This window comes from Serratia sp. NPDC078593 (assembly GCF_050268245.1).
Classification (GTDB): domain Bacteria; phylum Pseudomonadota; class Gammaproteobacteria; order Enterobacterales; family Enterobacteriaceae; genus JBNNGK01.
Genome location: NZ_JBNNGK010000003.1, coordinates 1 through 57,671, shown reverse-complemented (window position 1 = coordinate 57,671; position 57,671 = coordinate 1). Strand labels below are relative to the sequence as shown.

46 protein-coding genes, 2 tRNA genes and 2 pseudogenes (1 of these 50 running past the window's edge) are annotated in these 57,671 nt (G+C 52.2%); 26 read left to right on the top strand and 24 right to left on the bottom strand.

The features are described from left to right. Positions 1-877 carry the 3' portion of a YeiH family protein gene (locus ACQKDS_RS04370; protein ID WP_399666917.1) on the top strand. It extends 200 nt beyond the left edge of the window, so the window shows 877 of its 1,077 coding nt (coding positions 201-1,077); its start codon lies beyond the left edge, outside the window; it ends in the stop codon at positions 875-877. A 99-nt stretch (positions 878-976) separates the two neighbouring features. Continuing rightward, entirely contained in the window at positions 977-1,816 is an 840-nt protein-coding gene (gene nfo / locus ACQKDS_RS04365; RefSeq protein WP_399666919.1) for a deoxyribonuclease IV, read from the top strand. Between the two features lie 344 nt (positions 1,817-2,160). On the opposite strand, the gene fruA is transcribed toward nfo, so the two are convergent. The 3 genes from fruA to fruB are packed head-to-tail and all read right to left on the bottom strand — an operon-like array spanning position 2,161 to position 5,932. Then, positions 2,161-3,849 (bottom strand): PTS fructose transporter subunit IIBC, encoded by a 1,689-nt coding sequence (gene fruA / locus ACQKDS_RS04360; protein WP_399666923.1) that lies wholly within the window; start codon positions 3,847-3,849, stop codon positions 2,161-2,163. A gap of 11 nt (positions 3,850-3,860) precedes the next feature. Then, positions 3,861-4,802: a 1-phosphofructokinase gene (gene fruK / locus ACQKDS_RS04355; RefSeq protein WP_399666926.1), complete on the bottom strand. Its 942-nt coding sequence runs from the start codon at positions 4,800-4,802 to the stop codon at positions 3,861-3,863. Beyond that, the gene (gene fruB, locus ACQKDS_RS04350) at positions 4,799-5,932 is read right to left on the bottom strand and encodes a fused PTS fructose transporter subunit IIA/HPr protein (RefSeq protein WP_399666929.1); all 1,134 of its coding nucleotides are present in this window, start codon (positions 5,930-5,932) and stop codon (positions 4,799-4,801) included. Before fruB ends, fruK begins: the two co-directional genes overlap by 4 nt. Positions 5,933-6,179: 247 nt before the next feature. On the opposite strand from fruB, the gene ACQKDS_RS04345 reads away from it, so the two are divergent. The 3 genes from ACQKDS_RS04345 to torA all read left to right on the top strand — a co-directional run bounded on the left by ACQKDS_RS04345 (position 6,180) and on the right by torA (position 10,513). Continuing rightward, complete coding sequence (locus tag ACQKDS_RS04345) at positions 6,180-6,602, top strand: NUDIX hydrolase (protein WP_399666931.1); 423 nt, start codon at positions 6,180-6,182, stop codon at positions 6,600-6,602. A gap of 256 nt (positions 6,603-6,858) precedes the next feature. Then, positions 6,859-8,019 carry a NapC/NirT family cytochrome c gene (locus ACQKDS_RS04340; RefSeq protein ID WP_399666934.1) on the top strand — a complete coding sequence of 387 codons (1,161 nt, stop codon included), beginning with the start codon at positions 6,859-6,861 and terminating at the stop codon, positions 8,017-8,019. Positions 8,020-8,032: 13 nt separating this feature from the next. Continuing rightward, on the top strand, positions 8,033-10,513 hold the full coding sequence (torA, locus tag ACQKDS_RS04335; RefSeq protein WP_399666937.1) for a trimethylamine-N-oxide reductase TorA: 2,481 nt from the start codon (positions 8,033-8,035) through the stop codon (positions 10,511-10,513). Between the two features lie 273 nt (positions 10,514-10,786). Here torA and ACQKDS_RS04330 read toward each other — a convergent pair whose 3' ends face one another. Both ACQKDS_RS04330 and ACQKDS_RS04325 read right to left on the bottom strand, forming a co-directional pair. After that, on the bottom strand, positions 10,787-11,041 hold the full coding sequence (locus ACQKDS_RS04330; protein ID WP_399666940.1) for a YkgJ family cysteine cluster protein: 255 nt from the start codon (positions 11,039-11,041) through the stop codon (positions 10,787-10,789). 158 nt (positions 11,042-11,199) lie between these two features. After that, positions 11,200-11,361 (bottom strand): annotated as a pseudogene (locus ACQKDS_RS04325) (integrase core domain-containing protein); the annotation flags it as partial. A gap of 474 nt (positions 11,362-11,835) precedes the next feature. Between ACQKDS_RS04325 and ACQKDS_RS04320 the strand changes: the two are divergent. The 3 genes from ACQKDS_RS04320 (at position 11,836) to yeiP (ending at position 15,525) form a co-directional block, all read left to right on the top strand. Further along, positions 11,836-13,194 carry a T6SS phospholipase effector Tle1-like catalytic domain-containing protein gene (locus ACQKDS_RS04320; protein WP_399666944.1) on the top strand — a complete coding sequence of 453 codons (1,359 nt, stop codon included), beginning with the start codon at positions 11,836-11,838 and terminating at the stop codon, positions 13,192-13,194. Between the two features lie 370 nt (positions 13,195-13,564). Further along, on the top strand, positions 13,565-14,809 hold the full coding sequence (mtr, locus tag ACQKDS_RS04315) for a tryptophan permease (RefSeq protein ID WP_399666947.1): 1,245 nt from the start codon (positions 13,565-13,567) through the stop codon (positions 14,807-14,809). A 143-nt stretch (positions 14,810-14,952) separates the two neighbouring features. Next, positions 14,953-15,525 carry an elongation factor P-like protein YeiP gene (yeiP, locus tag ACQKDS_RS04310; RefSeq protein WP_399666949.1) on the top strand — a complete coding sequence of 191 codons (573 nt, stop codon included), beginning with the start codon at positions 14,953-14,955 and terminating at the stop codon, positions 15,523-15,525. Between the two features lie 112 nt (positions 15,526-15,637). Here the strand turns inward: yeiP and uxuA are convergent, their stop codons facing one another. Then, complete coding sequence (gene uxuA, locus ACQKDS_RS04305; protein ID WP_399666952.1) at positions 15,638-16,828, bottom strand: mannonate dehydratase; 1,191 nt, start codon at positions 16,826-16,828, stop codon at positions 15,638-15,640. A gap of 312 nt (positions 16,829-17,140) precedes the next feature. Here uxuA and ACQKDS_RS04300 point away from each other — a divergent pair, with 312 nt between their 5' ends. Then, positions 17,141-18,616, top strand: a complete 1,476-nt coding sequence (locus tag ACQKDS_RS04300; RefSeq protein ID WP_399666955.1) for a mannitol dehydrogenase family protein — start codon at positions 17,141-17,143, stop codon at positions 18,614-18,616. A gap of 49 nt (positions 18,617-18,665) precedes the next feature. Here ACQKDS_RS04300 and ACQKDS_RS04295 read toward each other — a convergent pair whose 3' ends face one another. Further along, the gene (locus ACQKDS_RS04295) at positions 18,666-18,977 is read right to left on the bottom strand and encodes a type 1 fimbrial protein (protein WP_399666958.1); all 312 of its coding nucleotides are present in this window, start codon (positions 18,975-18,977) and stop codon (positions 18,666-18,668) included. A 319-nt stretch (positions 18,978-19,296) separates the two neighbouring features. Between ACQKDS_RS04295 and ACQKDS_RS04290 the strand changes: the two genes are divergently transcribed. From ACQKDS_RS04290 to yejF, 8 genes are all read left to right on the top strand, one after another. Continuing rightward, positions 19,297-20,271, top strand: coding sequence for a CobW family GTP-binding protein (locus ACQKDS_RS04290; RefSeq protein WP_399666961.1), 975 nt, complete (start codon positions 19,297-19,299; stop codon positions 20,269-20,271). Positions 20,272-20,320: 49 nt separating this feature from the next. Then, complete coding sequence (locus ACQKDS_RS04285) at positions 20,321-21,031, top strand: phosphatase PAP2 family protein (protein WP_399666964.1); 711 nt, start codon at positions 20,321-20,323, stop codon at positions 21,029-21,031. Positions 21,032-21,425: 394 nt separating this feature from the next. Next, entirely contained in the window at positions 21,426-22,001 is a 576-nt protein-coding gene (gene mepS / locus ACQKDS_RS04280; RefSeq protein ID WP_399666967.1) for a bifunctional murein DD-endopeptidase/murein LD-carboxypeptidase, read from the top strand. A 401-nt stretch (positions 22,002-22,402) separates the two neighbouring features. Beyond that, positions 22,403-23,992: a cyclic di-GMP phosphodiesterase gene (locus tag ACQKDS_RS04275; RefSeq protein WP_399666970.1), complete on the top strand. Its 1,590-nt coding sequence runs from the start codon at positions 22,403-22,405 to the stop codon at positions 23,990-23,992. Positions 23,993-24,078: 86 nt separating this feature from the next. Next, positions 24,079-25,887 carry an extracellular solute-binding protein gene (locus ACQKDS_RS04270; protein ID WP_399666973.1) on the top strand — a complete coding sequence of 603 codons (1,809 nt, stop codon included), beginning with the start codon at positions 24,079-24,081 and terminating at the stop codon, positions 25,885-25,887. 10 nt (positions 25,888-25,897) lie between these two features. Continuing rightward, complete coding sequence (locus ACQKDS_RS04265; RefSeq protein ID WP_399666976.1) at positions 25,898-26,992, top strand: microcin C ABC transporter permease YejB; 1,095 nt, start codon at positions 25,898-25,900, stop codon at positions 26,990-26,992. Then, positions 26,989-28,014 carry an ABC transporter permease gene (locus ACQKDS_RS04260; RefSeq protein WP_399666979.1) on the top strand — a complete coding sequence of 342 codons (1,026 nt, stop codon included), beginning with the start codon at positions 26,989-26,991 and terminating at the stop codon, positions 28,012-28,014. Before ACQKDS_RS04265 ends, ACQKDS_RS04260 begins: the two co-directional genes overlap by 4 nt. A gap of 1 nt (position 28,015) precedes the next feature. Continuing rightward, positions 28,016-29,608 (top strand): microcin C ABC transporter ATP-binding protein YejF, encoded by a 1,593-nt coding sequence (yejF, locus tag ACQKDS_RS04255; RefSeq protein WP_399666982.1) that lies wholly within the window; start codon positions 28,016-28,018, stop codon positions 29,606-29,608. 4 nt (positions 29,609-29,612) lie between these two features. On the opposite strand, the gene ACQKDS_RS04250 is transcribed toward yejF, so the two are convergent. The 3 genes from ACQKDS_RS04250 to rsuA form a co-directional block, all read right to left on the bottom strand. Further along, a complete protein-coding gene (locus tag ACQKDS_RS04250) occupies positions 29,613-29,957 on the bottom strand; it encodes a YejG family protein (RefSeq protein ID WP_399666985.1) in 345 nt (114 codons plus the stop codon). A 636-nt stretch (positions 29,958-30,593) separates the two neighbouring features. Continuing rightward, positions 30,594-31,805, bottom strand: a complete 1,212-nt coding sequence (locus tag ACQKDS_RS04245; RefSeq protein ID WP_399666988.1) for a Bcr/CflA family multidrug efflux MFS transporter — start codon at positions 31,803-31,805, stop codon at positions 30,594-30,596. Between the two features lie 34 nt (positions 31,806-31,839). Further along, positions 31,840-32,553, bottom strand: coding sequence for a 16S rRNA pseudouridine(516) synthase RsuA (gene rsuA / locus ACQKDS_RS04240; protein ID WP_399666991.1), 714 nt, complete (start codon positions 32,551-32,553; stop codon positions 31,840-31,842). A 335-nt stretch (positions 32,554-32,888) separates the two neighbouring features. Here rsuA and ACQKDS_RS04235 point away from each other — a divergent pair, with 335 nt between their 5' ends. Next, entirely contained in the window at positions 32,889-34,646 is a 1,758-nt protein-coding gene (locus ACQKDS_RS04235; RefSeq protein ID WP_399666994.1) for a DEAD/DEAH box helicase, read from the top strand. A gap of 173 nt (positions 34,647-34,819) precedes the next feature. After that, entirely contained in the window at positions 34,820-35,104 is a 285-nt protein-coding gene (gene rplY / locus ACQKDS_RS04230; protein ID WP_399666997.1) for a 50S ribosomal protein L25, read from the top strand. A gap of 91 nt (positions 35,105-35,195) precedes the next feature. Here the strand turns inward: rplY and yejK are convergent, their stop codons facing one another. Further along, positions 35,196-36,203 carry a nucleoid-associated protein YejK gene (yejK, locus tag ACQKDS_RS04225; protein ID WP_399667000.1) on the bottom strand — a complete coding sequence of 336 codons (1,008 nt, stop codon included), beginning with the start codon at positions 36,201-36,203 and terminating at the stop codon, positions 35,196-35,198. Positions 36,204-36,362: 159 nt separating this feature from the next. Between yejK and ACQKDS_RS04220 the strand changes: the two genes are divergently transcribed. The 6 genes and pseudogenes from ACQKDS_RS04220 to ACQKDS_RS04195 all read left to right on the top strand — a co-directional run bounded on the left by ACQKDS_RS04220 (position 36,363) and on the right by ACQKDS_RS04195 (position 41,337). Further along, positions 36,363-36,590, top strand: a complete 228-nt coding sequence (locus ACQKDS_RS04220) for a YejL family protein (protein WP_399667003.1) — start codon at positions 36,363-36,365, stop codon at positions 36,588-36,590. Between the two features lie 9 nt (positions 36,591-36,599). Then, entirely contained in the window at positions 36,600-38,387 is a 1,788-nt protein-coding gene (yejM, locus tag ACQKDS_RS04215; RefSeq protein ID WP_399667006.1) for an LPS biosynthesis-modulating metalloenzyme YejM, read from the top strand. Between the two features lie 74 nt (positions 38,388-38,461). Continuing rightward, positions 38,462-38,538, top strand: a tRNA-Pro gene (locus ACQKDS_RS04210). 217 nt (positions 38,539-38,755) lie between these two features. After that, positions 38,756-38,923: pseudogene (locus tag ACQKDS_RS04205) on the top strand (IS3 family transposase); the annotation flags it as partial. Between the two features lie 296 nt (positions 38,924-39,219). Then, entirely contained in the window at positions 39,220-40,515 is a 1,296-nt protein-coding gene (locus ACQKDS_RS04200) for an MFS transporter (protein WP_399667009.1), read from the top strand. Between the two features lie 15 nt (positions 40,516-40,530). After that, the gene (locus ACQKDS_RS04195) at positions 40,531-41,337 is read left to right on the top strand and encodes a substrate-binding domain-containing protein (RefSeq protein WP_399667012.1); all 807 of its coding nucleotides are present in this window, start codon (positions 40,531-40,533) and stop codon (positions 41,335-41,337) included. Here ACQKDS_RS04195 and ACQKDS_RS04190 read toward each other — a convergent pair. Together ACQKDS_RS04190 and ACQKDS_RS04185 are read right to left on the bottom strand one after the other, a co-directional pair. Continuing rightward, positions 41,312-42,211, bottom strand: a complete 900-nt coding sequence (locus ACQKDS_RS04190) for a LysR family transcriptional regulator (RefSeq protein ID WP_399667015.1) — start codon at positions 42,209-42,211, stop codon at positions 41,312-41,314. The genes ACQKDS_RS04195 and ACQKDS_RS04190 overlap by 26 nt on opposite strands. Before the next feature lie 227 nt (positions 42,212-42,438). Beyond that, positions 42,439-42,514: transfer RNA gene (locus ACQKDS_RS04185), tRNA-Thr, on the bottom strand. A gap of 464 nt (positions 42,515-42,978) precedes the next feature. On the opposite strand from ACQKDS_RS04185, the gene ACQKDS_RS04180 reads away from it, so the two are divergent. Next, a complete protein-coding gene (locus ACQKDS_RS04180; protein ID WP_399667018.1) occupies positions 42,979-43,890 on the top strand; it encodes an endonuclease/exonuclease/phosphatase family protein in 912 nt (303 codons plus the stop codon). Positions 43,891-44,059: 169 nt separating this feature from the next. Here the strand turns inward: ACQKDS_RS04180 and ACQKDS_RS04175 are convergent, their stop codons facing one another. From ACQKDS_RS04175 to ACQKDS_RS04125, 11 genes are all read right to left on the bottom strand, one after another. Continuing rightward, a complete protein-coding gene (locus ACQKDS_RS04175; RefSeq protein ID WP_399667021.1) occupies positions 44,060-45,532 on the bottom strand; it encodes a VasL domain-containing protein in 1,473 nt (490 codons plus the stop codon). Positions 45,533-45,570: 38 nt separating this feature from the next. After that, complete coding sequence (gene tssE, locus ACQKDS_RS04170) at positions 45,571-46,014, bottom strand: type VI secretion system baseplate subunit TssE (RefSeq protein ID WP_399667024.1); 444 nt, start codon at positions 46,012-46,014, stop codon at positions 45,571-45,573. 1 nt (position 46,015) lies between these two features. Continuing rightward, positions 46,016-46,552: a type VI secretion system lipoprotein TssJ gene (gene tssJ / locus ACQKDS_RS04165; RefSeq protein ID WP_399667027.1), complete on the bottom strand. Its 537-nt coding sequence runs from the start codon at positions 46,550-46,552 to the stop codon at positions 46,016-46,018. Beyond that, positions 46,533-47,633: a type VI secretion system baseplate subunit TssG gene (gene tssG / locus ACQKDS_RS04160; RefSeq protein ID WP_399667030.1), complete on the bottom strand. Its 1,101-nt coding sequence runs from the start codon at positions 47,631-47,633 to the stop codon at positions 46,533-46,535. The genes tssJ and tssG overlap by 20 nt, the downstream gene beginning before the upstream one ends. Continuing rightward, a complete protein-coding gene (gene tssF, locus ACQKDS_RS04155; protein ID WP_399667033.1) occupies positions 47,588-49,351 on the bottom strand; it encodes a type VI secretion system baseplate subunit TssF in 1,764 nt (587 codons plus the stop codon). Before tssF ends, tssG begins: the two co-directional genes overlap by 46 nt. A 24-nt stretch (positions 49,352-49,375) precedes the next feature. Further along, entirely contained in the window at positions 49,376-50,968 is a 1,593-nt protein-coding gene (gene tssA, locus ACQKDS_RS04150) for a type VI secretion system protein TssA (RefSeq protein WP_399667036.1), read from the bottom strand. Between the two features lie 201 nt (positions 50,969-51,169). Beyond that, complete coding sequence (locus ACQKDS_RS04145) at positions 51,170-51,859, bottom strand: DUF3592 domain-containing protein (RefSeq protein ID WP_399667039.1); 690 nt, start codon at positions 51,857-51,859, stop codon at positions 51,170-51,172. 186 nt (positions 51,860-52,045) lie between these two features. After that, positions 52,046-55,405, bottom strand: a complete 3,360-nt coding sequence (locus tag ACQKDS_RS04140; RefSeq protein WP_399667110.1) for an ImcF-related family protein — start codon at positions 55,403-55,405, stop codon at positions 52,046-52,048. Positions 55,406-55,471: 66 nt separating this feature from the next. Beyond that, complete coding sequence (locus ACQKDS_RS04135) at positions 55,472-56,656, bottom strand: hypothetical protein (RefSeq protein WP_399667042.1); 1,185 nt, start codon at positions 56,654-56,656, stop codon at positions 55,472-55,474. Positions 56,657-56,662: 6 nt separating this feature from the next. After that, positions 56,663-56,917: a PAAR domain-containing protein gene (locus ACQKDS_RS04130; protein ID WP_399667045.1), complete on the bottom strand. Its 255-nt coding sequence runs from the start codon at positions 56,915-56,917 to the stop codon at positions 56,663-56,665. Positions 56,918-57,134: 217 nt separating this feature from the next. Beyond that, the coding region (locus tag ACQKDS_RS04125) for a formylglycine-generating enzyme family protein (RefSeq protein ID WP_427673872.1) at positions 57,135-57,671 on the bottom strand (537 nt) is incomplete at its 5' end.

The following is a 57,671-nucleotide window of genomic DNA, read 5'->3' as shown; positions in this document are numbered from 1 at the left end:
TTATCCGTGGCTGCAACCGAGTTGCCACAGCGGCGTGCAACTTGCCAAACAGCGATTACTCCGGCTTGGCATCATTCTGTACGGCTTCCGTCTGACCTTTCAACAAATCGCAGACGTGGGCGCGACCGGCATTATTATTGATGCCTTAACCTTAACCAGCACCTTCTTGCTCGCCTGCTGGCTGGGGAAAAAAGTCTTCGGCATCGATAATCAAACGGCAATGTTGATCGGCGCCGGTAGCAGTATCTGCGGCGCGGCGGCGGTCATGGCGACCGAGCCGGTATTAAAAGCCGACTCCAGTAAAGTGGCAGTGGCCGTCTCGACCGTGGTGGTATTTGGTACGCTGGCGATCTTTGCTTACCCGTGGCTTTATCATCTGAATCAGCAATTCGCTTGGCTACCGTTCACCCAGGAAACCTTTGGCATCTATACCGGTTCAACCATTCACGAAGTCGCGCAAGTCGTCGCAGCCGGGCATGCCATCGGCCCAGAGGCGGAAAACGCCGCGGTGATCGCCAAAATGATCCGTGTCATGATGCTGGCACCGTTTCTCTTGCTGCTGTCTGGCTATATTGGCCGTGGTAGCAGCGCAGGCAAAGGTGAAAAGTCTGCCATTACTATTCCGTGGTTCGCGGTGCTGTTTATTGCCGTCGCTGGGCTGAACTCGTTTAATCTGATCCCCGTCACGCTGGTGCATCATCTGATCACCGCCGACACCTGGATGTTAGCCATGGCAATGGCGGCGCTGGGTCTCACCACCCACATTAGTGCGGTGCGTCAGGCCGGTATGAAACCCATTTTGCTGGCAACGCTGCTGTTCATTTGGTTGATCGTCGGCGGCGGTGCCATCAATCAGCTGGTGCAACATTTGTTCTAATCGATCCCTGCGGGCCTGAAGCTCAGGCCCATGCGTGCCCTACCTTTCACACTTGTCGCTATCAATGCATAATGTCGCCGATACTACAGGAGAATGAAAATGAAGTTTGTCGGTGCACATGTCAGCGCGTCAGGCGGCGTGGATCAGGCGGTCATCCGCGCACACGAACTGGAGGCGACCGCATTCGCCCTGTTCACTAAAAATCAGCGTCAATGGAAGGCAGCAGCCCTGACCACGGATGTGATTGATAAATTCAAACGCGCGTGCGAGCAATATGGCTACGGGTCAGGGCAAATTCTGCCGCATGATAGCTACCTGATTAACCTGGGCCATCCGGTGGCCGATGCATTGGAAAAATCACGCGATGCTTTTCTCGACGAAATGCAGCGCTGCGAACAGTTAGGGCTAACGTTGCTGAATTTCCATCCCGGCAGTCATTTAAAGCAGATTGATGAAGATAGCTGTCTGGCGCGCATCGCCGAATCCATCAATATCGTGCTGGATAAAACCCAAGGTGTGACGGCGGTGATTGAAAACACCGCCGGTCAAGGCAGCAACCTGGGCTTTAAATTTGAACATTTGGCGGCAATTATTGACGGTGTCGAAGACAAAAGCCGCGTCGGCGTGTGTATCGATACCTGCCACGCCTTTGCTGCCGGTTACGATTTGCGTACCGAAGAAGATTGTCAGCATACTTTTAAAGCATTAGATGACATCGTGGGTATGCACTATCTACGCGGCATGCACCTGAATGACGCGAAAAGCGAATTCAACAGTCGTGTCGATCGCCATCACAGCCTGGGAGAAGGCAACATCGGTAAAACGGTGTTTAGCTATATTATGCGTGACGCACGTTTTGACAATATCCCGTTGATTCTCGAAACCGTGAATCCAGATATTTGGGCGGAAGAGATCGCTTGGTTGAAAGCACAGCAATAGCGCCTGCGCCAATAATAGGCATAAAAAACCGGAGCTAATACTGGCTCCGGTGAGGTAGGTTGATAACAAAATTACCTTTGAACCCGAGATACTCGGGCCTAGCGCACCGAGGGGCGCTCCGGCGGCAGGCCGCTACGATCCCTTCGGCACGCTTTCCCTAATAACACGCTTTGTCAGCAGTCTGACCGGAGCACATATTGGCTCCGGTTTTTTATCCGCCCGTCCTACCTCAGCGGTATTGTTGTTGACTCGGCTCAACTATCCAACTCAGTTCCCATGTAGGCTCATCAAGATGTATCCGTTTGCCGCCGGGATACCCCTCGAGGTATCCCGGAGTTAACACCTCAGGCTGTGGGTGTCACCGCTGCGTCTGGGCGTTTCAGTAGCGCATAAGCCACCCCGGCCAACAGCGTCCCAGCGACAATCGCTAACAGGTACAGTAGCACCGGCGAGATAGCCCCCGGGATCAGCAGCACAAACAGGCCGCCGTGCGGTGCCATCAGTTTCGCGCCAACCGCCATCGACAGCGCACCAGTCAGCGCACCACCGGCGATACAGCACGGCAACACCCGCATCGGATCGCGCGCGGCAAAGGGAATCGCCCCTTCGGAGATAAAGCACAGCCCCAGAACCAACGCAGCTTTGCCCCCTTCCTGATCAGACTTCTCAAACTTACGACGCGCCAGCAACGTCGCCACCCCCATCGCCAGCGGTGGCACCATCCCGGCAGCCATGATCGCCGCCATCGGCGCGTACACCGAAGAACTCAGCAACGCGACACCAAAGGCATAGGCCGCTTTGTTCACCGGGCCGCCCATATCGGTACACATCATTGCACCCAAAATAGCGCCCAGCAGCACCGCATTGGCGGTACCCAGTGATTGCAACCAGTTGGTCAAACCTTCCATGATTCTGGCAACCGGCGTACCGACCACGTAAATCATGATCAAACCGGTAATCAAACTCGCCACCAGCGGAATAATCAGGATCGGTTTCAGCGCCTCCATGCTTTGCGGTAAACGCAGTTTGCCGCTGATCGCCTTGGCAACGTACCCTGCCAGGAAACCGGCGATAATACCGCCCAGGAAGCCGGCTCCGGTACTGACTGCCAACATACCGCCAATCAATCCCGGCGTCAGACCGGGACGGTCGGCGATAGAGAAGGCGATATACCCCGCCAAAACCGGCACCATCAAGGCAAAGGCTGAACCGCCGCCAATCTGCATCAATGCCGCAGCCAGCGTACCTTTCTCTTCAAATGCCTTGATACCAAAGACAAACGACAGCGCAATACACAGCCCACCCGCAACCACCATGGGCAGCATGTAAGACACGCCGGTTAACAGGTGACGATAGGGGCCGGCGCTCTCTTTTTTCTTACCGCCGGTAGTGCCGGTGCTAGCACGTGTTTGCGGCTGATAAACTTCCGCTTCCACCTGCGCCTTATCCAACTCCTGCACGGTTTTCTTCAGCGCCAAGCCTGTCGAGGTACGATACATGGGTTTGCCGGCAAACTTATCCAGATCGACTTCGATATCAGCGGCAACGATCACTAAATCTGCCGCCGCCACTTCTTCAGGCGTGATGGCATTGCCCGCACCAACAGAACCGCGTGTTTCAACTTTTACCCACCAACCACGTTTTTTCGCTTCGCTTTCAATCGCTTCGGCGGCCATAAAGGTATGTGCCACACCCGTCGGACAGGCCGTTACCGCCACAATACGCTTCTGGCGGGTGACGTTTGTCGCCATGGCCAACGCAGCCGGTGCCTGATACGGTTTAGCTTCGGCTTTGGCCTGCGCCAAAAAGGCTTCCGGCTCGCGCACCGCCTGTTCAACATCGCCAACGTAAACCGCTTTGCCGTTTAATGCAGGATCGGCAGCCAGCGGCCCGGCAATCACCACCAATTCAGCTTCGGTCAAAGACTCAACCTGTTGCAAACCTTGTTTGGCCGCAGCGGCACCCAACATGCGTTTCGCCAGGTGGCTACGCGCCTGCCCAAGCGAAGTGTCTATCATCAGCAGCGTTTTCATTCTGCCTCCTGCTATTGGTTAAAGGGTTTCAGATCGACCCGCGCCATCATCGCGGCCAACTGCGGACGGTCGGTCACGCCAACGTTGCTCTGGCTTACCGCCAGCGCGGCGACGGCCGTTGCCAAACGTAACGTATGCTCACTGGACTCACGCATCATCAGGCCGTAAATCAGGCCACCGACCATCGAGTCACCGGCTCCCACCGTGCTGACAACCTCACAGGCTGGCGGTTTGGCGATCCATGCGCCCGACGCGTTCACCCACAACGCACCTTCGGCACCGAGTGAAATCACCACGTGCGCAATCCCCTGTTCGCGCAGCGCATGTGCGGTTTCCACCACGTCAGCCAGCGTCGGCAATGGCCGGCCAGCCCAGATTTCCAACTCTCGACGGTTGGGTTTGACCAACCACGGCGCGGCTTTTAGACCCGCCACCAAGGCTTCACGGCTGCTGTCGAAAATGATGCACGGGCACTGAGCACGTAAACGAACCATCCAATCCGTGAAGGCTTCCGGCGCTACGCCTGCCGGCAAACTGCCGCTGACCGCCACCATATCGAACTGGCCGAGCCAGCTCAGAGAATCCGTAACAAAACGCTCCCAATCCTGAGGCGTTACCTCAAAACCGGAGAAGTTCAGATCGGTCACTTCGCCGTCTTTTTCCGTCAATTTGACGTTGATACGGGTACGGCCTGACACCACCTGAAAACGGTTAGCAATACCCAGATCGCTGAATAACAGTTGAAAGCCGTCTTGGTTATCTTTACCCAAAAAGCCGCCAACGGTGACGTCAATCCCTAAATCTTTCAGTACTTTGGCAACATTAATGCCTTTCCCGGCGGCATGTAGGCCGGCGGTTTTAACCCGGTTGACTTCCCCCCGCTCAATCTCTGGGCAAAAACCCACCAGATCATAAGCCGGGTTTAATGTGATGGTTGCGACTCTTCTGCTCATGCTGCACCCTCGCCCAATCCTTCGTTAATGGCATCCCCGATAGCATTCAGTGCGGTTTGTGCATCTTCGCCGCTGGCGCTAAAGCGCAGGCGATGACCTTTCTTCACCCCCAGCGCCACCACCTTCATCAAACTTCGCCCGTTGGCGGGTTTACCGCTGCCGTCCAGATTAGTCACCGTAATGTCACAGTTGAACCGCTTGATAACGTTGACCAACGCGGTGCCCGGACGGGCATGCAGGCCATGTTCGTTACGAATGGTATATTCGGCAGTCAGTGCACGACTCTCTTCTGCCACGTCACTGGTCAACAATGCCAACACGCCGGCGGCATCAGCCTTCAGCAAGCGTTCAGCTTTTTGCGCCAACAGCAGATCGCCAAGATAATTCAGCACCGTCAACGGCTGTGGATCGGCGACGGCGACGGTGAGTAACAGCGCCACATGCTCACCGTTTTCGTCAAATGCGCGTGCCGGGCGGCTTACCGTGGCAGCACTGCCGAGGTTGCCTTCAGCGCTATCGCTCAGCCAAATACCCTGCCCCAGATTTAACGGTTTACGGGTGATCACATCACTGACAAAACGGGCATCAACCGCACCCAGCTTTTGCAGGCGACCGGCGTTCAAGGCTTGCAACGTCATGAGGCTGTCAGCGGTAACGTCCAATGCAATCAACGAGGCGTCAAACTGAAACTCTGCCGTTTTTTTCTCGCCCATCAGCAGGCTACGAAGCTCATCGGAAGAGGTTGTTTTCGCCAATTGCTCTGCGACGCTGTCATCGCTTAATACGTGCGTGAGTTGACGCAGCAGCGCCAAATGTTCATCAGAACGGGCGGCGATACCGATGACAACATAGGCTGTCTGGTCTTCACCCCATTCGATACCTTGCGGGAACTGAAACACCTGTACCCCGGTGTTGAGCACCAGATCGCGGGTGTCGGTGGTACCATGAGGAATGGCAATACCGTTCCCCAGATAAGTGGATGTTTGTTGCTCACGCTGAAGCATGCCGTCAACATAGGCGGCGCTAACGCAACCGGCAGCGGTCAGCGCTGCGGCCACCTGCTGGATAGCCTCCTGCTTGCTACTGGCGGCAGCCCCCAAGTGGATGTCTTGCTGTGATAACTGGAACATGGTTCTCCTCTCCTGCTAAATTGAATCGTTTCAGCTTGTTTGAGAAAAAGGAGCGTTATCTAAGCTAGCCCAGCCAGCCGAATAACGCTGAAACGTTTCAACGAGTGTGTAAGCCCTCCTGACTGAAAGCAAGTTTTCTACAGATTGACATGCTAGATTTTTGACCTTACGCACATTTTACCGGCGCACTTTCCGCCAACTGGGCAGTGATGGCATAATTTGCTGAAATTTGCTGAAGGAGAAAGTCATGGCCGTTCTGACCGGTGTCGGCGTCATCATCATCAACGCGCAGGGTGAGATTTTACTGGGCAAACGCTGCGGCAAACACGCCCCTTTCTGGTCGATTCCCGGTGGTCACCTGGAGGCAGGCGAAAGCTTTGAACAGTGCGCCCAACGAGAAATCGCCGAAGAAACCGGGCTGGACATTGCCCCGCCGCTGTTCATCGGCGTCAGCAATAACCTGCAAACCTGGCGAGCAGAAAACAAACATACGGTGTCAATTTGCATGGTGGTTACACACCCCGGCGGCGAACCCCAGTTACGTGAACCTGCAAAATGCGCAGAATGGCGCTGGTTTGCCCTCGATGAGTTGCCTGAGCCACACTTTGAGGCCAGCCAAATGGCCATTCGGCTGTGGCAAAGCGGGCAACATTATTTGCCCGTACATTAAGCTTATCTGCTCGCGGCTGTTTACATAACACCGCGATTGGCGTTCCCAACTAAACCGGACATCGCTCAGCCCGCACGCCACAAAAAATATAACGCTGAATATTACGCCACTCATCGCATTTCACGTGACAAATACCCCTAATGTGTTAGGCGCCTTTACAAATAATCACTATACTTACCCGGGTCTATCGGTGTCAGGCCAATAGGCTTTTTTGGCAAGGTTTCTCTTGGGATTTCATAATTATAAGTAGGTCAATATGAGCAATAAACAAACTGGCTTTGAAAAGCGGCGCCGGTGGGGTTGGCTATGGATTTTACTCATCGGGATTATCCTCGGTGCAGCATTATTGGCCGGTACTGCCACCGTATTCCATAAAACCAGCGATACCGCATTCTGCGTGTCCTGCCATACCATGCAACAACCACTTGCTGAATATCAAGGCAGCATCCACTTTCAAAATACTAAGGGTATTCGTGCCGAGTGCGCCGATTGCCACGTACCGCACGAACCTCTGGATTATCTCTGGACCAAAATCCGGGCGGTAAAGGATATTTACGGTGAAATGGTCGGCACCATCAGTACGCCGGAGAAATACGAGGCGCATAAACTGGCCATGGCGCAATCCGTTTGGAAAACGTTAAAAGAGAATGACTCCGCCACCTGCCGCTCCTGCCACAGTTTCGATGCTATGGACATTACTGCGCAAAGTGCCGAAGCGCGCATTCAGCATCCGGTGGCCATTAAACAAGGTGAAACCTGCATCGATTGCCACAAAGGTGTCGCGCACATTCTGCCGGATATGAGCGGCGCGGCCCAAGCCGGGGCAGCCGAACTGGCAAAAGCAGCGGCAGAAACTTCGCCGACCGCAACTACGCTGTACACCATTGCTACCGAGCCTTTCTTCCTGCAACCAGACGATAAGCACAACGCCGGCAACCTGATGCCGTCAACCGAAGTGCATGTGGTGAAACAAGACGGCGACAACGTGCTGGCGGACGTTTCCGGCTGGCAACAAGATGGCGTCAGCGAAGTGTTCTATGCCGCGCAGGGTAAACGTATTCTGAGCGTACTGCTGGGTGAAGAAGCCCGCAAGATACTCAAATCAGGCAATACCATGACTGATGCGGAAACCGGGCTGGTATGGCATCAGGTTTCCTTGCAGGTGTGGCTGCCACGTAAGCAATTGATTGACGATCAACAAAAAATCTGGCGTTACACCGCAGACATGATGTCCGCCAACTGTACCGGCTGCCACGGTCTGACGGCGCTCGACCGCTTCAATGCCAACCAGTGGATCGGTGTGATTAAAGGAATGGCGCCGCGTACTTCGCTGACGCAAGAACAGTTGCGCGTGCTGACACAATACGTGCAAAAACATGCCAGCGACATGACGCCTGCCGCACCAGCCAAGCTTTAAGGGAGAAGCGAACATGAGCAAATATTCACAACAACCATTAAAAATGAGTCGTCGCCGCTTCCTGACCGGTGCCACTGCACTGGCCGCCACTCCGCTGTTAGCCGGGCTGTGGCCTAAATCCGCGCTGGCGGAAGCAATTAGCCAAGCACTACCGCAGTTTGTCGCGTTACGTCAGGCACAAAAAGGCATTCTGACCGGTGCCCACTGGGGCGCGTTTGAAGCCATTGTTCAGGATGGGAAAATGGTCGGCGTGCAGCCGGTCAAAGACGATCCTTACCCAAACGAACTGATCACCATGGCTCCCTATCAAGTCCATGCCGAAAACCGCGTTAAGTATCCAATGGTTCGCAAAAGCTGGCTCGACGGTGGGCCAGGCAGCCGCACCGATTTACGCGGCCATGATGAATGGGTTCGCGTCAGTTGGGATAAAGCCATTTCGTTGGTGTGTGCTGAAATCACGCGCTTGCAACAAGAGCACGGCCCTCAATCGATCTACGCCGGTTCTTACGGTTGGAAAAGCGTCGGGATGCTGCATAACAGCCGCACATTGCTGCAACGGTTGATGAACCTGACCGGCGGTTTTCTCGGTTATGCGGGGGATTACTCAAGTGGCGCCGCACAGGTGATCATGTCGCACGTCGTCGGTTCTATGGAAGTCTACGAGCAGCAAACCGCGTGGCCAAACGTCATCGAGAACAGTCAACTGGTCATTCTTTGGGGTTGCAACCCAATGATTACCCTAAAAAATAGCTGGAATGTGCCCGATCACTACGGCCAAACCGGTTTCGACGCGTTGAAGAAAAAAGGCACCCGCGTTATCAGTATTGACCCGGTGCATAACGACAGCGCCAAGTTCGTTAATGCGCAATGGATCGCACCGCGCCCCTACACCGACAGCGCGATGTTGATTGGCATTGCCCACACGCTACTGACCGAAAAGCTGCATAATCCAGACTTTTTGAAAACCTACACTTCTGGTTTTGATAAGTTTGAGGCCTATCTGTTGGGCAGCGAGGACGGCGTCGCCAAAACGGCAGAATGGGCAGCCGATCTCTGCGGCGTAGACGCAGACGTGTTACGCCAATTAGCGCGTGATATGGCGAAAAACCGGACCATGATCATGGGCGGCTGGGGTATCCAACGTCAACATCACGGTGAACAACAGCACTGGTTACTGGTTACCGTTTCGGCCATGCTCGGCCAGATTGGGCTGCCAGGTGGCGGCTTCGGCTTTAGCTATCACTATTCGTCCGGTGGTAGCCCGACGGCGAAAGGCGGCATTATCTCCGGGATATCCGCCGGTAACTCACCAAAGGGCACCCCTTCGCCTATCCCTGTTGCGCGCATCGCTGAATGCCTGAGCAACCCGGGAAAAACTATCCAGTTCAACGGTGCGGAAGTGACCTACCCTGACGTGAAAATGGTTTACGTGGCCGGTGGCAACACCTTCCACCAGCATCAGGATACCAACAACCTGATCAAAGCCTGGCAACGGCCGGAAACCATTGTGGTGAATGAACCGTATTGGACCGCCACGGCCAAATACGCCGACATCGTGCTGCCAGCCACCACCAGCTATGAACGAAACGATTTAGAAATGGGGGGCGACTACTCGCAGCTGTATGTGTTCCCGATGCATCAGTGCGTCGCACCACAGCATGAAGCGCGTAACGATTTCGATATCTTTGCTGCCATGGCTGCCAAACTGGGCGTGTTAGACGCCTTTACCGAAGGCAAAGACGAAACACAGTGGTTAAAAGGCATGTATGACGACATGAAACTGCAGGCGCGCAACGCACGCGTCGCTCTGCCGCCGTTTGACATGTTCTGGCAATCCAACAACTACGTGCGTTTCCCGGTGCCGGAGGCCAATACACAGTGGGTACGCTTTGCGGATTATCGCGAGAATCCGCTGCTTAATCCTCTGGGGACGCCATCTGGGAAAATCGAGATTTACTCCGATGCCATCGCCAAGATGAATTATCAGGATTGCAAAGGTATTCCGACCTGGATGCCTCCGCATGAGTGGTATCGCGGCCCGGAAGCGGCGAAGTATCCTTTATCGCTCAATACTGCGCACCCGATCAACCGCTTGCACTCTCAGCTCGACAACACGCCGCTGCGGAAAAAATACGCGGTGGCTGACCGCGAGGCCATCATGATCAACCCGCAAGATGCCAAGCCACGTGGCATCACCAATGGCGATCTGGTGCGCGCATTTAACGATCGCGGTCAGATCCTGGTCGGGGCCATTGTAAGTGAAGACGTCCGCCCTGGTGCCGTGCGCATCAGCGAAGGCGCATGGTTCGATCCGGCTGAACCATCGCAGCCGGGCTCCATTTGTAAAAATGGCAACGTCAATTGCCTGACGTTTGATGTCGGCACGTCCAGTCTGGCGCAAGGCAACTGTGGCCAAATGGCGCAACTGGATATTGAGAAGTATCAAGGTCAGGTGTTGAAGAACACCGCTCACGATGTGCCAGTCGGCGCATAATGGGCGTCTAACGGCTGATGGCATCACAGGAGAGCTTGATGATACCGTTATCTGATGGCTGACCCTGGTATAGCGGTGGGATACGCCGCTGGCTGACGTCACGACAGCCCCCTACTCACTGGCTTTAATAACGGAGGGCGATGGCAACATTGCCCTTTTCTTTTTGGCAAGGCTCAGACCGCAGGCAGTAAAACCGGCACCGATGTCGATACTGCCGCATAGGGAGCATGCTTATCTCTGGCTCACAACGCCCACAATCTGCATGACAAAAAGCTACGGTGCAGTATCGGCTTCGAGTTGCGCCAAATAAATCAATGCGTCTTCGCGACGATCGTGGCACATTTCGCGGCTGGCCTGCAGGCCACCACAAACCTTGGGCCGCAGCGGCGAATGAAACAGACCGCAGCGCAACCGATCATCAAGATGAATGCAGCGCGTATTGGCCGGTTTGCCCTGCGGCATACCGGGGATTGGGCTGGATATAGAAGGTGCAATGCAACACGCGCCACAGTCTGAACGGCAGTCCATCAGCGAGTCTCCTGGTGGGCTGGCGGAGTTGAAACGCGACAATAGCAGCCATGCGCGAACGCTGCCAGCGCAATCTTAAAAAAGCGGCGATCTTTACATCCATGGTTTGTGAATCCACGCCAAACGCCGTATAGCGAGGAAGTGTAAATAGACCCACTTTAGTTCCATGCACTTTTTGAGCTCTCGGCCTGGTAATGCTGTTGGCGATACTCCTCCGGTGTCATATTATTCAGCGATTCATGCTGGCGTTCACAGTTATATTCTGACAACCATTTCTCCGTGAGCTCACGCACTTCATTCAGTGTTCGGAACAAAGGGAAGAGGTCACAGCAGCTTACCAACATAATGGCCTCTACTCGCAAACATCGGGGATTTCTGCTCAAATTATCTGATAATGGTGCGGCACTCCTGCTCACGCGCTTTGCCAATGTGCTTACAAACTTCCGCCGCCTACCCACATTAATTGCCAGCAACAGCAAGGTTAAATCGGGAGACCTGCCTCACCGGTGTTCCTGTAATTATAGCATTCTCTATCAGGTCGATTGTCGTCTGTATGCACGACCAAGCATCCACTCGTTTCTAATTCCGTGTTGTTTGTATCCTGACACAATACTGATTGATTTTATTCGTTAAAACAGCTCGCTAATCTGTATTAGGGCCTATCTCCCGGCATTATCGTGATGGGCTTTATCATCCGCTCAGTAATAATCAGCAATCAACAGGAACGACTGTTTTGCAGGTACTTATTAACTGTGTTGCGGAGTTTTTTATTAAAAATATGAAAGAGGTTAGCTATGGAGCATATTAAAAACACAGTTAAGGTAAAACAGCCGGTTACACTAACAATCGGCGTTTTCTTCGATGGTACAGGGCAAAATGCCAATAACCTGCTGACAGCTAAAGAAACAGATGAAGACAAGTTCTCAAATATTTACCGGCTTTACAAAAACTACGGAAAAAATCATGATGATAATTTAGCTGTTTATATCGAAGGGGCAGGAACCAAAAACGGAGAAGGTGATAATACTCTCGTACAAGCCATGGGGGTAGATGTACCACTCGTGACTACGGGGTACGGCGTGTTTGCAAAATATAGTAATAGTGTCTCACAAATTGCTGAGCAAATTAAAACATCATTGCCGCAAGCAGATTCTGAAAAAAACACATTAACCTTAACATTCGATGTGTTTGGCTTCAGTCGTGGAGCAGCCACTGCCAGACATTTCGTTAATATGGTTAATTCTTTAGACCCTTCTGTAACGAATATTTTGACGGAAGTTGCTCAAGAAAAAGGTTACGAAATCAGTAAAAACCCAGAAGTAAGATTTCTTGGACTTTATGACACGGTTGCATCCATTTGGCGCCTTGGAACATTCTGGGAGGATCCTCATGATACCGGCGACACCAATGGCTTGAAGGTTACGCTTGGTAAGGATGCGGCGAAAACTGTTTTCCAGTTAACGGCCAAGCATGAGTGCCGATACAACTTCCCGTTGAGCAGCGTGGCTGGCAATTATTTTGAGTTAGAACTGCCTGGTGCTCATTCAGACATTGGCGGTTCTTATGCGAGCCAAGAGCACGAAATTTCAGAAGTCACTCAGGCTAAATATGGTATTCCAATACTTAGTGATACGAAAAAGAAAGTGATCGATGAACTAGCTCAACTGAGAAAAGACAGTAAATGGAACGTGTTGTTGGAAAACACAGATGTTGTCAGCGGTTACCTTCCGGCCCCTTATCATCAAGGTGTCAGCCGGAGAAACGTATCAGGAGATTTGCAGTACGTGGCACTGATGTTGATGTTGAAGGCCGCGATGAACAAAGGGTGCCCTTTCTCTGATGAGGCGATGCTTTATGAAAATAAAATTCCAGAAAATTTGAAGGAATATTATCAACATGCGTTATTAGTTTCAGAAGATGTTTTAATCGGCAAAGAGGCCAAGATCGATCCCAAAATTATCGACGACATAACCCCTCATTACATTCACATATCAAGTTCATGGCAAAATTTGTTATGGCCGTGGGGCTATGCGCCGGAAGAACTGTCTCAAGAAGTGAAGCCTGAGGGTATACGAGAACCCCGTGCGGCTATTGATAATTACCAACCGAACCGGCCTGATACGGGATGGCAGAGAAAGATTTTCAACAGTTGATAGTCGTTAGCTGAAGGAAAGCCCTCGATAAAGGAGTCGAGGGCTAAATCACCAAAATCTGTAGATATGAACGGGCACTGTTCGCAAACATCCGTCGCCTGCTCACATTTATCGTCAATGGCACTGACATTGACCTGTACACAATCGCCAGCATTGCGGTTCTGGCCATCAGGCGCCCCTTATCGAACCATCAGGCTTTATAGCCTGAGCGCTGAGCACATCTTACATTGGCCGATTTTCCCTGCGGCATGCTGGGAATTGGGCTAGGTATAGAAGACGCGGAATAAGCGCTTTACATGCACGATGCCAAAATGTACCATCACGCTAGTACAAAAGAACCCAAGACCATCAAGGTCATTCAGGAGCCAGTATGTCTACGGACACCCCCCAGAAGCTTTCCCGCCCTTCCGTTCTTGGCGGCGCAATGATCATTACCGGTACCGCCGTCGGTGCGGGCATGTTCTCCATTCCCATTGTCACTTCTGGCGTATGGTTTAGCGGCTCGGTTGCGCTACTGATTTATACGTGGGCCTGTATGCTGGTCTCCGGCCTGATGATTCTGGAAGCGACGCTGCATTATCCGGCGGGTGCCAGTTTCCACACCGTAGTGAAAGATTTACTGGGTAAAAGCTGGAGCGCGATTAATGGGGTTTCCATCGCTTTTGTACTGTATATCCTGACTTATGCTTACATTTCCGCCGGTGGATCGATCATCGCCCACTCGCTGGAAAACAGTATCGGCGTCAGCCAACCCACCGCTGGCCTGATATTCGCCGCACTGGTGGCGTTTATCGTCTGGTTATCGACGCGCGCGGTTGATCGCCTCAGCACCATTTTGATCGGCGGTATGGTGATCGCTTTTGTGATGTCGGTGGGTAACATGTTCACGCATGTACAACCTGCGGTATTGTTCAATCACAGCGACACCGAGGCCACTTACCTGCCCTACGCGCTCGCCGCGTTGCCTTATTTGCTGACCTCGTTTGGCTACCACGGCAATGTGCCGGGGCTGGTGAAGTATTACCAAAAAGACAGCGGTGCGGTGGTGCGCAGCCTGGTGTACGGCACCCTGTTAGCGCTGGCGATTTATATCCTGTGGCAGTATGTGATTCAAGGCAACATTGCACGTGATGCCTTCAAGCAGGTGATCGCCGAAGGCGGCAACATCGGCAGTCTGCTTAAGCAGATGGGCAACGTATCCGACAATCAGACGATTAGCCAACTGTTAACGGGCTTCTCTTATATGGCTCTGGCCAGTTCATTCCTTGGCGTATCGCTCGGTTTGTTCGACTATATCGCCGATTTTTTCAAATTTAGCGACGATGCCACCGGCCGCAGCAAAACGGCGCTGATCACCTTTGCTCCGCCGACGCTGGCTGCATTGCTGTTCCCGAACGGTTTTATCTACGCTATCGGTTTTGCTGGCTTGGCGGCAACCATTTGGGCAGTTATTGTTCCGGCATTAATGGCACGCTCCTGTCGCCGCCGCTTTACAGAGCAACGCTATCAGGCGCCCGGTGGGCAAAGCATGATCCTATTCATCATTCTGTTTGGCGTAATTAATGCTAGTGCGCATATTCTGGCACTGCTCGGCCTACTGCCCGAATTCAAATAATCTCTTGGCTGGATGGCCGTCATCCAGCCGGCCTCAAAAACCGCGATGGGTGGCGTGTTTTTACCTCTGGCACTTGCCTGAAACCCGCGGCACGAGTAACGTGTCGCACATTCTCCACACTCCTTATTGGCAGGTCTATTTTTATGGCAAGAGCGAACGAAATTAAGCGCGGCATGGCGATCAACTACAACGGCAAGCTGCTGCTGGTGAAAGATATCGACGTGCAGAGCCCAAGCGCCCGTGGCGCCAGCACACTGTATAAAATGCGTTTCTCCGACGTGCGTACTGGGTTAAAAGTTGAAGAGCGCTTCAAAGGCGATGACATTCTCGACACGATTTCACTGTCACGCCGCAAAGTCACCTTTTCTTATATTGACGGCGAAGAATACGTCTTTATGGATGAAGAAGATTACACGCCGTATATCTTCAAAAAAGAGCAGATCGAAGATGAGCTGCTGTTTATTCCAGAAGCAGGTCTGCCGGGCATGCAAGTGTTGACGCTAGACGGCCAGGTGCTGGCGCTCGAACTGCCGCAAACCGTCGATATGGAAATTGTTGAAACCGCGCCGGGTATCAAAGGGGCTTCTGCCAGTGCGCGTAACAAACCGGCGACGATGGCAACCGGTCTGGTGATTCATGTACCAGAATATCTGAGCACCGGTGACAAGATCCGCATTCATATTGCAGAACGCCGCTATATGAGCCGCGCAGAGTAAATCCGCGCTTATGCTCCAAAACAGCGCTCACAGACTGTGATGTATTGAGCGCTGTCCATGCAGATACCACCGGCGCTGATCCTGTTTATTCAGCACCCTCGGCGCAGTTCAACTACAGCAAATCAGGGAAGAAGCGCCGCTTGAGCGCCAATTCAACGCCCCGAACTTCGGCTAACCCTTTCAAACGGCCGATAGCCGAATAGCCTGGATTGGTTTTCTTCTTCAAATCGTCCAGCATTTGATGACCGTGATCCGGACGCATCGGGATTGGCCGACGATCGCCCGCCCGCCGCCGCCGCTGTTCTTCGCTAAGAATCGCTTCGACCACCGACACCATGTCGACATCGCCATGCAAATGCGCCCCTTCATGAAAGGTTTTCGGGTTGTCCTCACGGCAGGTCGCGCGTAAATGAGTAAAGTGAATGCGATCGCCGAAGGTTTGGATCATCTTCACCAGATCGTTATCCGCACGGACGCCGTAAGAACCGGTACATAGGGTAAAACCATTGTGAATGCTATCGACGGTTTCTTTTAGCCATTGCATATCTTCAATGGTGGAAATAATGCGCGGCAGACCGAGGATCGGCCGCGGGGGATCGTCAGGATGTACAGCTAATCTAATGCCCACTTCCTCCGCCACCGGTACAATCGCCCGCAGAAAATGCGCCATATTCTCGCGCAGTTGCGTTTTATCGATAGCGTCATACTCTGCCAGCCGGGCGCGGAATTGATCGAGCGTATAGCCCTCTTCAGCCCCGGGTAACCCAGCGATAATGTTGCCGGTCAGCTTGGCGATAGCCGCCTCGTCCATGGCGTTAAAGTAAACTGCCGCCTGCGCTTGCTCAGCTGCACTGTAATCCTGTTCCGCACCGGGGCGCTGTAAAATGTGCAGCTCAAACGCGGCAAACGCAATGTGATCAAAACGCAGCGCTTTCGAACCATCAGGTAAAGTGTATTCCAGATCGGTTCGCGTCCAATCCAGGATGGGCATAAAGTTATAACACACGGTATCAATACCGCACGTTGCCAGATTACGTAGCGACTGCTGATAGTTGGCAATATGACGCGCATAATTACCGCTGTGGGTTTTGATTTCTTCATGTACCGGGATACTTTCAACCACCGACCACACCAGTCCTTTCTCTGCCAACAATGCCTGACGCGCTTTGATTTCCTCAACCGGCCAAACATCACCATTCGCAATATGGTGCAAAGCGGTCACCACACCGGTGGCACCCGCCTGACGTACATCATCGAGAGAAACCGGGTCATTCGGCCCGTACCAACGCCACGTTTGTTCCATACCTTATCCTTGTTTAGTTTTGTCGATCGCATAGTGGTGAGGCAGATCGCACATTTCAGATAATGTTATTATACCAACTTGCGATAGATGTCACTCAGCTTTAACCTTACTCCTTCGAAACCCGCTGTCAAAACGGAAACGTTATTTGATTGATCCAACTCACGCTTCCACCCTGATTCGACAGCAATGCTGATAACAATGACTTACGGAACCACACTTGAATCACACCATCATTCGGCGTATACCTTACGCCAAACTGGTCTGATAACTTTTCCCGTTGTCGACTGACCATTTTTTGCTTTGGAGCTTTGCATGAAAACTATCGCCAACCAGACGCTTTCCGACAACGTACAGCGCCCTGCATACGATCGCCGCGCGTTGCGCAGCCGCATTGTGCATATTGGTTTTGGTGCATTTCACCGTGCTCATCAGGCACTCCTTACCGATCGCGTATTGAATCGCCAAGGCGGCGACTGGGGGCTGTGCGAAATCAGTCAGTTTGGCGGCGATAAACTGTTTGAATCGTTGCGCCAGCAGGATCACCTGTATACCGTGCTTGAGAAAGGGGCTGAGGGTAATCAGGCAATCATCATCGGTGCTGTGCATGAAAGTGTGCATCGCAAGTTGGAAGGTATCGAAGCCGTATTGGCGAAACTGGCCGAACCACAAGTGGCCATTGTTTCAATGACCGTGACCGAAAAAGGTTATTGCATCGAACCGGGCAGCGGTCAGTTGGATCTACAGCATGATGCAATCCGCGCCGATCTGGCAAACCCCGCGCAGCCGACCAGCGTACCGGGCATCTTGGTTGAAGCGCTGCGCTTGCGCCATCAGCGTGGCCTGCCCGCCTTTACCGTACTGTCTTGCGACAATATCCCAGAAAATGGCCATGTGGTGCGTAATGCGGTCATTGGGCTGGCGCAGGCGCTCGATGTAACCTTGGCTGACTGGATAGCCCAACACGTTTCGTTTCCGAGCACCATGGTTGACCGCATCGTACCTGCCGCCACAGCGGAAACCTTCGATGACGTTGCTAACGCGCTTGGTGGCATCCGTGATGAATGCGCCATCGCCTGCGAGCCTTTTATTCAATGGGTCGTGGAAGATAATTTTGTTGCCGGACGTCCTGATTGGGAAGTCGCGGGGGCGCAATTGGTGGATGACGTACTGCCGTTCGAGCAAATGAAGCTGCGCATGTTGAACGGCAGCCACTCTTTCCTGGCCTATCTCGGCTACCTGGCGGGTTATCAATGCATTAATGATTGCATGGCTGACTGCCATTATCGGCAAGCCGCCCGGCGCCTGATGCTGGAGGAACAAGCCCCGACGCTGAAGGTGACCGGGATTGATCTCGCCACCTATGCCGACCAATTGATTGAACGCTACAGTAACCCCGCTTTGCAACATCGTACATGGCAAATCGCCATGGATGGCACACAAAAGCTACCCCAACGCATGCTGGAATCGGTAAGTTGGCATCTGCAACACGGTGGCAGCTTCACCGGTCTGGCTCTGGGGATTGCGGGCTGGATGCGCTATGTTGGCGGCGTTGATGACGCTGGCAATGCCATCGATATCCGCGATCCGATGTTGGCGCAATTGCAGCACATGGTGAGTACTACCCCCGATGATGAATCCCGTGTTCAAGCGCTGCTCGCGCTCAATAGCGTGTTCGGTAAACAACTTGCACGTAACGATGCTTTTGTTGCCGCAATAACTCAAGCTTATTTGTCACTGCGCGACCACGGCGCACGTCAAACGGTGAAGGCATGGATGATGCAAGAATAATGTAATCAGGTGACCATGTCGGGTGCGAATCCCGACATGGCTTGGCGCACTATCGATAGACCACCGTCAAAACGGCCAATTTTTGTTGTTGATCCACCCAGTGCATTTCCGTGCTGCCTAGGCTCAATGGCAGATCTTTGCGCGTCATATCGAAGTTTGACAACGTATGCTGCTGGCTTTGATAGTGACGTCCATTGCGATAACACTCAGAGTTCGCCGCCGAGTCCGTAATAGAAAGCGCGCAAGGGCTTTCTACAATGGCGCCGACGAAGTGAATTACGCCAACGCTATTTTCGGCATGACTTGCCGCCATCCATGAAAACAACACTCCCACGATCGTAACAAACCGACAGGTATTCATGGTAACCTCGCTTTTAATTAAGGCAATTTAAACATAGAAGATTTACCTAAGAATAATCGCAAGGTTAGGCACTTTATTTGCCGGTTAATCGGATGATTACCCACGATAAAACAAGTTAATAAGCTATAAAATCCACGCCTAATACATGGTTTTGCATAGGATTTTTCTAATACGGCGCAATCGGTTTTAACACCAGAAAACGAAATTTTTATCTGTTATATTTGTGATGCAGAACACGCCATAGATCGGCAAGGTGATAAATTAAGCAATAACACTTGGTTATCAATTAAATATACACATTTAAATTCGGAATATATTAATGACTAAAACCAACCTGATTACCGGCTTTCTGGGTAGCGGTAAAACCACCACGATCCGTCACTTATTAGCAAACAAACCGGAAAATGAACGCTGGGCGGTATTAGTCAATGAATTTGGTGAAATTGGTATCGACGGCGCGTTACTGGCAGACAGCGGCGCAGTGCTAAAAGAGATCCCTGGGGGATGTATGTGTTGTGTCAACGGCTTGCCGATGCAAGTCGGGTTGAACATGCTGCTGCAACAGGCCAAGCCGGATCGTTTACTGATCGAACCAACCGGCTTGGGGCATCCTAAACAAATCCTGTCGCTATTAACCCAGGAAACCTATGGCGGCTGGATTGATCTACGCGCAACGATTTGCCTGCTGGACGCCCGTCAACTTAACGAAGCACGTTATACTGAAAACGAAAATTTTCGCGATCAATTGGCAGCGGCTGATATTATTGCCGCTAATAAAAGCGATACTTGGCAGGCGCAAGACAGCCGGGCATTAGACGCGTGGCAAGCTGAGTTTGCCGATGAACGCCCGGTAGTGCGTATCGAACGCGGACGTATCGCAGTGTCGTTGCTCGATGAACCGCGAACAAACTGTGCAGAGTTACCCGATGCGCGCCACCATCATTCCCACGCTAAAACACCGGGCCTGGCGGCGTTACGTTTGCCAGAAAACAGCCGTTGGCGCCGCGCCCTGAATCAAGGGCAAGGTTATACCGCCTGCGGTTGGATTTTTGACGGCGATACAGAATTCGACACGATTGGCATGATGGAATGGGTGCGTCTGGCGCCGGTTGACCGAGCCAAAGCCGTGGTGCGCATCAATGAAGGAACGTTGTTGATTAATCGGCAGGGGCAAGACTTGAGTATCGAGACGCGACCGGGTGCCCCGCTCGACAGCCGAATTGAGCTGATTCACAGCACTGATGCTGATTGGAATACGCTGCAATCTGCTTTGTTTAAGATTCGTTTAGGCTAACGGTTTTACCGTTGTTTCCGCTTATTGGTTTACAGATACAGGTTATCTCATGACGCGCCGCAATTTACCTTTCATTTTGATGCTCAACATACTGGGCATCGCACTATTTTTGTCTTGGTACTTGCCAGAGAACCATGGCACGTGGTTTACGCTGGATTCAGCGATCTTTTTCTTTTTTAACCAGCACTTGGCCAGCAGCCCCACATTTCTGCACGTCGTTGCGATCACCAACAATCGCGCATTTGATGGTATCTCGCTGGTCGCCATGGGGCTGCTTTATCTGTATTTCTTCCTCAAGCAGGACGCGGCCGGTCGGCGTCGCCTGATTGTCACCGGCATCGTTATGTTACTCACCGCCGTGGTACTCAATCAGTTGGGGCATTTATTACCGGTCAAACACCCAAGCCCCACGCTCACTTTTGATAATATCAACCGCGTTAGCGAACTGACGTGCATTAAAACCAAGGATGCTTCAGCCGACAGTTTCCCTGGCGATCACGGTATGATGTTGATGATTTTTGCCTGTTTTATGCTGCGTTACTTCAATGTTTGGGCCTTTGCCATCGCCATATTGATTACCGTGGTATTTTCATTGCCACGCGTGATGATTGGTGCCCATTGGTTCACCGATATTGCCGTCGGTTCGCTGTCGGTGGTACTTGTCGGGGCCAGTTGGTGGCTAATGACGCCAGCCAGCGATGCCCTGATTAACTGGCTCAATCGAATGCTGCCCGGTAAGAATCGTCCAAACCGCGGATAATTTTGCGACGCGTCCCCCGAAGCCGTTGAGCTATCGGGGGATTTGTTATCATAAGATGTATTCCCCCGCTCGCCGTTAACGCTTGCGTTACCTTATTTCACGCCAAATCAACATTAATAGCATTTTGCATTTTTTATTTCTGCATTTACATTATGTTACATTGCTAAATCACTTAAAAAACCGCCGAAAAAAACTCGCAATCCCCTATACGTTCCGGTAATCTCGGTAGCGTTTATGTCTGGTTTACTGTATTTCAGTATTAATCTGAGGAAAAGTGTGCGCTATAGCACATTTTTAGAGGTCACTGATTACGGTAAAAAGCTGAAAATTCGTTTTTTGGCATTTTTCAGGTAGCGACGGATGTCGTTAAGGACTTCAAGGGAAAACAATAACAATGGTCAAGTCTCAACCTTTTATGAGATACGTTCTGCGGTTAGTGCCTGCCTTGGCGGCAGCGGTTCTACTTTCAGCATGTAGTACGACTCACACGTCGGATCTCGATAACGCGCAAACTGAGACGCGTGCAGTTAATGACAAAAATGGTCTTTTACTGCAAGCGTCTCAGGATGAATTCGAAGCGATGGTGCGTAATGTTGACATCAAGTCAAAAATTATGGATCAGTACGCCGAATGGAAAGGCGTGCGCTATCGTTTAGGCGGTGAAACTAAACGTGGCATTGATTGCTCTGCGTTTGTCCAACGTACATTCCGCGAACAATTCGGTATGGATCTACCACGCTCTACTTATGGTCAGGAAGACGTAGGCAAAAAGATTCAGCGTACCAAGTTGCGCCCTGGCGATTTAATCTTGTTCCGCGCCGGTTCAACCGGTCGCCACATTGGCATCTATTTAGGTAATGACCAATTCGTCCATGCTTCCGCTAGCAACGGCGTGATGATATCGAAACTTTCCAATATCTATTGGAATAAGCGTTATCGTGAAGCCCGTCGGGTATTGACCAGCAGCTAAACCGCGAGACGCCTGAACGTCCTGAATACCAAGCGCTTCGATTTAATGCCGCCTCACTTGGGCGGCGTTTTTTGTTACAGCCTGCCGGTAACATCGGTGCTTCCTCCACCACTTCGCCAAGTGTCAGGCGGTTTTGCTTTGCTCATTGTATAATACTCACCAGGTCATTCTTAAACATTATCTATAGCGTGGGCTTTCATTTTTGCCGACTCGCAGGCCTCTAATATATAATGCGAAGTTGGCGGCAAGGCCGAAAAAGACTAACCTAGGGCACTTAATGACATCGGATGGCTGCGCTACGTGAGTTGACGCCAGCAACAATGATCAAACTGTGATAGATAAAATTATAGTGTAGACTTTCGCTATAACAGAGTGTTACGCCATGCTCAGGGGGCTGGTTTATGGGTTTAAAAAGGGCATTTGCACGCCATGTCTCACACCGTCAGCGTAGTCTGGTTAAAAGTAGTCTCGCCGCACTGACCTTTTTTATTCTATTCATATCCGTAACGTTGTTTTTGATTGACCATCAACGCACCCAATATCAGCGACTGGTTGAACAACGGACGCAAAAGTTTACTGTTAGCTATCTTAATCACCTGACCGAAACTATGCGGCAGATGATGCCATTAAGTGATCAATCCTGTCTAAAAGCGCAGCCTGACATTACCTATCAAGCATCATTTACCAGCGGTGTGCGAACTTTCCTGTTAATAAAAAATGGTTATGCTTATTGTTCTTCCGCAACCGGCGACATGATGCTGGACATGAAAGCGATATATCCTGAAATTAACTGGCATCAATCGCTTGATATTAAGTTGCAACAGGGAACCCCAATGGTGCCCAATAAGCCGGCAGTTGCAATTTGGCTAAGTCAACCGGATGCTGAAGATACCGGGGTATTAGCCACGCTGGACATCGATTTATTGCCCTATCTGCTGTTCACGTCACATGATGAGTCAGCCCCCGGTATCGCCATTATTATTGGCAACCGAGCGCTTTCCACTTTTGGCCCTGAACTCCTCACGCTAGACCAGTTGCCTAAAGCGCGCGCATATCGATTATCCATTCCCGGCTATCCGCTGACCATTCTGTTTTATAATGAAAAGTTAACACCTAATGATATTCGATTAACGGTGCTCGGTAGCTTGGTGTTATCGCTACTGCTGGGTGTATTATGCTATTACATGTTATTACTGCAACAAAGCCCCGAGCGCGCACTCATGCGGGGTATCAAGCACAATGAGTTTTTCGTCGAATACCAACCTGTATTTCACACCGATACCAAATCCGTTGCCGGGTTAGAGGCACTGATTCGCTGGCAACATCCGATAGAGGGCCGCATCCCGCCGGATTTATTCATCCCTTATGCCGAGAGCGAAGATTTGATCGTACCGCTGACGCGCCACCTGTTCCAATTGATCGCAGCAGACGTACCACAATTAGCCACCGTATTGCCACGCGGAGCCAAAATTGGGCTGAATCTTTCGCCATCACATCTTAGCGCCCCCTCTTTCCACCAAGACGTTTATGAACTGCTGTCGCAGTTACCGGAAGATTACTTTAAGCCGGTATTTGAAATTACCGAACGCGGCATGGTGGAAGAAAAAAGCGCTTTGGTGGAGTTTGACTGGTTGCATCAACAAGGTATCGAAATTGCCATTGATGATTTCGGCACCGGCCACAGCGCATTAATTTATCTGGAACGTTTCACCATGGATTATCTGAAGATTGACCGCGGTTTCGTTAATACAATCGGTCAAGATACGGTAACCGCTCCGGTTCTCGATGCGGTGCTCACTCTGGCAGAAAAACTGAAAATGCATACCGTGGCCGAAGGGGTAGAAACAGCGGAACAAATGCATTATCTTCAGCAACGTGGCGTCAGCTTTATGCAAGGTTATTACTTTAGTAAACCGTTGGGTTTAGATGCCTTCATTGAATTTTGTCGCAACAATCCGGTTTATCAGTATCAGGAAGATACAACCTTTTGATTTTTAAACCTCTTGACTTCGCTCAATGGCAAATAACATTATGCTGCGCAAGTTAAGTGATTTTACAGCAGGAGCTTACCGTAGACATGTCGATACGCGTTTTCGCTGTTCTGGTGCTCTCGGCACTGAGTTTCGGTGTGCAGTCCGAAACCCTCAATGAAAGCTATGCGTTCGCCCTGCTTGGCGAACCGAAGTATTCCGCCAACTTCAACCATTACGATTACGTTAATCCCGCCGCGCCCAAAGGCGGTAACGTGCGCTTAGCCGCCATCGGCACCTATGATAACTTCAACCGCTACGCGAGCCGTGGGGTGCCCGGCCAACGTACTGGCGAGCTGTATGATTCGCTGTTTACCTCTTCGGAAGATGAGCCAGCTAGCTATTACCCATTGATCGCTGAGTCTGCACGCTATCCGCAGAATATGCGTTGGATGGAGTTAGACATTAATCCCCGCGCCCGCTTCCACGATGGCAGCCCGATCACCGCCGCAGATGTCGCCTTTACCTTCAAAAAATTTATGACCGAAGGGGTGCCACAGTTCCGATCGATTTACAAAGGGGTGACGGTCAAGGCGATTTCTCGCCTGACGGTACGCATTGAATTACCCGCGCCGGATCGCGAACAACTGCTAGGTCTGCTCAGTTTGCCCATACTACCGGCAAGCTTCTGGCAACATCATCCGTTAAATGAACCGCTTAGCACGCCTCCGCTCAGTAGCGGCCCATATAAAATCAGTGGTTACCGTCTCGGGCAATATATCACTTACCAGCGCGTGCCTGATTACTGGGCGGCCAACCTGCCAGTCAATCGTGGCCGCTTTAATTTCGATACCCTGCGTTACGATTATTATCTGGATGACAAAGTGGCACTGGAAGCATTCAAAGCCGGTGCTTATGACTTCCGTGCAGAAAGTTCACCAAAAAGCTGGGCGACTCAATATCAGGGCGGTAATTTCGCACGTCACTATATCGTCAAACATGATGAAACTAACGAAGCGGCGCAAAACGCGCGCTGGTTGGCGTTCAACATTCATCGACCGCAGTTTGCCGACCGCCGGATACGGGAAGCCATTACGCTGGCATTTGACTTCGACTGGATGAATAAAGCGCTGTTTTACGGTGCCTATCAGCGGGCTAACAGCTATTTTCAGAACACACCGTACGCGGCAAAAGGGTATCCAGATACCTCAGAGCTGACCCTTTTGGCGCCGCTAAAAGATAAAGTACCGCCAGAAGTTTTCAGCCAAATATACCAGCCACCGGGATCAGATGGCAGCGGCAGCGATCGGCAAAACTTACTGAAAGCCACGCAACTGTTAAAAGATGCAGGTTGGCAAGTGAAGGATCAGCGGTTGGTCAATAGCCAAACCGGCCAACCATTCGTGTTTGAATTATTGCTCCTGAGCGGCAGTAACTTCCAATATGTTTTACCGTTCCAGCACAATTTAAACCGGCTTGGCATCACGCTGAAAATTCGTGAGGTCGATGCTAGCCAGTATACCCGACGGGTTCGCAACCGTGATTTCGATATGGTCTCCACCGTTTATCCGGCAATGCCATTCCCCAGCACAAGTTTACAGGTCTATTGGGACACCGCTTACCTTGACTCCACCTATAACACGCCGGGCGTCAGCGATCCGGCGGTGGATGCGCTGATAAAAAAAATAATGCAAAATCAAGGGGATGAACAGGCACTCATCCCACTAGGGCGGGCGCTCGATCGGGTACTGACCTGGAATTACTACATGCTACCGATGTGGTATTCCAACCACGACCGTTACGCTTTCTGGGATAAATTTTCACAGCCCGCTATTCGTCCCACCTATTCTATCGGCCTGAATACCTGGTGGTTTGACGTCAACAAAGCCGGGCGCTTGCCCGCTCAGCAACAATAAGGAGCCACCGGTGAGCGGTTATCTGATTCGCAGGCTACTTTTGGTGATCCCGACGTTGTGGGCGATCATCACCATAAACTTTTTTATCGTACAGATCGCCCCCGGAGGGCCGGTTGATCAAGCCATTGCCAATATTGAGCTGGGCCAGACCAGCGGCTTTGGCGGTGGGGGCGTCGGTGAAGGCTTAGGCCACGCAAAACCGGGCCAAGGCAACGCAGGAGAAAGCCAATACCGGGGGGCGCGCGGGTTAGATCCCGAAGTCATCGCTGAAATTACCCAACGCTATGGCTTTGATAAGCCGCTACATGAACGCTACTTCACCATGCTGTGGGACTACGCGCGTCTCGATTTTGGTGACAGCCTGTTTCGCGGCGCTTCGGTCATGCAGTTGATCGGTCAAAGCCTGCCGGTATCGATCAGTTTAGGGTTGTGGAGCACGTTGATCATCTATCTGGTATCGATCCCACTTGGCATCCGTAAGGCGGTGCATAACGGTAGCGCTTTCGATACCTGGAGCAGCACACTGATTATTATCGGCTATGCGATTCCGGCGTTTTTGTTCGCTATTTTGCTGATCGTGCTGTTTGCCGGCGGCAGCTACCTCGATTGGTTCCCACTACGCGGGCTGGTTTCCAGTAACTTCGATACCCTGACGTGGTACGGTAAAGTCACCGATTATCTCTGGCACATCACACTCCCGGTATTGGCCATGGTCATTGGCGGTTTTGCCACGCTGACGATGTTAACCAAAAACGCGTTTCTCGATGAGGTACGCAAACAGTATGTCGTCACCGCACGCGCCAAAGGATTAGACGAAACTAAAATCCTGTATCGCCATGTATTCCGCAACGCCATGCTGTTGGTTATCGCCGGCTTCCCAGCCACGTTTATTAGCATGTTTTTCACCGGTTCCTTGTTGATTGAGGTGATGTTCTCACTCAATGGGCTTGGCTTGCTAGGCTATGACGCCACGCTGCAACGCGATTATCCGGTGATGTTCGGCACACTGTATATCTTCACCCTGATCGGCCTGCTGCTGAACATTATCAGCGATATCACTTATACCTTGGTCGATCCGCGCATTGATTTCGAGGCACGTCAATGAGCCGCTTAAGCCCCATTAACCAAGCGCGCTGGGCGCGTTTTCGTCACAACCGTCGAGGCTATTGGTCACTGTGGATTTTTTTGCTGCTGTTTATGCTCAGCCTAGCAGCGAACCTGATTGCTAACGACAAACCCCTGCTGGTGCGTTATGAGGGGCGTTTGCTGCTGCCCTTTATGGTCAATTACAGTGAAACCACCTTCGGCGGCGAATTACAAACTGCTACCGACTATCAGGATCCCTTTGTCCTCAAACAAATCGAGACACACGGTTGGGCCGTATGGCCCCCAATCCGCTTTAGTTATGACACCATTAATTTCGATACCGACGTGCCCTTTCCTTCCCCGCCGTCGCGGCATAACCTGCTGGGCACCGACAGCAATGGCAGCGATGTGTTGGCACGCGTGCTGTACGGTTTCCGCATTTCGATGCTGTTCGGGCTCGCGCTCACGTTATTTTCCAGCGTGATTGGCATCTGCGTCGGCGCGATGCAGGGCTATTACGGCGGGCGTCTCGATCTTTGGGGGCAGCGGTTCATTGAAGTGTGGTCGGGCATGCCAACGCTGTTTTTGATTATTCTGTTGTCGAGTATTATACAGCCAAACTTTTGGTGGCTACTGGCGATCACCATTCTATTTGGTTGGATGAGTCTGGTCGGCGTGGTACGTGCAGAGTTCCTGCGAACCCGCAACTACGACTACATCCGTGCGGCGCGCGCCATGGGCGTGCCAGATCGCACCATCATGTACCGTCATATGTTGCCAAACGCCATGGTCGCGACCTTGACCTTCTTACCGTTCATTCTGTGCGGTTCGATCACCACGCTCACCTCGCTGGACTTCCTCGGTTTTGGCCTGCCTATCGGCTCGCCGTCGCTGGGTGAACTGTTGTTACAAGGTAAAAACAACCTACAGGCACCCTGGCTCGGTATTACCGCCTTTTTGGTTCTGGCGATATTGCTGTCCCTGTTAATCTTTATCGGCGAAGCGGTGCGCGACGCCTTTGATCCCAGTAAGGCGCATTGATATGGCCAACACCCCTTTACTCTCGATTCAGGATCTCAGCGTTGCTTTTCGCCACGGCGAAGCGCTCAACACCGTGGTTAACGGTGTCTCACTTGATATTGACCACGGCGAAACCCTGGCGCTGGTTGGCGAGTCCGGTTCTGGCAAAAGTGTGACCGCGTTATCGGTGCTGCGGCTGCTGCCTGCGCCGCCTGCGGTGTATCAGCATGGCGATATCCACTTCAATGGCCACTCGCTGCTGCACGCCAGTGAGGCTGAACTGCGTAAGGTGCGCGGCAATCAAATTTCAATGATTTTTCAGGAACCGATGGTTTCACTTAATCCATTGCATACCATCGAAAAACAGTTGGCCGAAGTGTTAATGCTGCATCGTGGCATGACGCGAGAAACGGCACGCGGCGAAATCATTCAATGCCTCGATCGCGTCGGTATTCGTCACGCCAAAGGCAGGCTGAAAGATTACCCGCATCAGCTTTCCGGCGGTGAACGTCAACGGGTGATGATCGCCATGGCGGTATTAACCCAACCGAAACTCTTGATCGCTGATGAACCCACCACCGCGTTGGATGTCACCATCCAAGCGCAAATTCTGTTATTACTCAAAGAGTTGAAGCAAGAACTGGGGATGAGCCTGCTGTTCATCACTCATAACCTGAATATCGTGCGCCGTCTGGCGGATAATGTTGCCGTTATGCGACAGGGCGAGTGTGTCGAACAAAACAGTCGCCAGCAACTCTTTGCCAACCCGCAACACGCTTATACCCAGCAATTGCTGGCAGCCGAAGATGTCGGCGAACCACTGCCGTTGCCGGCCGATGCGCCACCGCTGTTAAAAGTCGAAAATTTACAGGTCAGCTTCCCGATCCGGCGTGGCCTGCTGCGCCGCACGGTTGATCAACACTATGCATTAAAAGGGTTGAGTTTTAGCCTCAAAGCCGGGGAAAGTGTTGGCTTGGTCGGTGAGTCAGGCTCCGGCAAGAGTACCACTGGCCTAGCGCTGCTACGGCTGTTAGCCTCACGCGGTAGCATCTGGTTTAACGACCACGCTCTGCATCAGCTTAATATGAAGCAAATGCTGCCCTACCGTAGCCAGATCCAAATTGTGTTCCAGGATCCGTATTCCGCGCTGAACCCACGGCTCAACGTCCAGCAAATTATCGCCGAAGGGCTGGAAGTCCATCAGCAATTAAGCGCTGAGCAGCGCGAACAGCGGGTCATTGCCACATTACAGGAAGTCGGGGTGGATCCGGCGCTACGCCACCGTTATCCGACCGAATTTTCCGGTGGCCAGCGCCAGCGTATTGCCATCGCCAGGGCGCTGATTCTGCAACCCCAGTTACTGATCCTGGACGAACCCACCTCTTCACTGGATAAATCGGTACAGGCGCAGATCCTGACGCTGCTGAAAACCTTACAGCAACGCCATCGGTTGGCCTATCTGTTCATCAGCCACGACTTACAGGTGGTACGTTCACTGTGTCATCAGGTAATTGTGCTGCGGCAGGGGGAAGTGGTTGAACAAGGCGACTGTCAGGCGATCTTTAATGCACCTTCAGCCGCCTATACGCAGCAGTTATTGCAGCTGACTGATTAACCCGTCAGAAAGGATATTGTGCACTCACCAGTTCCGCGATAGCCGCGCCGACGTTTTTTAATCGGCACATGGTGGCGCTCTCATCGCTGCGGTGAACAAACAGGCAAGGTTCACCTTCCCATTCGACAACGGCGCAATCAACCTGGATATCTTGCAGCGAGGACTTAAGCTGCTGCATGATGTGCCATGCTTCACTGCCATCATGGCTGAGCAGCTTTAGACCAATCAGATTGTTGTCTTCATCGATGCCGCTAAGTGGTATCGGCTCAACCTTGACGCCGGTGAAACCAGAAAGCCAACGATAACTTTGCGGCAAGCGATGCACTACCGAAAGTTGAATACTATTCACATGAAATCCCTAGTTTGAAAAGTTGAAACATTTTTTTTACATACAGGATAATTAAGTTATAGCCGTTCAACGCTGTCTCTGCTGCGTTTGATTGTTATTTAAATGTAAAATTTATCACAAGCAGCTAACTTAATCCTGTACTCGCTGATTTCGCGTTATTTTTAGCTCGCCGTCGGGGTTATCTAACGGCGTTTTGCGACTCAGCTCGCATTTTTGCGTTATATGTAACCCTTTCCGCTCACAATCTCAACCTTTTTCCTTTCATAAAGATTACTTTTTCACCCCCACATTTTTACATTGATTAAACATCCACACCAAAACAGCAGCGCATGCATAAGTGCTAACCCACTCATTAATCGAGGGTATGTTCCTATTGGCGCACCTATTGTTGTCAGCACGCACACGGTTGCTTCGATTCTTACGTGACGTCTAAGGCCGAGTCTTATTTAACAAATAAAACACAGCCTACGTGGCTTGGTGCTATTTGCGCTGATTGCTTTAGCAACAAAGCATCAAGGGGAAAGATATCAATGCAGAAAATGAGAGGCGAGTTAGCAAGTATTGACGCTTTGCAGCAAGGGTATCGTGCCCTTGCTGCAATCAATAAAGCGAAGTATGAGGTGACGCTTGGCTGCGTTAAACCGCGGCCGACTTGGCCGGATTATGGCGCGGGCGGCTGGCGTATAAATAAAACAAAACCGCAATGATGCTGCACAGCGCCATGGAGCTCACCATAGGCCAAGCGGTTTTACCCGGCATCAATGACAACAATGCGCCAACAATAGCACCGATACTGAACCGGAGCGTCCCGGCTAATGACGATGCGGTGCCGGCCATATGCGGGAAGTCATCAAGGATGACCGCCATGGCATTGGAGGAGATCATCGCGATACAGCCGAGGTAAATCGCCACCCCGAGCACCAGCGACCAAAAACCAAGATCCGTCGCGCTGACCACCAGCAACCAGATGCCCATCGCCAACTGCACTAATAGCCCCAAACGGAACATATTAATGGCGCCAACGCGGCGCACATTGCGGCTGTTCACCAGCGTCGTCAGGAACAAGAACACAATGTTCAACGCAAAGTAATAGCCAAAATGCTGCGGAGACACGTGGTTAAGCTCAATATAAACAAAGGGCCCGGCGCTGAGGAATGAGAACATACCGGCGAAGGAAAAAGCGCTGGCCAACATGTAACTCAAGACCCGCTTATGGCGAAACAGCGAACCAAAGTTACCCAACGTGGTGCGAAGATGGAATTTCTGCCGCCGTTCTTTTGGCAGCGTTTCTTTGATAAACAACGCCACCAGCAGCGAGCCGATCAAGGCTGCGGCCCCCATGGTCCAGAAAATGGCATGCCAGTTGAACCACAGCAACAGCACGCCACCGATCATCGGTGCCAGCAATGGCGCAATCGTCATCACTAGGATCACAAACGACATCATGCGTGAGAATTCATCTTTGGTGAACATATCGCGCATCAGCGCGTTGATCACCACGCTGGCAGCCGCAGCAGCCAACCCATGCAGAAAACGCAAATTAATCAACTGCTCCACCGATTGCGCCAGCGCGCACGCACACCCCGCCAGAGCAAAAATCAACGTGCCCCACAAAATCACTGGCTTGCGGCCAATGCTGTCCGACATCGGCCCATAGAACAGTTGACCCACGGCAAAACCGAGCATATACGCGCTCAGCGTCATCTGCACTCGCCCTGGCGCAACGCCAAATTCTTTGGCGATCACTGGCATACTGGGTAAATACATGTCGATCGCCAACGGCATCAACATTGACAGCAGGCCTAAGATAAAAATTAAACCGAGGTGAGATGTCCGCTTCTGTTGCACGTGTAACGACTCCTTCGTTAGCCGCAATGGTTAATCAATCTTGTAAATGTGGCGCACCCACGCTGGCGATCTCGTCTTCGGTCAGCGGACGGTATTCGCCCGGTGCCAAATCATCGTCCATCGCGATCGCACCAATGCGCTCGCGATGCAATTCAATCACCCGATTACCAACCGCCGCGAACATGCGTTTTACCTGATGATAGCGCCCTTCACTGATGGTCAATCGCACCACAGTTTCTTCAAGCTGTTCCAACTGCGCCGGACGGGTGAGATCCTTTTCATTATGCAGTTGTACCCCCTCGGCAAAGCGCTGGGCGGTGTCTTCGGCCAACGGTTGCTCCAGCGTAACCAAATAGGTTTTCTCACAATGGTGTTTCGGCGAGGTGACACGGTGCGACCACTGGCCATCATCGGTCATCAACACCAGACCGGTGGTGTCAATGTCGAGGCGCCCAGCAGCGTGTAGCTTGTAAGCCACTGGTTCATCGAGAAAATACAGCACGGTCGGATGATCGGGATCGTCAGTAGAGCAGACATACCCTTGCGGCTTGTTGAGCATGAAGTAACGCGGTCCGTTGATTTGGGCGATCACATTACCGTCAAACGTCACTGCCATTTCCGGGGTCAATTTCAGCGCCCCGCTCTTCACCACTTCACCGTCCACGGCGACGCGTTTCGCACGGAGTTCACGCGCCACCAGCGCACGGCTGATACCTAACTGCTGAGATAAAAACTTGTCCAGTCGCATTGAGTCTGCTTTGCCTGTCGTTGTTAAGATCGTTTCGATCGTATTGCTAAAATATGACGTCCCACCGTTGCACCAGGTGCAAAAGGCCGGTTCGGAGAGGATAAATCAGTAAAATCGCGTGGGGAAACAGCGATTGCTGTCTGACAATTATATACATAAAAGCCGTTACGTTGCATCAGCATGACCGATCGGTTTAACGCTGCCGCGAGGATACATAAGCCAGCCCGTGAAGAAAGACACGCCGCTGCTCAAGTAAGACAAGGTGGCAGCGGGTCGCAACCCTGGCGGGCAAACGGTAATATAGGCAAAATTTTTACGGCCAGAGACGTTAGCACATGGCATTTACCCTACGCCCCTATCAATTGGAGGCGGTCGACGCCACCATCAAACATTTCCGTCAGCACCCGGAACCGGCCCTGATTGTACTGCCAACCGGCGCGGGAAAAAGTTTGGTGATCGCCGAGCTGGCAAAACGTGCCCGTGGGCGAGTGCTGGTGTTAGCGCATGTCAAAGAACTGGTCGCCCAAAACCACGCCAAGTATTGTGCCTACGGCTTGGAAGCGGATATTTTCGCCGCCGGTTTGCAACAAAAGCACAGTACCGGCAAAGTGGTGTTCGGCAGCGTTCAATCGGTTGCACGTAACCTGCCGCTGTTTGACGGTGCGTTTTCGCTGTTGATTATTGATGAATGCCACCGCATTAGTGATGACGATGACAGCCAATATCAGCAAATTATTCAACATTTGCAAAAAAGTAACTCGCAACTGCGCCTGCTCGGGCTAACCGCAACGCCTTATCGCTTGGGTAAAGGCTGGATCTATCAGTTTCACTATCATGGTTTCGTCCGGGGTGATGCCAGCAGCCTATTCCGCGACTGCATCTACGAGTTGCCGCTGCGTTACATGATCAAAAACGGCTATCTGGTACCACCTGAGCGGCTCGATATGCCGATCGTTCAGTATGATTTCAGCCGATTGCAGGCCAACAGTCACGGTTTATTCAGCGAAGCCGACTTAAACCGTGAATTGAAACAGCAAAATCGCATCACACCGCACATCATCAGTCAGATTGTGGAATATGCCCAAACGCGCAAAGGGGTGATGATTTTTGCCTCTACCGTTGAACATGCGCGCGAAATCCACCGTTTGCTGCCATTAGGCGAAGCGGCGTTGGTCAGCGCGGAGACGCCGCCAGCAGAACGTGATGCGCTGATTAGCGCATTTAAGCAGCAACAATTACGTTATCTGGTCAATGTGGCGGTGCTGACCACCGGTTTTGACGCGCCACATGTCGATCTCATTGCAATTTTGCGGCCAACCGAATCGGTCAGTCTGTACCAGCAAATCGTTGGGCGCGGGCTGCGCCTGGCGCCGGAAAAGCAAGATTGCCTGATCCTCGATTACGCAGGTAACCCACATGACCTATTCACCCCGGAAGTGGGCAAACGCAAGCCGCACGGCGATAGCCAACCGGTTCAGGTGTTCTGCCCCGGCTGCGGTTTCGCTAACTTATTCTGGGGGAAATGTACCGAAAGTGGCGACATTATCGAGCATTACGGCCGCCGCTGTCAGGGTTGGTTAGAAGACGACGACGGCAACCGCGAACAATGTGATTATCGCTTCCGCTTTAAAAGTTGCCCACACTGTGGGGCAGAAAATGACATCGCCGCCCGCCGCTGCCATCAGTGTCAGGAAATCCTGGTCGATCCCGATGATATGCTGAAAGCCGCGCTGAAACTAAAAGACGCGCTGGTGCTGCGCTGCGGCGGAATGACGCTGGACAGCGGTCGTGATGACAAAGGCGAATGGCTGAAAGCCACCTACTACGATGAAGACGGCACCTGCACCAGCGAACGTTTCCGCCTACAGACGCCGGCACAGCGTAAAGCGTTTGAGATGCTGTTCCTGCGCCCACATCAGCGCGCACCTGGCGTTCCCTTTCACTGGCAACAGGCCGCCGATATTCTTAAGCAGCAAACCTTGTTGCGCCACCCGGATTTTGTCGTCGCACGCAAGCGCGGCCAGTTTTGGCAGATACGTGAAAAAATTTTTGATTATCAGGGGCGCTTTCGCCGCGCCAACGAATTACGTTGACCGCCATCGCCCCGCCAAACGGGTAGGTTTTCGTTGCTCCGCTTGCGGCTTTCCGTTAAAATGCCGCGCGCTTTACTTGGGTTCGCCCCGGATAAACGCAAGTATCACGGATATATCGAATCTGTTACTGGGTCGCCTGTAGCAGAGTAAATTTTCTTTTAAGAGAAAACGCAATGTACACTATTAATGCAGAAGTACGTAAAGAGCAGGGTAAGGGTGCGAGCCGCCGCCTGCGTGCAGCAAACAAATTCCCAGCTATCATCTATGGTGGCAAAGAAGCTGCAATCGCTATCGAATTAGACCATGATTCTGTGAAGAACATGGAAATCAAACCAGATTTCTACGATGATGCTATCGTTCTGGTTATCGACGGCAAAGAAACTAAAGTGAAAATTCAGGCTGTACAGCGTCACGCTTTCAAGCCTAAATTGACCCACATCGACTTCGTTCGCGTTTAATCGCACAACGTATCGAGCTTTAGTATTTCGGGACGCCGAAGTAAAAAACGCCGCAAATGCGGCGTTTTTTATTATCTGCGATCCAACAACGCTATTTGCCACCGTTCAGCCGGCGCTGTAACTGGTCACGCAGATTCGGTGGTGTGCCCTTGATGGTCAAGGTATCCGTTGCCGCATCCCAAAAAATACGCTCCCCTAACAGCATCGCATCAAAATTGAGGCTTATGCCGCCGCCGCTACCAGAAAACTTGGTCAACTGACGCAACGTACTGCGATCGGCCGGGAAGCTGTCTTCCAGCTCATAACCCTGCTCGCTAGAGAACTGTAGGAAATCTTTATCCCCGGCGGGCGCGATTTCTGCCGACAACGCTTGGAGTTCGATCTCCTCTCCCGCCTGCAACTGCTCATTACAGTAGCTGTACACCTGCTGACGCACGCTCTGACGCTCGTTTTTATCCAGTTGCGCATCCGCACAGTAATCGTCCACCGCCTGGAGCAAACCCCGGTTTTGCGCTTTGGTATCCAGCCCTTCGGCCGCAGCCAGGAAATCCATAAAGAAATCCGAAACCTTACGGCCCACACGCCCTTTGAGGAAGGTCAAGTAACGGGTGGATTCGGGATTGGTTTCCCATTCGGTCAGATCGACACGCGCAACAATATCCGCATGATTAATATCCAGATAATGCGTGGTGCTAATGTCCAACTCTTCATTGACACGCATGCTGTTGCAGCTATTTAAGACCGCAATCAGCAAGTACTCCACCGCCAAATAGCGATACTGCCCGAACAACACAACGCCACTCTCGGCAAACGGATATTTAGCCAGCTCATCACGCAGACGGCCGGTGGCCGCACGGCTGAATGCCAGAAAATCTTCATCACCCTTGCGACAGGTTTTCAGCGCCTGTGCCAGTTCGCTCTCTTCATTGAACAGGCCGTAAGCTTTGCTTTTGGCGCTGTAAACGCGATGCAGCTCCGCCATCATCTCTTCCACCGCCGCATTGGTAGGAAGCAGGGAGTCGCGCAACACCACATCCAGCGTTTGTTCGTCGCGTTTTACCAACTGGTGCAGTGCGATCTGGTCAATATCCAGACTCATGATAAATCCTCCTGTTCTTTGAGCGCGTATTCAAACACCGAAGCACACGAGCTGCAATTGAAAGATAGGCATCATTCGCAGGCAGCAAAAAATTAGAGCGGAAAATCACGGCCCTATACGGTAAGATAGGGGACTTTGTCAGGTTTTGAGCTCAACTTTATGCCACAATCATCCCGTTACAGTGACGAACATGTTGAACAACTGCTCTCTGAGCTGGTCAACGTACTGGAAAAACACCATACTCCCACCGATCTTTCTTTGATGGTATTGGGCAACATGGTAACCAATTTGATCAATACCAGCGTATCGCCTGCACAGCGGCAGACGTTGGCCAGATCGTTTGCTGAAGCCCTCCAGGCTTCTATCCGTGAAGACAAAGCGCATTAATTCTTATTTATGGTGACAAACCGACAGCGTTATCGTGAAAAAGTCTCCCAGATGATCAGCTGGGGGCATTGGTTCGCCTTGTTCAACATCCTGCTTAGCCTCGGGTTGGGCAGCCGCTATCTGTTTGTCGCCGACTGGCCTGCCTCGCTGCTGGGGCGCGTATATGCGCTGGTCAGCCTGTTAGGGCATTTCAGTTTCCTCGTCTTTGCTGGCTATTTACTGATTATTTTCCCCCTCACCTTTGTGGTGATGTCGCAACGGCTATTGCGTTTTATTTCTGCCGCGCTGGCCACCGCCGCACTAACGCTATTATTAGTCGACAGCGAAGTGTTTACCCGCTTCCACCTCCACCTGAATCCGGTGGTTTGGGAGCTGGTGGTCAACCCTGATCAAAGTGAGCTGGCGCGCGATTGGCAACTGATGTTTATCAGTGTGCCGGTACTGTTCTTGGTGGAGATGCTGTTCGCCACCTGGAGTTGGCAAAAATTGCGCAGCCTGAACCGGCGCAGCTTCGGCAAGCCGCTTGCGGCACTGTTTATGGTGTCATTCTTCGCCTCGCACCTGATTTACATCTGGGCTGATGCCAACTTCTATCGCCCAATTACCATGCAGCGCGCTAACCTGCCGCTCTCCTATCCAATGACTGCGCGTAAATTCTTGGAAAAACACGGCCTGCTCGATCCACAAGAATATGAGCGCCGCTTGATGCAGCAGGGCAACCCAGCCGCCGCCGCGGTAGAGTATCCACTGAGCGATCTCAGTTACCGTGATAAAGGCAGCGGTTATAATTTGCTGATGATCGTGGTGGATGGCGTCCGCAGCCAGGATATGGCGCAAGACATGCCTGCCCTCACCCGCTTCGCTCAGGAAAATGTGCGTTTTAGCAATCATTACAGCGCGGGTAACCACGCCGATACCAGTTTATTTGGCCTGTTTTACGGCATCCCACCAACCTATCTGGACGGGGTGCTCGCATCACGGAAATCGTCTGCGCTTATCAAAGCGCTGGGTGCGCAAGGTTATCAGTTCGGTCTTTTCTCTTCCGATGGCTTTAACGCGCCGCTCTATCGCCAAGCGTTATTGAGTGATTTCACCCTGCCGCCCGCGCAGATTCAAAGCGATGCGGCCACCACGCAGCAATGGCAACACTGGTTGGCTGACCAAGGCCATAATATGCCGTGGTTTTCCTATATCAATCTGCGTGGCAATCACACACCGGAAACGGCAGAAACCACGCAGCCAGTCCCTGCTGATTTTATCCAGCGTTACCGAAGCGGCGCACAGGACGTGGATAAACAAATAGCCAAGGTGCTCGCCACGCTAAAACAACGCGGGATGCTGGAAAACACCGTCGTCGTGATCACTGCCGAACACGGCGTTGAATTTGACGATACCGGGAAAGGCCGTTGGGGTTCAGGTAGCAGCTTTAGCTCCGCGCAATTGCAAGTACCATTGGTGATCCATTGGCCGGGTACACCGGCGCAAACCATTAACAAGCTAACCAGCCACAATGATGTGATGCGTACGTTAATGCAACGCCTGTTGCACGTAAGGACGGCAGCCAATGACTATTCGCAAGGCGAAGACCTGTTTACCGCACAACGTCGCAATAATTGGGTTGCCACCGGCAATAGCGATCTTTTGGTGATTACCACACCAACACAAACGATCGTGCTGGATAATAAAGGCACTTATCGTGCCTATGATAAGAACGATAATGAAATAAAAGATGAGAAACCCCAGCTTGGCCTGCTGTTGCAGGTGCTAACCGATGTAAAACGCTTTATCGCGAACTAACTGCTTAAAACTAAAGCAATCGAATCGGCTCATCTTGCATTAATCGCCGGAAAAGGTAGACTGGTAAAACGCGTCGGCATGTAGCGCAGCTTGGTAGCGCACCGTCATGGGGTGTCGGGGGTCGGAGGTTCGAATCCTCTCATGCCGACCAAACATTCCAGATAGGTCAAGGGGTTAATCGAAAGGTTAGCCCCTTTACTTTATGCACAACACTGAACATGTGTAACAACCCAATGCGCATGCGTTTGTGATTACCCCACCCTTCATATCTCGCCATGACGACTAACGGGAAACATCAAAAACTCCGTTCTCTCACTCACCTGTCACTCAGTCCTATTGGCTGATGCTCGCCAAGCAACGTATTCCGCAGCCTGAAAATGGGAAGGGTTTACGATCGTCATTATGAAACCCGAAGTCAGAATATTAGCGACGTGATCGATTATCTCGACAGGTTTGATCATCTGAAACGACGGCATTACCGTCTAGGGAACACATCGCCGGATGCATATCAACGACGACTACAGCAATCGGCCTAAATCAGTGTCCGGTTTGAGTTGAGCATTATCTATCCGTATTTGCATGGTGCAACCATTCCCACTTACATGAAGCTGGTCACAAAATGTGAATGACATTTTTAGTGGCTTATGTGAACGGTTACACACACCAAGCTTGTTAATAAGCCGTTACAGCTTGTTTTGCATAATTGTTAATGCCAATTGATGCATCAAACGCATCAGTTCATCAGTTTATTGCGCTTATTTACTTTATTTTCTTGTTCCAGTCTTCAGAAACTGACGCAGCAAAAACGTTAATTAGCAAACTGGAGATAGTGATGAATTCACCTAACGTACCTATGGCGAATCGGACAAAAATTGGCGCGATACTGCGTGTTACTTCTGGCAATTTTTTGGAGCAGTTCGATTTTTTTCTGTTCGGCTTTTATGCCACCTACATCGCACATACCTTTTTTCCGGCCAGCAGTGAATTCGCCTCGTTGATGATGACCTTCGCTGTATTTGGCGCTGGGTTTCTGATGCGCCCTATCGGCGCCATCGTGTTGGGAGCCTATATTGATAAAGTAGGGAGACGCAAAGGACTGATTGTTACCTTGTCGATTATGGCCGCAGGAACCTTCCTGATTGTACTGATTCCATCCTATCAGACCATCGGCATTTGGGCTCCGCTGCTGGTGCTGGGGGGCCGTTTATTACAAGGTTTCTCAGCCGGAGCTGAGCTCGGGGGCGTGTCCGTTTATCTGGCCGAGATAGCCACCCCGGGTCGCAAAGGCTTTTATACCAGTTGGCAATCTGGCAGCCAGCAGGTGGCTATTATGGTGGCGGCAGCGATGGGTTTCGCGCTGAATGCGGTCATGGAAGAAAGCGCGATTCGTGAATGGGGCTGGCGTATCCCTTTCTTGTTCGGCTGCCTGATTGTGCCTTTTATCTTTTTCCTTCGCCGCAAACTCGAAGAAACACAGGCGTTCAACGCCCGCCGCACCCATCTGGCCATGCGAGACGTGTTTAAAACTCTGTTAACAAACTGGAAGGTGGTTATCGCCGGCATGCTAATGGTTGCCATGACGACCACTGCGTTTTATCTGATCACGGTGTATGCACCAACCTTTGGTAAAAAGGTGTTGATGTTAAGCGCATCTGACAGTTTGTTAGTGACCTTGCTGGTAGCCATCTCTAACTTCCTCTGGCTACCAATAGGTGGTGCCCTGGCAGACCGTTTTGGTCGTAAGCCGGTGCTGATTACCATGGCACTGTTGGCGCTACTCACTGCTTATCCCGCGCTTACCATGCTTGCTGAAGCCCCCAGCTTTTCCATGATGCTGACCGTACTGTTGTGGCTGTCCTTCATTTACGGCCTCTATAACGGTGCCATGATCCCGGCGTTAACAGAAATCATGCCTACCGAAGTTCGGGTTGCTGGTTTCTCGCTGGCCTACAGTCTGGCAACTGCAGTCTTTGGCGGCTTCACACCGGTTATTTCTACCGCACTTATTGAATATACCGGCGATAAAGCGTCACCAGGGTATTGGATGTGTTTTGCCGCCTTGTGCGCATTACTGGCAACGCTCTATCTCTACCGCCGCAGCACGTTATCACTCCAAACTGCACGTTAAATCAGGGATTACATCATGCAAAAGTTCTCTCACTCACTCCTTATCACGCTGGTGCTTTCCTCTGTCAGCATGGGTGTACAGGCAAAAGACATTACCGTCATGATTTCAGGTGGCTTTAAAGCCGCACTGGAAAAACTGGCCCCACAATTCGAAGCAAAAAGTGGTGACAACCTCATTCTGATCTCTGGCCCTTCGATGGGTAAAACGCCGCAGGCGATCCCTGCACGCCTGGCGCGGGGTGAAAAGGCAGACGTCGTGATCATGGTGGGAGATGCACTGACCCATCTGCAAAATGATAACTGGATCCAACCGGGTTCACGGGTGGAACTGGCCGACTCGCCAATTGGCATGGTGGTCAAACGGGGAGCCCCTATACCCAAGATCGAGAAAACGGCAGACCTACGTAATACTCTGCTTCATGTTAAATCTATTGCCTACTCTGACAGTGCCAGCGGACGCTATATCAGCGGCCAACTGTTCAAAAAGATGGGGCTTGAAGCGGAGTTACAAGAGAAAGCGTATAAGGTTGAGCGTATTCCAGTGGCTGCAGAAGTGGCAAAAGGAAAATATGAACTGGGATTTCAGCAAGTCAGTGAACTGCTTCCCGTTTCTGGGGTGACCTTTATTGGCGAACTGCCAGAGGATGTGCAATACATTACTCGCTTTGCCGGCGCGATCACGGCTACAGCAGAACACCGTCAGCAAGGTAAAGCACTGCTGGATTTCCTGTCTTCCGCACAGGTTCAAAAAACCATTCGAGCCACCGGGATGAGATCCGTAAAAGCTGAGCAGCCTGCTAAGGAGAGTGATACTGCTCAGTAATCAACTTTTCTAACTCGGCGGCAATATGGGACTGAATACGGCCACTGCGTTTGATCAGGCCAACTGTGCGCTTGACAACCGGATCGGTTAACGGCAAATGAGTTAGCACGCCATGATCTGAGGATGGCATTGACATAGCGGGCACGGCAGCGATGCCGATGCCTGCTTCAACCATGCCCAGCAAAGTCGTTACATGGCGAGTTTCGCAAACACTAGGGCGTTCAGGCGTGATATGTTCCAACATCTGATCGAGCAGATTGCGGTTTCCTGAAGTCTTATCCAGCATGACGTAGTCCTGCTGATAAAATTCGCGCCAGGTCAGGCTTTTTTTACTGGTAATGGGGTGATCTCGTCTGCAAGCGGCTACGTAACCATCTGCAATTAAAGGAAGAAATTCGATATTAGGCTGCAAGTTGCTCGAAAAACAAATGCCGAAATCAGCCTGCCCACTCGTAACCGCCTCGATGACATTACCTGCACTGCTATCAATAAGTTTAACGCGAACGCGCGGATAGCGAGCCTGGAAGCGACGAATGACATCAGGCATAAAATAATAGGCAGCCGAAGGCACCGTCGCAACCGTGACCAACCCCATTCGAGTCTGGCTAACCTTATTGATATCCGCTAATACCAACTCAACATTTATCAGTAGCTGATCTGAACGTTCGGCAAAGGTCTGCCCATAAAGCGTCAGCGTAACCCGCCGGGTGGTTCTGTCGAACAACTTGATGCCAAGTGCTGATTCCAGCTTTTCGATCCTGCGGCTCAATGCTGATGGTGAAAGGCATATGGACTCCGCAGCCAGCCTAAAATTACCGTATTCAACCAAAGCGCGGAAGGCATAAAGATCGTTGAGATCAAAATTAACGGGCATGACGATAGACAATCCTTTAATAAGCAGTAATGGCTTGAAAAAGAGATGATAGCCCACCCAGCACGGTTAACGCAGTTAAACAGCGTCATTTGATGCCATAAAAATCATCGGGATGGGTTCCAGCGCTGACGTGGCGATGTTGTTTGTTGAGGCGGGTACGAACGAATAAAATGTGAATATGATGCTGCAAAGCAAAAAGCCACCTCATAAGAGGTGGCTTTTTAAATTGGTGCCGGCTACCGGAGTCGAACTGGTGACCTACTGATTACAAGTCAGTTGCTCTACCTACTGAGCTAAGCCGGCGAAATCTATTGGAAAGTGAACTCGTTTCCTTGGGGCGCAATATAATACAGCGCGGCGCTGGCGATCAAGCGTAATCAACAGATTGTTGGTTCAAGTGTTTAAAAAAGGTGCGCTCAAGGTTATTTCCCCACCAAAACCAGTTTCTCTGCGCTAAAAAACATCAAAATGGCTGAAATGAACGCTGCCAAGTGACGGCTGATGTTTTAGTTAGCGGTGCGCGACAGCCCAATACGGTGTGTTTCATCAGGCGTGACCAATGCCGGCACAATGCGTTTAACATTCCCTGTTTTGTCAGGCGATTCACCCAAGCAATTTTCCTGTTAAACCAAGACTGCCACCGGCATCACAAAACCATAATCCCACACCCGTGTATTATCCCCTTCGCTACCAAAATTTATTTTAATCTTTAAAAATAACAAGTTAATGACAATATTGCAGACATTGATAACAACAAGGAGAGTTTTGTGAACCGACTATTGACGACTATTATAGTAGCGCTGGGTATCAGCAGCAGCGGCCTTTATGCCTCACCTTTAGTGCCGCTCGAGCAAAAGGATACGTTGAAAATTATCAGTTATAACGCCTATTGGGGGATGAAATCAGACAAAACCGACGGCAAACAAAAATTTATCGCGTGGGCAAAAGAGCAGGACGCCGACATCATCGCCTGGCAGGAGATGAACCATTTCACCCGGGCGTCACTTGAGAAATTTGCTGAAAGTTATGGCCATCGCTACGCCGTGTTGCTAAAAGAACCCAAAACCCCCGGGGATGATGAGTTTTTCCCAACGGCCATCACCTCCAAGTATCCGATCGTCAATGTTCACAAAGTGGTGGATAACCTTTGGCATGGCGCGCTGTTCGCTGACGTCGGGAATTATCATTTTGTCGTCACGCACATGAATCCTTTCTGGACGAGTAAACGCATCGATGAAATGGATCTGATTCTGGATTCGATTAAGTACCACAGCGATCCGAACGGTAAGTGGATTATTGCTGGCGATCTTAACTCCTTGTCCCCGCTTGATAAGCCCGGCTACAACGAGGTGGAACTCGCCAATGACTTAAAAGAAAAAGAAGCCAAGCGCCCTATCCTTAAAAATTTGGTCGACGGGAAGCTCGACTACCGCGTGCAGCAAAACATATTGTCACGCGGTTTTATCGACGTATTAAAACAAAAATATCCCAATACGTTTGTGGCTACCGCACCCACCAAGATTTTCTACGATCAGGCAAAAACACCGCTGCGCTACGACTATATCTATGTCTCACCGATACTGAAGAACGATATTGTTGACGTTAAGGTGCTGAAAGACGCCTTCACCGACCAATACTCCGATCATTACCCGGTACAGATGATCCTCAAAAATAAATAATCCACCGCGGCACCAAGCGATAGCAACCCTTAGCCCTCGACTGAATATGCCGGGGCTATGGGGTATCTAATCGTTTATATTTCTATGATCAACATGGGCCGAAACACGCCAAACAGTCTTCCTGGGGCGATTCAACCTGTTCCTCGTCAACGGTCTGCCTGCATGTTTATCAGTGAGTTTTATCACTCAAAGGCGTCAGTTCAGCTTGCGTAAGCAAAGCGTAGTGGGACAGCAATTGTTTCAGATGTAACTCAGCCTGTGCCTGCAACGCCGCAGCCGGCATATTGGCCGTACGAATCGCCGTTAATTGACGCAATTGTTCCTCGACCGGTGGGTTGTGGTTAAACGCCTGCATGGTGGCGAACACCTCTGATTTCAGCTCGCTGACGGTCATGTATTTGCCTCGCTTTTCATCCAGGCCATTTAGCCTGTCGGCTAACTGTTGCAGTTTCTCCATCCCGTCATGCCAGCCGTTGAGCGCCTGCGCGGGTAACGCATTTGCCTCAAGATGTTGCCGCCATTCATGTTGCATTTCTGCGATAATCGGCCTATCCGGCCACAGCGTGTGCGCTTGTGATAACAGCGTCTGACCATATTGCAGTGACCAGCCAGGGGGCTGCGCCATCAACCACTTAAGTTGCGCTTCGCTCTGTTCAAGCCAGTTATCCGCTTGCTCGACGGTTAACGATTGGCGAACGGCAGAAAGTTGCTCCGCTGATAAGGCCTCCGGTAACGGCGCAAGAGCCACACTCTGCGGTGACGAAAAATACAGCTGATGCCAACCCCAAAACGCCAATGCGCTCATCAATAATGCAGTGCACATCCCAGCAATAAAGGTCATCACGCGCCGCGGCGCCGCGGTCTGCTGCTCCCTCACCGATTCGGGCTCAGGTTCCAACCTTTCTGAACCAGAGGCGGACGCAGGTTGCGGGCTGACGGTCTGTTTCGCTGCGAGGTTAGCTAACGCTTTTGGTGTAGACTTCGGCTGCGGGTTGGGTTGCTGCACCGCTATCGTCGGTGCAGCGTAAGCGACCGTTTCTGGCAGCGAGATTTTCACCGTTTCTGGCAAGACAAGCGCCTGTGGCGGCAGTACCACCGCCGGTTCAGCATGCTCGGCATGTAGGCCATTCTCTAATCGCGTAATCGCCTGTCGAACCTGTTGTAAAAGTACATCCATGCGACTTATCTGCTTGATTTCGTGGCGAGCCAGCGTCGCCAGTAAATCCATCAGACAATGTTCGCTCTGATACAGCAACGGTAGATCATCACGGTGATTCAAGGCCAGCGTGCGAAACACTTTTAGCAGCCGCTGAATCAGCCCGGTAATGATTTCAACCCGCGCATGGGTGTTGACGGGCCACATTACCGACCAATGACGCGCTAACAGCACGTCAGTGAGCGCCAGCCCTTCGTTCATGCCCGTTAGCCCAGCGGTATGGCTGTGCACCAAGGTGTACCATGCCGCCGTTTGTAGCTCGACGCCGTTATGTTCGAACAACCGCAGGCACAGCGTCTCGGCATATTTCCAATCCACATCAGGCCGAGCCGGATGCGACAGTTTCATCATTTCATCGCGCAACGCAGCATAATCCGGCAGCGTACGCGGATCGCTGCCGACGCGAAGGTGTTTAGCATTATTCACAAGAGACTATTCCATCAGTTTTTAATCGCAGGGAAGCCTTAATAAACGGGCTGATTATCAATAAACTGCCGTTGTTTAAGATGCCGCAGCAAGACTTTGCCCTCTGGCATAAACTCAGTGCCGTAACGCACCAGCCCCACGCCTTTCAACTCGGCGTCGATGGCGTAGCGCAGCTCACCGGGAATACTTTGCTCTAGCATCACCACATTGATTTTTTTTAGTCGCGGTTCATATTTCAACAATACATTGGAAAACGTGCTCATTAACTGGTGAGCCGTGCCGGGCATCCCCTGCAAAATTTTGGTCATATCTGGCAATCCATAATCCGGCAAATGCGCCAAGGTGCCCGCCCGGCAGTTAAGGATGCGCTGCATATTATCCAGTACCGACAAAATAACCTGATTTTCTTCGCTGACTTGATGCAGATTGAGCCCGCCGGCAAAGTTGCCGTACAGCATGTCATAAAGGGAAGGACGCGGCATTTCAGTCACCTTTTATCGGTTGTAGTGTCAGGCGGTTGTTACCGGCCTCAATAACTCTCGCCCGATCCGGCTCAAGCTCATCACGGGAAAGCACCACTCGCCAAGTATCATTAACCTGATCCGGCGACATGAACATCGCTGCCACCGCGACGAACTGGGCATCCGCCTCCATCGGCATATCCACCGTCACGGCGCCGCCCGGTTGCAGACGAATATCTTTCTCCGCCAGCCGCACGGCCTTAATCGCCTGGCCGTCATCGGCAAACAGCGAAGGATAATCGGTATCATCAAAGGTTTTGCGCTCTTTCAGTTGGTAAATCCGCACCACGGTCGAAAGCGCCTCACCTTTGTCGTTGCTGTTCACTGCCTCACGCGCACGGATATCCAGATGTAACGTCTTCACCTGTTTATAAAAAATGGATTTGGTCACGGCAACCGTGCCATCTGTCACTTTTTGCGTGAGCCCACACCCCACCAGCAGCGATAAGCCCCCCGCGAGCAGCACCCACCGTGCCGTATTACCACGCATAATCGCCATCCTCATCCGCCTCCCTTCTGTCGATATTTTCCTGAACACGCTCGTAGCGGCCCAAATTAATGACAATCGTTTTTTTAGCCTGTTGATTGCCCGTGACCAGCGGTTTCATCACCGCCGTGCGCCCCAGTTGAGCACAGCCAGCGTCTGCCGCACTGGTCATGCGTGCATCCGGCAACAACGCACGATCCACGCACAATTGCAGACGCACATCCAGGCGAGCCCCCAAATAAACATGCAGCAGCGCCATCAGATCAGTATGCAACTCACCGCCGGGTAGCCACCCCTTAACGTCTTGCGCATGGGCGGGGGTAAGCCGCATCAGCACTTGGCTGTTGACGTCGGTCGCATAAGCCCCCATCACCGGTCGCCCTGCCAGACTGACCGGCTGGCCTACGCTGATGGTCAGCGGTTTTTTCAGCGCGATGCGCCGCCGATCGTGCTGCCAGATGCTCACCTGTGTATCCGGTGCCAACAGGCGCACCAGTGATGCCATCCCTTCCGCCGTGCGCCCCGGCAATAACATCACCGGCAGCAACGCCAAGAAACGTGAGGCCGGTGTAGCAATATTTTCCGCACAGCCGTCAATGCCCAACCCCGCCAGCCCCAGCAAATATTGCGAGGTTTTATCCTTTCCACCGGCGGCAAAGGTGGCGGGATAAGAATATTTTCGCCAAATCCGATAATACTGAGCAATTAATCGATGGTTGAAAATATCGAGGAAATCCGCCGTCGCCTCATAGCCTTCCCGCCGCTGGGTAATATCATCGATATAATGCGTCGGCAGCGGCGACTCCACGCCGTACAGTCCCATAAAGGTGACTCTGACGGTTGGCGGCAGATGGGGGTGTTGTGCATCTTCTAGGCCTTTCATTTCCGCGGCCGGAAACCCCATTCCCGGATGCGGGCGAAAACGAACCGGTTCGTGGCGAACCTGCCAGCTACTGCCGATCACCGGTTTATCCGGCTGGCTCTGCTCAAGCAACTGGCAGAAGCGATAAAAGTGGGTGTACGGCAGCCGTTTACCCAACTGTGCCATCAGCCGGGCAGGCGCGGATAATGATTCTCTTTCCACCGTATGCATTTTCCTTCTGGCTGAACAATCAACGTAAGCTGGTTAAACTGGTTCATATCGGTATACAGGGCAAAAAATCGGTTCAGCAGTTCGCCAAACAGATGGATATCCCCTTCCCCGGTAAAGCCGTTGCTATCGAGTGTGACCTCAATATCCAACCCGCGTAGCAAAAAACCCGCTTCAAAGCGCTGAATTCGATGGTGCGCCACCCGCTGGATCGCCTCCAGACGGCGGGTGTTCATTTCGTCTTCTTGCCAGTTATAGAGCGCCAGCGTACCGCGCAGCACTTCTGCACTGCTCATCATATTAAGAAAACCCGAGCCCAAATGGCTGAGCACCCGCCAGTGAAAACGATCTTCTGCCGGGGGATAAACCGGCAGCGTCGGCTTGCACAGATTTCTGACGGTGACCGGGGTCTGTACCACCTGCTCACACCGGTCTAACAGCGTGCTTTGCAGCGCCCGGCGCGGTAGCTGACCATTGGTGCCGGTAATACGTAACGACACCGTTTCCCGGGCAATGTGACGATCGTCTTCCCACTGGTGCCCGCCCAGTATCAGCCAGGTATCGTGTAACCCGGTGACGCCGCGCTTCACCCGCGTGTGGTAGTAGCGTGGCGGCGCATGGCGGCGCATCATGCCGCCTTTGTGACGAAAACTGCTGAACGGCACATATTCGGCCTGCCCGGTGCGGCCAGAACCCATCACGGCATCGACGGAGTAGATCTCAGTATGGCCGTCCTGTAGCCGTTTCGGCCGCAACAGATATTCACTCTCAAGCCCCGTAATGGTGAGCGGATCGGCTTCCAGCGTGAACAGATTGATCACCGGTACACAGTGCAGACGGATGTCGTCGTCGGTGAGCGGTAAATCCGCAGGCCAAGATTGTTTGAGCACCACCTCGATATCAAAATAGGCCACGCCTGACGGCAGCGTAATGTCGTCCAGCCCATTGAGCTGAACAAACATAAATTTTTCGCGAAAGGTGAAATACTCCAGCAGCAACTGATACCCGGCAAACGCCGCTTCGCCCTTAGGCCACAGGCCATCCTCTTCACTAAATCCCCCCGGCGAGAAGTAGCCGTCGAGCCGGATGCGTTCAAGCTGTTCAGGAAGACGCAGGTACATCGCCGCCTGACGTTTGGTCAGCATCAGATGCAACAGGCTACTGATCGGGGCTTCGGCGGCAAGGTAAAGACTTAATCGGCGGAGATTAGCCTGCGCCCAATCCGCTTGCTGACTACAGGCAAAACGAATACGCAACAGCGAGCGCCCATCCTGTTCGGTCGTCATGGTGACGGCGGACACGCTAAGCGGATTGAGCGTCATGTCGCAGGTAGTACGGTAACGGCAGACGGTATTTTTTGGCCCCACCGGTTGGGAGTACACTTCCAAACCTGCCGGTACCGACTCTGCCATTTTCATGGCGGGTAATTCAGGCGTAAGCGCCACCACCGATAGCGACGGAATGGTCCGCAAATAGTGCGGCCACAGCATACTGACCAGCCCTTCGGTCAGTTCCGGCAGGTCGTCATCAATTTTCTCGCGCAGCCGCCCCATGGAGAAGGCAAAGCCTTCGAACAGGCGTTCTACATACGGGTCGGGCGTGCCCGCCTTGTCCAAGTCAAGCATCGCCGCCCGGTCGGGGTGGGTCTGAGCAAACTCTTTTGCCGCTTCACGCAGATAGCGCATTTCCGCGTCAAAATAGCGCAGGGTTAAATCGTCCATTGTTTTTTATTTTTCCGTTGAGTTTTACCCGCACAGCACCGCCGCACGCGCCGGATCGATAGCGATCAACCCGGCGAGAAGCTGCTCCATAGCGGGACCAAGGCGGGCTTTATCTGCCTCGCTACGCCCGGCTTTCATCCGTAACAGCTTAAGGTGGCGTGCCCGTACTTCAAACAGCAAACCCGGTTCCCACTGTGCCAGCGTGACGCCGCTGGCGCGCGCATCCAACTCGCACAGCAAATGCACCGCCAACTCATTCTTGCCGTACTGCTCGGCCACCCGCGCCATCAGCAGGCGCAACAGCCATTTCTGACGTGCGGTGGTGATCCCGGGGCGATTCTGCAACCAGTTCAGCGCGGCTTCGGTGCCGTCGCTGTCGGCAAGCGCGACCGCTTCCGGCTCCAACTGCAAGATGTCGTCATCCGCCACGCTATCTGACACGGTTACCGCCTCACCGCCCCAACTGCCGACCGTATCCAGGACGTTTTGCTGTATCCAGTTCAGGGTGACCTCATCGGCAAACGGCGTACCGTCGTTAAAAGCCAGGGTTTCCAGCCCGGTAAGGCGGGTGAGTAACCCTTTCAGATCGGCCGCCACAATCTCGGCCAGCGCCTCCTGCCCCGATTTCAACAACGCCTGATGGGTATACCACTGTAAATCTAACCACAGGTGATTGGCAGCACGCGAGAACAGGCTGTCTGATTGTTCCAGCATTTCGCTCCAACTCTGCTGGAGATACAAACGTTTCAGTAGCGCACGCTGGTCCGGCTTCGGCGGTTCAATACGCGTGCGGCCATCGGCAGCCAGCGCCGGCAGTGCCTGAAGCGTGTCATGACGCAGGCTTTTCATCAGATGATGAGCGGCCAGCCAACCACCCGGTTGATCGCGCAGATAACCAGACAGCAACCGCCCTTGGTCGATCAAATCCCGACCGGAGGTAATCGTGCTCAGCACCGGCTGCAAAGACGGGCTGTCAGCGGCTAACGCATTATCGGTGGTCATCTGGGGAACCACCGCATCCATCCCCCCAGCGCTGAGCAGACGTGACTCCAACACGCTGTAAAGGCCACTCAACTGTGGCCGCGTGTCGTCCGGCTCGGCGTCAGTGAATTGCGCCATCAGCAGTAACGCCCCCACGGTACGCAACGCCTCTTGCCTGATCACTTCGGGATACAGTGAAAGGCTGTCTGTCATACGTGAACCCGCTAACCATTCGAGCGCCGCTTTGCGGCTGCGTTCGCGCCGCGGATGAAGCTGGGCGCCAAAACGCGCAATCAGCCCGGCCAACAGTTCCATGCCGTCGGCCAGCCCGCGCTCACCTTCGCGATGTAGCTTTGCCCAGCAGTAATAGGAGGCCACACGGATGTCTTTTGTCGTCGTGGTGAGCAGTTTTTCAGCCAGCGTACAAACCAGTTCCGTATCGGCACCGGAAAGTTTGTTCACCTCCTCACGCATCTGCTGAAAATCATCGTCGTAGCCGGGATCGTCCCCCGCTGCCGCCTCTCCCGGCACCGGCTGTAACCAGCTATCCCAGAGTGCAATCCGCTCACGGGTTTGCTGTAACAACGCGTCCTGTTCTGCCTGATAGGCATTGAGCAGCGAATGCAGTGACGCCATCAGTCATTCTCCTTGGTTTTCATTCTTATTCCCGCTCTACGAATACTTCTTTATATAAAGATAAAAATTAATTGATCGTTATAAATTAAAAAGTCATTCAAATAGATCATATAATTCTGATGAGTTTCTCGCGCCCTCATTTAGCGCTCAATAGCCATCCTTGGCCAATTTTCCAAATAATCGGCACGCTTATTTTATGCGCTAGGCTTTCTTCGGGAAACTCGATACATCAACGTAATATTTTTTAAAATTATCCTGGGCCACATAAACCGTGATAGTTTCATCATTGATATACGGTGACGGGTCATAATAAAAATTCGCGCTATTAAACAAATAGACCTGATTGGAACTGGGATCCAACCACTGGCAAACAATCCGCCACGGCGAACGGCCATTGAACTCAATGGCTTCGTTGATCTCAACGCCCACAATTTTTGCCGTTACTGGTTTCCCCGTATGTATCAACCGATGGTGCTTATGGCCTTTGTTTAACAGCCCGTAGCCAACCGCGCCAATCAGCAGCAGGACAATGCCAAAGATGCCGCTGAAAGCCGGGGCAAAATAAAGCCCCGTGGCATCATTAATCCGGGCTTGAGCCGCCTCGCCCTGACGATAGATAACCTCTACGGTTTTACCAAGACTATTACGGTAAGAAGAACTCCCCACTGAGGACTCAAAAATGACCGTTTTCCCGGCCTCGTCCACGAAGGTGATTTCTGGATACCAAACCGGTGACGATGAGCTATCACTGCGGCTATAACGCAGATCCGTTACTTCCCCTTCGGCATGCAAGGCATTTTGCTGAAAACTATACGTTGTGTAAGCTAAATAACCGGCAAGACATAACAGCACTAGCCCAATAACCGCCATAATCCCAAAGACTTTTTTCATTTTACCCTCGATTCACGTCCATTTTTGTTTAAATAACAATCTAACCGCCATTCAGTGCACCGATTCGGCAAAAATATCTTCCTCGAACGACAACCACGATGGCCGCTCGCTGCCCCCTCCGTCCATCCCGTACTCCCCCCTGGCCACCAACCTAATGTGCACTGCGCAGAGAAGGCCGCAACGGCATCACTCGTTCCCGTCAGTGTGATTAGGTTGCGCAGTGGTTTGCACCTGCGACGTATCAACACTGAAGATCGTTTTTGGCAAACGGAAATTGCGCAGTTTAAGCAACGCCAGCGGCCCTTCGCCCGCTTCGGTTCGCAGCGTGTAGTTAAGATAGCGCCCGTCCTGCGCCTGCCAGCGCAGCTGATAACTGCTGCTCACCCCCGGATAGGCGCTGACTGCGGCTTTATCCAGCAGACGCACCCAACCCCAAACGCCGGGCAAATCCGCATATTGACGGGTGCCCGCCTGCACGCTTACCCAGCTTAAGGTCGCGCCCGGCGCTTCGGTATCTGCCGGCCAGGCGAAGCGTTTCCATTGCGGCAACTGGTTGACGTAGGTCAGCTTCTGACGATCGATAATCATATTGGTCTGCATCACCCCCGTTGCCGTGCCAGGCCGCAGTTCAAAGTGCAAGCCGGCTTCCCCGTTGGTGAACACCACATCAGAAATATGGCTCAGGCTATTCATCGCTTGTAAAAATGCCGGGTTGAAGGTCAGCCCCTGCGAATTAATGCTGTCTGGCACCCAACGGCTACCCTCGCGATGCAACACCCCTTTCAGACGCGTATGAAGGAACTGCGCAATACGCCCTGAATCCGCATTCAGATATTTCGCCAGTAACGGCAACGACACATCGCTGCGGCTGTTATTGAACGGATAGCGGCCGCTAAAGGCGCGGTTCCAATCACTGACCACCGCTTGCTGCCACTGGGCATTCAGGCTGTCTGCCGCCGGCATCAGCACCTGTTGCCAGGCTTGCTCCATCGGCTGGACAAACACCGTATTGCCAAACCCGCTCCATTCCTGGCCTAACCCCGCCGCGATCAGGCTGCCATAGTCACGGGTTTCGGTCAGATCCACCGCTTTACCCTGAAACACGGTTTGCGCCAGTGCCTGCGCCATCGCCTGTGGATCGGGCGCGTTGGTCACCTGCTGCAGCCGCAGACGGACCTGCGTCACCCGGGTCAGATAGGTCTGTAAGCTCTGCGCCTGCGCGCCAGCGTTGTTTTTATCCATCAGCGCCATTACTGGGCCAAAGGTCGCATCTAACGGGCCCTGAGCGCCAGCGTGTTGGTCGAGGTTGCCTTTATTCTCCCTGCCCAGCAGATTCTTCGCTGATTTTACCAGCGAGTCAGAGAGCGCCTCACCGGTCTGCCCGGTGCGCCCCTGCACATTCAGGGTATTCATCAGCGCCACCAGCGGAGACTGGCGAACATCGGCGATCAGCGTTAACTGATCTATGGCGTCCGACAGCGTTATCGCCTGCTGCAACCGTATGCTGTTGAGGAACGCCAGCCAAGCACCGCCAAAATCGGCAAAATAGCGTTCGGTCAAGCGCTGCTGTAGCGCTTCCGGCGTACTTTCCTGCTGAGCCGACTGTTGACTGTCCGTCAGCACCCAATCCAGCTCGTCACGCCGTGCTTTAACCACCTTTTCAATCGCCAGTTGCACCGCCTGTGTCCAGGCCTGACGGGTGAACATCCCCGGCACCACCTCTGCGGTGGTAAACAGGCGCGATGCCTCGGTATCACCGGTCATGTCTTCCAGTCGCATATCCGCATACTGGTTCGCCACCTCTGAGAGCATTTTCTGATACAGGCTGGATTCGCTGTTACGCATCCCCATCAGCCGGACCAGCAACGCCCGCGCCTGACTGACCCTGTTTTCATCCGCTGGCAACCGCCATTGCGGATGGGTGCCCAGACTGGTGCCATAAAAGGCCAGCATTGATGCCGCCATGCCCTGCCAGACACCGTCCTTTAGCCCTTGCCGCTGCGGCCAATCAGCCAATAACGTGCGGCTGAACCAATCCGCGTCCATCCGTTCAGGGCGTGTCAGCATCAGGTAGAGTTTGAGCCGATCATAGGTGGCTTTCGCCATCCGTTCGCGCTGCGGGTTTTCCGGCGGCAACGCAATGAAGGCATCAAGCTGTTGCCGCAGATGCGCGGCTGCCGCATCACGTAATAACGGCTGGGCGCTGTGGTTGTAACGCGGCCAAAGGGCCGCCAACAGCGCATCGTTACGGTTGAGCCCGGCGCGGGTATACCACGGCAAACCGTGCCCGGCGCGGTATTGCAGACGCTCTAAGGTTTTCTGCAACCCGGCCAACGCCTGCAAGCGTTCAGACTGCGATGCTGCCTGCTGCGATAGCTGCGCCACCTGCCCTTGCGCGTGGCGAATCATACTGCGGTTGCTGAAAAACGAGACCACCATCCAAGCGCCCCACAGCACCATGAGCAGCGCCAGCGTGGCGGCCATCACTCGCCGCCTGTTAACACCCGGCTTACGTGGGCGCAGGCTGTCTGGAAGCTCGCGGAGCGCCGCCGGCAACACATCCCAACGTTTATCCCAGCCCCAGTGGTGTTGCACTTGACGTTCTGCGCCAGCAGACACCTGGCTGAACACCACCCCAGCCAACCGCAACGGCCGATACGGATTCAGCATCACCGCCAACGGATCGGCTATGCTCTGCGGCTCACGTACCAGTTGATCGGCCAGCGCCAGCAAAAAACTGTGTTGCGGTGCAGCACAAATCTGCTGAATACCTTGGGTCGTCAGTTCCTGCGAGAGCGCCCCAAGCTGGACCGTCAATACCTTCGCGTTACACCCCGCCGGCAACAAACAGCCCGTCGCCTGCGTGATACGCCCGGCGGGTTTGCCCGCACGCGGATGCAGCGACCAGACATACAGCGGCAGTTGCCAGCCTAACGCCTCATTACGGCTGCTAATGGCATGGGCAACGCTATCCATAGTGCTATCGGTAGGGACGGATGACGGCGGTGGCAGATCCGGCGCGGGCAGGCGGTCAAATGCCGAGGTCACCCAGACCATGCCGTCTGCCGGGCGGTAGCGCAGTTTTCGCAGCGCCGTCAGCCACGGAGTATCGGCCGGAGTATGCAGATCGCCGCCCCACAGTAGCAAGGTACCCCGGTCTTCCTGCCAGTATTGCGACGTCAACCCGGGGGTGAGTTGTTCCACCTCTCCGGGCGTACCGGTCACCAGCAGAATGCGGACTTTGCGGGGCCAACCGCGGCCATAGAGATGGCGCATTGCCTGATGAATATTTTTAACCAAGGCTGTTTTTTCATTTCGTACCTGGGTCGTTACCGCACCTTTTGGCTCGTTCCCCGTCTGCAATCTAAATTTTTGAATAAAACTCAATGAAATCAGCCACTGCCATAGGCGAACAAACAAATCATCAAAAAGCATAATGGCCAGACATACAGAAATAACAATCAATGATGCCGTCAGTTTTTTTTCTTTTGATGAAAGCTGCAAAAACGGATTATCTATCCAGATAAGTCCTGCTCCCAGTAGCATAACGACGGCAACGATTATCCATGTGCTAAGTCGCTTCTTTTTAACCACGTTTTTATTCCCTCTGCATCATGATACCGAACGGACAATAAACTGATGGGGCGTTACATCCTGAATAACCCCCCACTGAGCCTCGCCAGTTGTTTGGGCATGCTCGCTGGCGCATATTAAGGCAATATTCCCCACGGCAGCCCCTGGCTTGCCAAACAAATCATCCAGTAAGTAGTCGTTCTGTAATCCAGGTAAATAACCGCTACGTTCCATTTTCTGAAGAATTTCGCCCATTGCCTTGTCTTTTAACTGCACCCGCCAAAGCGTGAAAGCCTCTCCACGGGTGAGTCTTCCCCAAAGCGCAGTGTCTTCAACGGTATTTGACTGGCCTTCATCCATAACCGGTCGGTGAACGTTGGCAATAACAGTTGCAGTGTGGTTTTCCTGCCATTCAGGGGAAGCCAAGAGCAGCGCTGAAACGGATTCTGACTGGTTATCTCGATCGTCAAGAAATAAGTTAATCTCAACGGAAAGCATAACGTTGACGTCATTGCTATCCAGCCAAGTATCCAGCCACATCAAACCATCATCTTGTACAAATAGGTTTATTGCCGCAACTGAATAGGTTGATGGAAAAATTTGTTGCCAAACAGAAAGGATTTGCTCATCTTCCAGCGAACCATCATGCCGAAGACGAATAGATAGTGGCTCATCAATATTATCTAATTCTGGCTTCAGCATTTTAATAATATTCTCCACATAATGCGCCAAGCGCTGCCGATATTTTTCAAACGTGAAAATATCAGAACCAGCAGCAAGCCGCGCACTGGTCACCGTAGCTTGGCGATGTGGGGAAAAATAAGACTGCAACATGCAATTACCTTGCACCAAAACAGAAGCCAGCTTGTTACATGCGCCCGGTGTAATATATGCTTTTCCCAAAATAGCGACCGCACGCTGCCCATGAAGGACCTGCCGATCGTATTGTTCCTGATGCAGATGATTCCACCAAGCAATTCTGTCGCGCTCATTTTCGAAAAAATGTAACCGGCAAGCATAGCAGCCGCCCCCCACAAGGAAAGGCACAGCAATAATGCAAAACCAAAACCAGGCAGTGTTAGTCGATATGCTGTTAGGCCAAAAAAATAATGTACAGATAATCCAAACCACAGCGATAAAAATGGTCACTATAAACCACGTTATTTTGTTAGGCGCTTTCGGGGACGGCTCTTTGGCTGGTATTTTATTTAACTCAACAGGCATAAATTATCATCGTCCCGCATTCGATAAAGAGGTAATCAGTGTGCAGCCACAACCACATCGATGCCCATGAAGGGCAATCGGTTTTCCGTTAATTTTAGCGCCCTCATCCCCTTCACAAATATACGTTTCACCGTGATGTGGACACGATACTTTATCCCCAACACAGGAAACATTTTTACCCATAAATTGAACACCAGAACTGCCTTCCAAGACAGTACCTCCATGCGTGGTTGTATCACCGACACGAATAACTCCAAACATTTACTCACCTTGAATTAAACGTAATTATCTAGGAATACACTTGCAATCATCTATATTGCAGAGTGTTATATAGATATATTTAAAATATTTTCACAATAGCGAAATAACTCTTTATATTGCTCTTTGAGCTAACCATGATGACTTCACAAGGGATTATCGCAGGCCAGCAACAAAACATATCCTTGTTTCATCATGTCTCCTTATATCGCCAGAGGCATTACTTCACCGGCTGCGGACTGTTAACCACACAACGAACCGTGGTGACAAAGGTAGCTCTAGTATCCCGACTACGCTTAAAACGGGCAATGGTCAGGCCTTTAAAGGGACCTGAGGTTTCCGCTCCACGCAACACTTTAGTGTATTTACCCTCATGATCTTTATATACGGGTTTTTCCGGCCCCTGAGGGTCAACAGCAGGAGAGTGTTGGTAATAGTCCGGATCATACCAGTCCTTGACCCACTCATACCCATTGCCTGCCATATCATAAATACCCAGCGGGTTAGGCGGATAGCTGTCCCCGGGTAATGTGGTCCAAATCCCGCTAGTTAACCCCATTTTTCGGGCAAACTCTTCACGATCCAACGAGCCGGAGATATTAATGCCACGTTGGATACCGTCCATTTCTAGCACGCCGCTGTTGGTGGCCACAATAAAAAATTGCCCCCGGCTGCGGGCGGCATACTCCCACTGCGCTTCGGTCGGCAAAGCAAACGGCAGGCCGCTCACCTTGCCCAGCCAGGCGCAGTATTGCTC

Coding starts and splice junctions, on each gene's coding strand:
- ACQKDS_RS04190 (WP_399667015.1), bottom strand. CDS start 42,211: ATGCCCGTTAATTTTGATCTCAACGATCTTTATGCCTTCCGCGCTTTG.
- mepS (WP_399666967.1), top strand. CDS start 21,426: ATGGTCAAGTCTCAACCTTTTATGAGATACGTTCTGCGGTTAGTGCCT.
- tssJ (WP_399667027.1), bottom strand. CDS start 46,552: ATGGCGATTATGCGTGGTAATACGGCACGGTGGGTGCTGCTCGCGGGG.
- ACQKDS_RS04140 (WP_399667110.1), bottom strand. CDS start 55,405: ATGCTACTGGGAGCAGGACTTATCTGGATAGATAATCCGTTTTTGCAG.
- fruK (WP_399666926.1), bottom strand. CDS start 4,802: ATGAGCAGAAGAGTCGCAACCATCACATTAAACCCGGCTTATGATCTG.
- ACQKDS_RS04130 (WP_399667045.1), bottom strand. CDS start 56,917: ATGTTTGGAGTTATTCGTGTCGGTGATACAACCACGCATGGAGGTACT.
- tssE (WP_399667024.1), bottom strand. CDS start 46,014: ATGCCGCGTCCTTCCCTTTATGACATGCTGTACGGCAACTTTGCCGGC.
- ACQKDS_RS04300 (WP_399666955.1), top strand. CDS start 17,141: ATGAAAACTATCGCCAACCAGACGCTTTCCGACAACGTACAGCGCCCT.
- ACQKDS_RS04195 (WP_399667012.1), top strand. CDS start 40,531: ATGCAAAAGTTCTCTCACTCACTCCTTATCACGCTGGTGCTTTCCTCT.
- rsuA (WP_399666991.1), bottom strand. CDS start 32,553: ATGCGACTGGACAAGTTTTTATCTCAGCAGTTAGGTATCAGCCGTGCG.
- fruA (WP_399666923.1), bottom strand. CDS start 3,849: ATGAAAACGCTGCTGATGATAGACACTTCGCTTGGGCAGGCGCGTAGC.
- tssG (WP_399667030.1), bottom strand. CDS start 47,633: ATGCATACGGTGGAAAGAGAATCATTATCCGCGCCTGCCCGGCTGATG.
- ACQKDS_RS04220 (WP_399667003.1), top strand. CDS start 36,363: ATGCCACAATCATCCCGTTACAGTGACGAACATGTTGAACAACTGCTC.
- tssA (WP_399667036.1), bottom strand. CDS start 50,968: ATGGCGTCACTGCATTCGCTGCTCAATGCCTATCAGGCAGAACAGGAC.
- yejF (WP_399666982.1), top strand. CDS start 28,016: ATGGCCAACACCCCTTTACTCTCGATTCAGGATCTCAGCGTTGCTTTT.
- ACQKDS_RS04285 (WP_399666964.1), top strand. CDS start 20,321: ATGACGCGCCGCAATTTACCTTTCATTTTGATGCTCAACATACTGGGC.
- ACQKDS_RS04145 (WP_399667039.1), bottom strand. CDS start 51,859: ATGAAAAAAGTCTTTGGGATTATGGCGGTTATTGGGCTAGTGCTGTTA.
- ACQKDS_RS04320 (WP_399666944.1), top strand. CDS start 11,836: ATGGAGCATATTAAAAACACAGTTAAGGTAAAACAGCCGGTTACACTA.
- ACQKDS_RS04340 (WP_399666934.1), top strand. CDS start 6,859: ATGAGCAATAAACAAACTGGCTTTGAAAAGCGGCGCCGGTGGGGTTGG.
- ACQKDS_RS04330 (WP_399666940.1), bottom strand. CDS start 11,041: ATGGACTGCCGTTCAGACTGTGGCGCGTGTTGCATTGCACCTTCTATA.
- yejK (WP_399667000.1), bottom strand. CDS start 36,203: ATGAGTCTGGATATTGACCAGATCGCACTGCACCAGTTGGTAAAACGC.
- yejM (WP_399667006.1), top strand. CDS start 36,600: ATGGTGACAAACCGACAGCGTTATCGTGAAAAAGTCTCCCAGATGATC.
- ACQKDS_RS04345 (WP_399666931.1), top strand. CDS start 6,180: ATGGCCGTTCTGACCGGTGTCGGCGTCATCATCATCAACGCGCAGGGT.
- ACQKDS_RS04275 (WP_399666970.1), top strand. CDS start 22,403: ATGGGTTTAAAAAGGGCATTTGCACGCCATGTCTCACACCGTCAGCGT.
- fruB (WP_399666929.1), bottom strand. CDS start 5,932: ATGTTCCAGTTATCACAGCAAGACATCCACTTGGGGGCTGCCGCCAGT.
- ACQKDS_RS04295 (WP_399666958.1), bottom strand. CDS start 18,977: ATGAATACCTGTCGGTTTGTTACGATCGTGGGAGTGTTGTTTTCATGG.
- ACQKDS_RS04260 (WP_399666979.1), top strand. CDS start 26,989: ATGAGCCGCTTAAGCCCCATTAACCAAGCGCGCTGGGCGCGTTTTCGT.
- ACQKDS_RS04200 (WP_399667009.1), top strand. CDS start 39,220: ATGAATTCACCTAACGTACCTATGGCGAATCGGACAAAAATTGGCGCG.
- ACQKDS_RS04235 (WP_399666994.1), top strand. CDS start 32,889: ATGGCATTTACCCTACGCCCCTATCAATTGGAGGCGGTCGACGCCACC.
- uxuA (WP_399666952.1), bottom strand. CDS start 16,828: ATGGAACAAACGTGGCGTTGGTACGGGCCGAATGACCCGGTTTCTCTC.
- nfo (WP_399666919.1), top strand. CDS start 977: ATGAAGTTTGTCGGTGCACATGTCAGCGCGTCAGGCGGCGTGGATCAG.
- rplY (WP_399666997.1), top strand. CDS start 34,820: ATGTACACTATTAATGCAGAAGTACGTAAAGAGCAGGGTAAGGGTGCG.
- tssF (WP_399667033.1), bottom strand. CDS start 49,351: ATGGACGATTTAACCCTGCGCTATTTTGACGCGGAAATGCGCTATCTG.
- ACQKDS_RS04135 (WP_399667042.1), bottom strand. CDS start 56,656: ATGCCTGTTGAGTTAAATAAAATACCAGCCAAAGAGCCGTCCCCGAAA.
- mtr (WP_399666947.1), top strand. CDS start 13,565: ATGTCTACGGACACCCCCCAGAAGCTTTCCCGCCCTTCCGTTCTTGGC.
- ACQKDS_RS04270 (WP_399666973.1), top strand. CDS start 24,079: ATGTCGATACGCGTTTTCGCTGTTCTGGTGCTCTCGGCACTGAGTTTC.
- torA (WP_399666937.1), top strand. CDS start 8,033: ATGAGCAAATATTCACAACAACCATTAAAAATGAGTCGTCGCCGCTTC.
- ACQKDS_RS04290 (WP_399666961.1), top strand. CDS start 19,297: ATGACTAAAACCAACCTGATTACCGGCTTTCTGGGTAGCGGTAAAACC.
- yeiP (WP_399666949.1), top strand. CDS start 14,953: ATGGCAAGAGCGAACGAAATTAAGCGCGGCATGGCGATCAACTACAAC.